46 protein-coding genes and 1 other annotated feature (2 of these 47 running past the window's edge) are annotated in these 57,671 nt (G+C 52.7%); of the genes, 29 read left to right on the top strand and 17 right to left on the bottom strand.

Going from position 1 to position 57,671, the window contains the following annotated elements; all coding sequences use genetic code 11:
* A protein-coding gene (locus FHS18_RS12315) for a DUF2515 family protein (RefSeq protein ID WP_246427623.1) crosses the window boundary here: on the top strand, nt 1–1,215 show its 3' portion. 99 nt of this gene lie to the left of the window's left edge; only the last 1,215 of its 1,314 coding nucleotides appear in the window; its start codon lies beyond the left edge, outside the window; its stop codon occupies nt 1,213–1,215.
* A 57-nt stretch (nt 1,216–1,272) separates the two neighbouring features.
* Here FHS18_RS12315 and mtnB read toward each other — a convergent pair whose 3' ends face one another.
* From mtnB to FHS18_RS12275, 8 genes are all read right to left on the bottom strand, one after another.
* A complete protein-coding gene (gene mtnB, locus FHS18_RS12310) occupies nt 1,273–1,920 on the bottom strand; it encodes a methylthioribulose 1-phosphate dehydratase (RefSeq protein WP_183600331.1) in 648 nt (215 codons plus the stop codon).
* Complete coding sequence (locus FHS18_RS12305) at nt 1,917–2,612, bottom strand: 2-hydroxy-3-keto-5-methylthiopentenyl-1-phosphate phosphatase (RefSeq protein WP_183600330.1); 696 nt, start codon at nt 2,610–2,612, stop codon at nt 1,917–1,919. Before FHS18_RS12305 ends, mtnB begins: the two co-directional genes overlap by 4 nt.
* Nucleotides 2,612–3,841 (bottom strand): 2,3-diketo-5-methylthiopentyl-1-phosphate enolase, encoded by a 1,230-nt coding sequence (locus FHS18_RS12300; RefSeq protein ID WP_183600406.1) that lies wholly within the window; start codon nt 3,839–3,841, stop codon nt 2,612–2,614. The genes FHS18_RS12305 and FHS18_RS12300 overlap by 1 nt, the downstream gene beginning before the upstream one ends.
* Before the next feature lie 5 nt (nt 3,842–3,846).
* On the bottom strand, nt 3,847–4,731 hold the full coding sequence (gene proC, locus FHS18_RS12295; RefSeq protein WP_246427600.1) for a pyrroline-5-carboxylate reductase: 885 nt from the start codon (nt 4,729–4,731) through the stop codon (nt 3,847–3,849).
* 21 nt (nt 4,732–4,752) lie between these two features.
* The gene (locus FHS18_RS12290) at nt 4,753–6,000 is read right to left on the bottom strand and encodes a glutamate-5-semialdehyde dehydrogenase (RefSeq protein WP_183600328.1); all 1,248 of its coding nucleotides are present in this window, start codon (nt 5,998–6,000) and stop codon (nt 4,753–4,755) included.
* A gap of 46 nt (nt 6,001–6,046) precedes the next feature.
* Entirely contained in the window at nt 6,047–7,153 is a 1,107-nt protein-coding gene (proB, locus tag FHS18_RS12285) for a glutamate 5-kinase (RefSeq protein ID WP_183600327.1), read from the bottom strand.
* A 90-nt stretch (nt 7,154–7,243) separates the two neighbouring features.
* Nucleotides 7,244–7,473, bottom strand: a binding site (T-box leader).
* A gap of 54 nt (nt 7,474–7,527) precedes the next feature.
* Nucleotides 7,528–8,733 (bottom strand): pyridoxal phosphate-dependent aminotransferase, encoded by a 1,206-nt coding sequence (locus FHS18_RS12280; RefSeq protein ID WP_281378722.1) that lies wholly within the window; start codon nt 8,731–8,733, stop codon nt 7,528–7,530.
* 121 nt (nt 8,734–8,854) lie between these two features.
* The gene (locus tag FHS18_RS12275) at nt 8,855–9,304 is read right to left on the bottom strand and encodes a hypothetical protein (protein WP_183600326.1); all 450 of its coding nucleotides are present in this window, start codon (nt 9,302–9,304) and stop codon (nt 8,855–8,857) included.
* 121 nt (nt 9,305–9,425) lie between these two features.
* Here FHS18_RS12275 and FHS18_RS12270 point away from each other — a divergent pair, with 121 nt between their 5' ends.
* Complete coding sequence (locus tag FHS18_RS12270; protein ID WP_183600325.1) at nt 9,426–10,223, top strand: carbon-nitrogen family hydrolase; 798 nt, start codon at nt 9,426–9,428, stop codon at nt 10,221–10,223.
* On the opposite strand, the gene FHS18_RS12265 is transcribed toward FHS18_RS12270, so the two are convergent.
* The gene (locus tag FHS18_RS12265) at nt 10,220–11,116 is read right to left on the bottom strand and encodes a LysR family transcriptional regulator (protein ID WP_183600324.1); all 897 of its coding nucleotides are present in this window, start codon (nt 11,114–11,116) and stop codon (nt 10,220–10,222) included. The genes FHS18_RS12270 and FHS18_RS12265 overlap by 4 nt on opposite strands.
* Nucleotides 11,117–11,279: 163 nt before the next feature.
* Here FHS18_RS12265 and leuC point away from each other — a divergent pair, with 163 nt between their 5' ends.
* The 16 genes from leuC (at nt 11,280) to gyrA (ending at nt 36,424) form a co-directional block, all read left to right on the top strand.
* Nucleotides 11,280–12,701: a 3-isopropylmalate dehydratase large subunit gene (gene leuC / locus FHS18_RS12260; protein ID WP_183600323.1), complete on the top strand. Its 1,422-nt coding sequence runs from the start codon at nt 11,280–11,282 to the stop codon at nt 12,699–12,701.
* A gap of 38 nt (nt 12,702–12,739) precedes the next feature.
* Nucleotides 12,740–13,333: a 3-isopropylmalate dehydratase small subunit gene (gene leuD, locus FHS18_RS12255; protein WP_183600322.1), complete on the top strand. Its 594-nt coding sequence runs from the start codon at nt 12,740–12,742 to the stop codon at nt 13,331–13,333.
* Nucleotides 13,334–13,652: 319 nt separating this feature from the next.
* On the top strand, nt 13,653–15,167 hold the full coding sequence (locus FHS18_RS12250; protein WP_183600321.1) for an N-acetylmuramoyl-L-alanine amidase: 1,515 nt from the start codon (nt 13,653–13,655) through the stop codon (nt 15,165–15,167).
* Nucleotides 15,168–15,177: 10 nt separating this feature from the next.
* Nucleotides 15,178–15,849, top strand: coding sequence for a GerMN domain-containing protein (locus FHS18_RS12245; RefSeq protein WP_183600320.1), 672 nt, complete (start codon nt 15,178–15,180; stop codon nt 15,847–15,849).
* Nucleotides 15,850–15,864: 15 nt separating this feature from the next.
* Nucleotides 15,865–18,582 (top strand): S-layer homology domain-containing protein, encoded by a 2,718-nt coding sequence (locus FHS18_RS12240; protein ID WP_183600319.1) that lies wholly within the window; start codon nt 15,865–15,867, stop codon nt 18,580–18,582.
* 165 nt (nt 18,583–18,747) lie between these two features.
* Nucleotides 18,748–19,425, top strand: coding sequence for an endonuclease III (nth, locus tag FHS18_RS12235; protein ID WP_183600404.1), 678 nt, complete (start codon nt 18,748–18,750; stop codon nt 19,423–19,425).
* A 6-nt stretch (nt 19,426–19,431) separates the two neighbouring features.
* Complete coding sequence (locus FHS18_RS12230) at nt 19,432–19,701, top strand: NAD/NADP transhydrogenase alpha subunit (RefSeq protein ID WP_183600318.1); 270 nt, start codon at nt 19,432–19,434, stop codon at nt 19,699–19,701.
* A 65-nt stretch (nt 19,702–19,766) separates the two neighbouring features.
* Complete coding sequence (locus FHS18_RS12225; RefSeq protein WP_183600317.1) at nt 19,767–23,423, top strand: dynamin family protein; 3,657 nt, start codon at nt 19,767–19,769, stop codon at nt 23,421–23,423.
* A gap of 362 nt (nt 23,424–23,785) precedes the next feature.
* The gene (locus tag FHS18_RS12220) at nt 23,786–25,567 is read left to right on the top strand and encodes an ABC transporter ATP-binding protein (RefSeq protein WP_183600316.1); all 1,782 of its coding nucleotides are present in this window, start codon (nt 23,786–23,788) and stop codon (nt 25,565–25,567) included.
* A complete protein-coding gene (locus FHS18_RS12215; RefSeq protein WP_343060510.1) occupies nt 25,564–27,396 on the top strand; it encodes an ABC transporter ATP-binding protein in 1,833 nt (610 codons plus the stop codon). The genes FHS18_RS12220 and FHS18_RS12215 overlap by 4 nt, the downstream gene beginning before the upstream one ends.
* 124 nt (nt 27,397–27,520) lie before the next feature.
* Complete coding sequence (purT, locus tag FHS18_RS12210) at nt 27,521–28,702, top strand: formate-dependent phosphoribosylglycinamide formyltransferase (RefSeq protein ID WP_183600315.1); 1,182 nt, start codon at nt 27,521–27,523, stop codon at nt 28,700–28,702.
* A 183-nt stretch (nt 28,703–28,885) separates the two neighbouring features.
* Nucleotides 28,886–29,731, top strand: a complete 846-nt coding sequence (locus FHS18_RS12205) for a GDSL-type esterase/lipase family protein (RefSeq protein WP_246427598.1) — start codon at nt 28,886–28,888, stop codon at nt 29,729–29,731.
* Nucleotides 29,732–29,780: 49 nt separating this feature from the next.
* Nucleotides 29,781–30,800 carry an ABC transporter ATP-binding protein gene (locus FHS18_RS12200; RefSeq protein WP_183600314.1) on the top strand — a complete coding sequence of 340 codons (1,020 nt, stop codon included), beginning with the start codon at nt 29,781–29,783 and terminating at the stop codon, nt 30,798–30,800.
* Nucleotides 30,793–31,779: an ABC transporter permease gene (locus FHS18_RS12195; protein WP_183600313.1), complete on the top strand. Its 987-nt coding sequence runs from the start codon at nt 30,793–30,795 to the stop codon at nt 31,777–31,779. The genes FHS18_RS12200 and FHS18_RS12195 overlap by 8 nt, the downstream gene beginning before the upstream one ends.
* A gap of 175 nt (nt 31,780–31,954) precedes the next feature.
* Nucleotides 31,955–33,931 carry a DNA topoisomerase IV subunit B gene (parE, locus tag FHS18_RS12190; protein ID WP_183600312.1) on the top strand — a complete coding sequence of 659 codons (1,977 nt, stop codon included), beginning with the start codon at nt 31,955–31,957 and terminating at the stop codon, nt 33,929–33,931.
* 45 nt (nt 33,932–33,976) lie between these two features.
* The gene (gene gyrA, locus FHS18_RS12185) at nt 33,977–36,424 is read left to right on the top strand and encodes a DNA gyrase subunit A (RefSeq protein WP_183600311.1); all 2,448 of its coding nucleotides are present in this window, start codon (nt 33,977–33,979) and stop codon (nt 36,422–36,424) included.
* A gap of 55 nt (nt 36,425–36,479) precedes the next feature.
* On the opposite strand, the gene FHS18_RS12180 is transcribed toward gyrA, so the two are convergent.
* Entirely contained in the window at nt 36,480–36,701 is a 222-nt protein-coding gene (locus FHS18_RS12180) for a hypothetical protein (RefSeq protein WP_183600410.1), read from the bottom strand.
* Nucleotides 36,702–36,861: 160 nt separating this feature from the next.
* Here FHS18_RS12180 and FHS18_RS12175 point away from each other — a divergent pair, with 160 nt between their 5' ends.
* Nucleotides 36,862–37,266: a MarR family transcriptional regulator gene (locus tag FHS18_RS12175; protein ID WP_183600401.1), complete on the top strand. Its 405-nt coding sequence runs from the start codon at nt 36,862–36,864 to the stop codon at nt 37,264–37,266.
* A 231-nt stretch (nt 37,267–37,497) separates the two neighbouring features.
* Here the strand turns inward: FHS18_RS12175 and FHS18_RS12170 are convergent, their stop codons facing one another.
* Genes FHS18_RS12170 through FHS18_RS12155 form a run of 4 tightly spaced genes read right to left on the bottom strand, consistent with a single transcriptional unit; the run spans nt 37,498 to nt 41,215 of the window.
* Entirely contained in the window at nt 37,498–38,874 is a 1,377-nt protein-coding gene (locus FHS18_RS12170) for a CapA family protein (RefSeq protein WP_246427597.1), read from the bottom strand.
* Complete coding sequence (locus tag FHS18_RS12165; RefSeq protein WP_183600310.1) at nt 38,874–39,635, bottom strand: RluA family pseudouridine synthase; 762 nt, start codon at nt 39,633–39,635, stop codon at nt 38,874–38,876. Before FHS18_RS12165 ends, FHS18_RS12170 begins: the two co-directional genes overlap by 1 nt.
* A 1-nt stretch (nt 39,636) precedes the next feature.
* Complete coding sequence (locus tag FHS18_RS12160) at nt 39,637–40,503, bottom strand: class I SAM-dependent methyltransferase (RefSeq protein WP_183600309.1); 867 nt, start codon at nt 40,501–40,503, stop codon at nt 39,637–39,639.
* Nucleotides 40,490–41,215, bottom strand: a complete 726-nt coding sequence (locus tag FHS18_RS12155) for a response regulator transcription factor (RefSeq protein WP_183600308.1) — start codon at nt 41,213–41,215, stop codon at nt 40,490–40,492. The genes FHS18_RS12160 and FHS18_RS12155 overlap by 14 nt, the downstream gene beginning before the upstream one ends.
* A 242-nt stretch (nt 41,216–41,457) precedes the next feature.
* Between FHS18_RS12155 and FHS18_RS12150 the strand changes: the two genes are divergently transcribed.
* Nucleotides 41,458–43,434: a sensor histidine kinase gene (locus FHS18_RS12150; protein WP_183600307.1), complete on the top strand. Its 1,977-nt coding sequence runs from the start codon at nt 41,458–41,460 to the stop codon at nt 43,432–43,434.
* A gap of 6 nt (nt 43,435–43,440) precedes the next feature.
* Here the strand turns inward: FHS18_RS12150 and FHS18_RS12145 are convergent, their stop codons facing one another.
* The gene (locus FHS18_RS12145) at nt 43,441–43,767 is read right to left on the bottom strand and encodes a helix-turn-helix domain-containing protein (RefSeq protein ID WP_183600306.1); all 327 of its coding nucleotides are present in this window, start codon (nt 43,765–43,767) and stop codon (nt 43,441–43,443) included.
* A 563-nt stretch (nt 43,768–44,330) separates the two neighbouring features.
* Here FHS18_RS12145 and araA point away from each other — a divergent pair.
* The 6 genes from araA to FHS18_RS12115 all read left to right on the top strand — a co-directional run bounded on the left by araA (nt 44,331) and on the right by FHS18_RS12115 (nt 52,872).
* On the top strand, nt 44,331–45,821 hold the full coding sequence (gene araA / locus FHS18_RS12140) for an L-arabinose isomerase (RefSeq protein ID WP_183600305.1): 1,491 nt from the start codon (nt 44,331–44,333) through the stop codon (nt 45,819–45,821).
* 381 nt (nt 45,822–46,202) lie between these two features.
* Nucleotides 46,203–47,954 carry a cache domain-containing sensor histidine kinase gene (locus FHS18_RS12135; protein WP_343060512.1) on the top strand — a complete coding sequence of 584 codons (1,752 nt, stop codon included), beginning with the start codon at nt 46,203–46,205 and terminating at the stop codon, nt 47,952–47,954.
* Nucleotides 47,947–49,509, top strand: coding sequence for a response regulator transcription factor (locus tag FHS18_RS12130; RefSeq protein ID WP_183600303.1), 1,563 nt, complete (start codon nt 47,947–47,949; stop codon nt 49,507–49,509). The genes FHS18_RS12135 and FHS18_RS12130 overlap by 8 nt, the downstream gene beginning before the upstream one ends.
* Nucleotides 49,510–49,631: 122 nt before the next feature.
* A complete protein-coding gene (locus FHS18_RS12125; RefSeq protein ID WP_183600302.1) occupies nt 49,632–50,975 on the top strand; it encodes an ABC transporter substrate-binding protein in 1,344 nt (447 codons plus the stop codon).
* Nucleotides 50,976–51,137: 162 nt separating this feature from the next.
* Nucleotides 51,138–52,031 carry a carbohydrate ABC transporter permease gene (locus FHS18_RS12120; protein ID WP_183600301.1) on the top strand — a complete coding sequence of 298 codons (894 nt, stop codon included), beginning with the start codon at nt 51,138–51,140 and terminating at the stop codon, nt 52,029–52,031.
* A 4-nt stretch (nt 52,032–52,035) separates the two neighbouring features.
* Nucleotides 52,036–52,872, top strand: coding sequence for a carbohydrate ABC transporter permease (locus tag FHS18_RS12115; RefSeq protein ID WP_183600300.1), 837 nt, complete (start codon nt 52,036–52,038; stop codon nt 52,870–52,872).
* A 180-nt stretch (nt 52,873–53,052) separates the two neighbouring features.
* Here FHS18_RS12115 and FHS18_RS12110 read toward each other — a convergent pair whose 3' ends face one another.
* Entirely contained in the window at nt 53,053–53,415 is a 363-nt protein-coding gene (locus FHS18_RS12110) for a hypothetical protein (RefSeq protein ID WP_183600299.1), read from the bottom strand.
* Nucleotides 53,416–53,484: 69 nt separating this feature from the next.
* The gene (locus tag FHS18_RS12105) at nt 53,485–55,419 is read right to left on the bottom strand and encodes a terpene cyclase/mutase family protein (RefSeq protein ID WP_183600298.1); all 1,935 of its coding nucleotides are present in this window, start codon (nt 55,417–55,419) and stop codon (nt 53,485–53,487) included.
* A 261-nt stretch (nt 55,420–55,680) separates the two neighbouring features.
* On the opposite strand from FHS18_RS12105, the gene FHS18_RS12100 reads away from it, so the two are divergent.
* The 3 genes from FHS18_RS12100 to FHS18_RS12090 form a co-directional block, all read left to right on the top strand.
* On the top strand, nt 55,681–55,944 hold the full coding sequence (locus FHS18_RS12100; protein WP_183600297.1) for a hypothetical protein: 264 nt from the start codon (nt 55,681–55,683) through the stop codon (nt 55,942–55,944).
* Nucleotides 55,945–56,184: 240 nt separating this feature from the next.
* Complete coding sequence (cyoA, locus tag FHS18_RS12095; RefSeq protein WP_183600296.1) at nt 56,185–57,189, top strand: ubiquinol oxidase subunit II; 1,005 nt, start codon at nt 56,185–56,187, stop codon at nt 57,187–57,189.
* 21 nt (nt 57,190–57,210) lie between these two features.
* Nucleotides 57,211–57,671 carry the 5' portion of a cbb3-type cytochrome c oxidase subunit I gene (locus tag FHS18_RS12090; RefSeq protein ID WP_183600295.1) on the top strand. The gene runs 1,513 nt beyond the window's last position, so 461 of the gene's 1,974 nt are visible here — the first part of the coding sequence; its start codon is at nt 57,211–57,213; its stop codon lies off the right edge, out of view.

Genomic DNA, 57,671 nt, shown 5'->3' with positions numbered 1-57,671 from the left:
TGGCATGCCAAACAGGCCTCGACCGATATGGCAGCGCATGCGAGGCCGCCACGCTTGCGTGAAGGCTCTCTGAAGCCGTTGAAGGCTGCTTGGCAGTCGATCGCGGAGCGAAGAGAGAATCAAGGATCAGAAACCGAACCCGCTCGCGAGGCAGCGCAGTTCAGCGCCTGGGAGCTTGCTTTAATAGAGCGGATCAAACAAGAGACACGCGTGGCGAATCGCAATAATGTGACCCGCACGGAAGCGTACCGTACCCTATATTTGCGCCGGCCGGAGCTGCATTGGGCACTGCTAGCGCATATGGTATCGCGCAACGGCGGTTATAACATGACTGACTTGAAAGGCGAACTGCTCCCACGGCTGCTCGGGGAGCCGGAACGGGAGAAGATCTTCCAACTACTGGAGCATGCCAATTCGTTTATATTCGGCGATGCTTACCCGCAGCTGCTCTTATTTGATATCGCTTGCAAGGAAGGACGAGAGTTAACCCATCTGCTGCCTGCATTTGGCGTAAGTCGATTTATGGGGCCAGCGTGGGCGCATTACTGGCAGCGGCGGGATCAGGTGGCCTTGACCGTCGCCTTAATCGTCAATGAGCAGCATTATATCGAGCAGCGGATCGTGCAGCATCCTTACTATCGAAGTCAGGTGCTCGACACGCCTGCGTTCCTGATGCAAGCCCCGCTGCAGTTGAATGCGGTTGTCATGCCCTATGGACCACTGACGGACGGGAAGATGCAATTGGCGGGTCTGATTCTGGAGAATTTCAGCAGCATCCATGAGCGCATTGAATTCGGCAAGCGGTTATATGCTTTGATTTTCGGCATTCCAACGCTCCATAAAGGCGTCCATCAGTTTATGAAGGCCGTCCGGCATACCGGCTCTCGAACGGATTTTGCCCCGCATCTATTCACGATGCGTAAGCCGGAAGCTTCTCCTCGTAGATATAAGCAGAAGTTGGAAGGATGCAGAATTATACGGGGGCGTACGCCATTCTATAGCCCTGAACTTGGCGCTGCATGGGCTGATCGGAAGCTAGAGGCGCCTGAGCTTGGGGAGTGGTATGAGGGTTTTCATCAAGTGGAGGTTTACTTCAAGGAATTACCGCTGCCCGACGTGTTCGAGATGACGGAGGCGTATTGTCTCGAGCTTAATAAAATCGAAGCAGCGGTCCAAGCGGCCGAGCGGCTCGATCTTATTTTGCAAAAAGGATAAAGCAACGCAATAAAACCCAAGGCCAGCCGGCCTTGGGTTTTATCCATTATGCTCCGCTTATTTGCGCTTAAGCAGCTCCCAGCGGTACACGTATTCGAACAGAAACTCGAAAGCTTCGAGATGACGCTTCGCTTCGAAGGCATTCGCGCCCCACGCGTAGATACCGTGTTTACGCAGCATAATGCCTGGAATCCGCGGATCCAGACGCTCGGTAACCTCCGGTACGATCGACGGGACATGGGCAAAGTTCGAGACGATCGGAATCTCGATCTGCGCTTCCTCATCCCAGATGTTGAACGCCTTGATCAATTCCACGCCATCCACCGGAATCGATTTGCGTTCCCAGAACAGCTCCGATACGAGGCTATTGAATACGCTGTGGATATGAAAAATCGCGCCGCAGCCGGTCATTCGATAAATCTCGCAATGAATGGAAGTTTCTGCGGAAGGCTTCAGGCGCGTCGTCTCGCAGGGTTTACCGCTCTGATCCACGAATAGGAAGTCTTCCGGCGTCGAGAGCGATTTGTCCTTGCCGCTCGCCGTAATGGCGAAGTGGAACTCATCCGGAGCATAATCGCCTACACGGATCGAGAGATTCCCGCTTGTGCCAGGGAACCAGCCTTTGCTCGCGAACAGGCTTTTGACTTCGCTTAATTCGGACAATGCGCGCTGCTTGTCCTCTGTTGAAATTGCTGCAAAGCTCATTGCTGCTTAGCCTCCTTATTTTGCATCGTCGCCACGATATCGTGGAAATTCTCAAACTCGTGGTGGGCGAGGCCCAGCTCTTCGCATTTGGTCGTCAGATGCGAACGGGAGAACACCACATCGGCAATCTTGGCGCCTTCGAAATCCGTTACGCTGTCTCCAATAAGTATGCGGTGATGGCGGTCGGTCGGGAAACGGTGCATAATCGTCGGCTTGCACATTCCGCAGTTGTTGGAGCACTTGTCGCCACATGGATGCGGCCACGTAATCTCGATTCGGTCGCCGGTGAAGTCACTGCCGTTGCAGTAGATATGATCTTCCGGAATGCCGAAACGGGCTAAGACCGGATAGACGAAGAAGTCGATTCCGCCGCTCGTGACGTAGAACTCGATGTCATGCTGGCGGGTGAACTCGAGCATCTGCTCGAATCCTTCCCGGATCCGCACGTTGCTGATCGCGTAATCGATCACTTCGTCCTTCATGGAAGTCGGAAGCAGCCGGAACAGCTCGCCTACGCCTTCCTGGATCGATTTGCGCTGCTGAATGATGTCATCGACGATCGTTTCCCAGCCTGGCGGGTTAAAATGTTTAATAATCGCGACGATATTGTCATTGACCGTAATCGTCCCGTCAAAATCGCAGAAAATGACATTCTGTTTGGTCGTGGAAAGAATCTCTTGCTGCTGTGTCATTACTCCTTAAACCCCCACAATTGTATCGCGGCTTGTAACGCTTCATTGCCTGGTCTGCTCGCATATTCCGGTAGCGAAGTTCCTTCCAGAGCCGCGAGAATCGCTTGACGGAAGGCTTGTCCGCCCGCTGCCGTTCCTTGCGGATGGCCATGAATGCCGCCGCCGGCATTAACAACCACTTGCTGTCCGAAATCACGCAGAATGAGCGGCACTAACCCCGGGTGTATCCCGGCTGACGGAACCGGCATGCTCGCCTTAACAGGGAGTGCAGGATCGATCAGCGCTGCTTGGACGGCCAAATTCTCTTCCTTCGGCATCACAACAGAACCGTAAGGGGAAGGGAAGAGCACGAGGTCGGCACCGGCAAGACGCATCAGCTTGCCGAGCAGGAGCGGTGCGGCAATGCCGTAATGCGGGGACGGGTAGAAGGCGCCCGCAAGCGCCGGATGCGCCGCGATCGGCACGTTGATCTCCGGATCGCTGCTCAACATATGTAGTGCGTCATAACCGTAAGCAAGGACGTTGAAGAGCAGGGCGTTAGCGCCGGCTGCAATCGCCCGCTTGGCGTTCGCCGCCAGGTTGGCCGTAGGACCGGTAAGATTCACGGCATAGAGCAGCTTTTGACCGGTTTCGCGCTCCGCAAGCCGCGCTGCCTCCATGCAAGTCTCCACTCGTTTCTCCAGCGGAGTGAGCGGGTTCTCGAACAGAATCTCATCGTCCTTGATCAAGTCTACGCCGCCGAGCGCCTGGCGGTAGAACTGCTCGCGAAGACCTTCCAGGTCATGGCCGATAACGGACTTGAAGATGCTCATGAGCAGCGGGCGGTCTTGAACGCCGAGCAGTTCACGGACACCTTCGATTCCGAATTTCGGGCCAGGGAAGGCCGAAACAAAGTTCGGCGAGAAATCAAGATCAAGCAGCTTGATCTTGCCGTCCATCGAGAGTTTGCCGAACACGGTGACTAGAAGGGCAGGAATATCGCGGCTGAAATTAATCTCCGGATATGCGATACGAATATCGGCATAGCGCTCGCCTGCTGCGCCTGTCTTGGATTCGTGCACCGTTACGGAGACGACCTTGCCGAGGTGCTTCTCCATTTCGGCTTTACGCGCTTCGGGCAGTTCGGTCCAGCTGCCGACCGTAAGGCCGACAGCGATTCCGAGCGCTTTTTTGTCAAAATCGGCTTTGTCATCATAGCAACGGTATGTTGCAACACACATTTGATCCATGCTCATTATTTCATAGCGCTCCTTTCGATTTCTTCGCCCATCTCAGCTGCTCGTTCGGAAGCGCGCTTAATGGCTTGTATTACGCCTTCGCTAAATCGGTAGCTCTCCATAACTTCGAGCGCAGCTTGGGTCGTGCCGTTCGGAGAAGTAACTTTGCGGCGGAGATCAGCCGGCGTCTCCCCAGTGGCCTTAACCATATGCGCGGCGCCGAGCACGGTCTGAATCGTCATCTCTCGCGCAGCTTCAGGCGTCAGTCCGAGCTGCTTGCCGGCTTCGACCATCGCTTCCATCATATAATAGATATAAGCAGGACCGCTTCCGGATACGCCTGTAACGACATCAAGCAGCGATTCCTCTACAATTGTAGCCATGCCGATGGCCTCGAACATGGCAAGGGCGATTTGGCGCTGATCATCGTTGACGGATTGGGAGAAGCTAATGCCAGTGGCACCAAGGCCTATTGTACTCGATGTATTGGGCATCGTGCGAACAATCGGCTGAGGCTGTTCGAGCAGTTGTTCGATCGTCCGGATCGAAAGCCCCGCGATGACGGAGACGACAAGCTGGTTCGGCTTAATGAATGCACTTAGCTTGCGCAGGGCTTCGGCGGCGTCCTTCGGCTTCATTACCAGGAAGATGACATCGGCATCCTGGAGCATATCGAGTTGTTCTTCCTCAACATTGGAGACGCTGACGTTATACCTGGATTCGAGTTCCTCTAAACGTTGGGCATTGCTGCGATTGAACATTCCAATCAGCGACGAATCTGCTAGACCGCGGGCGAGCAGCCCGCGTACGATCGCTTCGGCCATGGACCCTGCGCCATAGAAGCAGAGCCGTAAGGAACGAATCGACGATTGGATATCGGTAGAAGAGATCAATGAAGACATGTTTTGCACCTCCATGGGATATTATCCGCGGATTTGTCCGCTGCCAACAATACGGTATTTCGTTGAAGTCAAGGCAGGTAGACCCATCGGGCCTCTGGCATGGAGCTTCTGGGTGCTGATCCCGATCTCAGCGCCGAAACCGAACTCAAAGCCGTCCGTGAATCGGGTAGAGGCATTATGATACACGGCCGCAGCATCGACTTCTTGCAGGAATTGCGAGGCGTGCTCCGCGTTCTCGGTCACGATGCACTCGGAATGTTTCGTGCCATAGGTATGAATATGCTGCAAGGCTTCTTCAATATTGCGTACGATTCTGACGTTCAAAATATAATCGTTATATTCGGTTGCATAATCTTCATTGGTTGCCGCGGTGGCAGTCGGGATAAGTTCAAGCGTCCGCTCGCAGCCGCGCAGCTCGACATTCGCTTCTTGGAACTTGGCGGCCAAGTCTGCCAAATGCGATGCTGCGAACCGCTCATGAACGAGCAGCGTCTCCATGGAATTGCAGACGGAAGGGCGCTGTACCTTCGCATTGAAGGCGATCGCCGCAGCCATCGTTTCTTGGGCGCTCTCATCAATGAAGGTATGACAGATGCCGGCGCCGGTCTCGATGACTGGCACGGTGGCATTCTCTACGACATTGCGGATTAAAGAGGCGCCGCCCCGCGGAATGACGACATCGAGCAGCCCGTTCAGCTTGAGCATTTCGTCTACCGATGCGCGGCTAGGATCTTCGACCAGCTGAAGCGCCTCCACAGGCAGCGCGGAGCGGGAGAGCGCCTCGCGGAGCACTTCGACGATCTTGCTATTGGAGGCCAGAGCAGCGGAGCCGCCGCGCAGCACAACGGCATTGCCGGTCTTGAGGCACAAGCCTGCGGCGTCAACGGTAACGTTAGGGCGAGCTTCATAGATAATGCCGATAACGCCAAGCGGTACCGATATTTTCTCAATGTGCAGCCCGTTCGGCCGATCGATCGATTCCAACACATGACCTACAGGGTCTGGCAGTTCGACAATTTGGCGGAGACCTTCGGCAATACCAGCAATCCGGTCAGGGTTAAGCGCAATCCGGTCTAACAAGGATTCGCTTGTACCGTTGTCGCGGCCCCGCGCCAAATCTTCTGCATTAGCCGCTATAATGGCTTCCGACTCTTTCACCAGCGCGTCGGCCATCAGCAGCAAAGCCTCATTCTTCTGGGCGGTGCGCAGCTTGCCCAACTGTGTCGTTGCTTGCCCTGCAAGCGTTGCTTTCTCACGTACTTCGCTCATCTATTCTCGTCCTCCTCGAATTATAGTCGTAGTTTGTCACAGTCGCTTACGCTAAAGTGACCCACTCGTCGCGATGAATAACTTCGATGCGGCCGACGTCCACGCGACGGCGAACCTCATCCGTACCAAGCCCCATAGCCGCCTGCACTTGCCATGCGGCATAATTGACGACGCCGCGGCCGATCGTATGTTGCTCTTGATTCACGACCTCGACCACATCGCCAGGGTGGAAATCGCCATTCGTGGATAAGATCCCCGCGGGCAGCAGACTTTTGCCGCCTGTCGTTACTGCGAGCTCGGCGCCGCGATCTACGGTGATGCGGCCTTTGACTTGCGAGTGGTAGCCGAGCCATTGCTTCTTCATGGGCAGATTATGTCCTTGCGCGGTAAAATAAGTCCCGCGTCCGGTTCCTTCCACGGCGAGCAGCAGATCCCCATTCTCGACGACACGGCCGATAAAAGCAGGGACGCCGCCCCGCATCGCGATGCGGGCCGCTTCGATCTTTGAACGCATGCCTCCCGTTCCTACGGAGGAGCCTGAGCCGCCGGCAATTCGCATAATATCCTCGGAAATTTGCTCCACGCGATCGATTCGAGGCGCGGCAGGATTCTTGCGAGGGTCTTCCATATAGAGGCCGTCCGTATCGGTCAAAATCACGAGATGGCTCGCTTTCAACAAATTACCGACGAGGGCGGACAGCATGTCGTTATCGCCGAATTTGAGGTCCAACTCATCCGTGGAGACGGTATCGTTCTCGTTGATGATCGGAAGAATGCCTTGACGGAGCAGCTCTTCGATGGTCATCTGCGCATTCTGGATCCGCCGGCGGTTCGAGAAGTCTGCCCGAGTCAGCAAGATCTGGGCGACACCGATCCCATAAGCGGCGAAAGCCTCTTGATAGGCTTGCATAAGGAGCGCCTGACCTACCGCGGCGGCCGCCTGTTTCTCATGAACGAGCTTCGGTCTTGTTTGATAGCCGATGCGACGGAAGCCTGCAGCGACCGCGCCAGAGGTAACGAGCAGCACCTGCTTGCCGGTCTTGCGAATGGAGGCAAGCTCGCTTGCGAAAAATGAAATTTTGTTCCGGTTCAGTCCGCCTTCGTCCGAAGTTAGCGAACTGCTGCCGATTTTGACGACGACACATTCCGACATGAGCCTAATTCCTTCCCCCATGAAATGATGATGACCTTACATCTAACTGACATGTACGGTAAAATAAAAACACTTTCATCCTTTACTCTCATAAAGGACGAAAGTGCAACTTCCGCGGTACCACCTTTGTTGACCGCATAATCCACGTATTAATGGCAGGCGATCCAGCTTTAACCTGATAACAGCAGGCGCTGTCCGATTCATCATCGGCAGTTCAGGGGTAGGGTTCTACGTATACGGCGATAAATTCTCCCAGCAACGAATTTACTCTCTGTGCACCGTATGCAAGTACGTATACTTGGCCCCATCATCACGTTACATGTTCAGTTTCAATTAGCATATCATGCATGCGCGGCGCCTGTAAACAGCGAGGATTAACCTTTCTGTCCGAACAGATTAAGCTTGCCGATCCGATAGACAGCTTCTTTCAGCCGCTCTTCGGGAGCGAGTAGACCAAGGCGTACATAGCCTTCTCCATGCTCGCCGAAACCGATCCCCGGCGCTACGACGACGTCTGCCTGCTCGAGGACAATATCCGCGAATTGCGCCGAAGTATACCCTTGCGGAACAGGCAGCCAGCAGAAGAAGGAACCGCCTGGCTTCTCCGCTTTCCAACCGATCTCGTCGAGCGCTTGGAATAACGCATTACGGCGCGATTCATAGGTTTGCCGCAAGTCGGCTACACAATCTTGCGGCCCGGTCAGGGCTTCGGCAGCAGCGGCTTGAATGCCCCCGAACAGACTGCAATAGTAATGGTCTTGAATCAAATTGATTAAGCCGACTACTTCGGCGTTGCCAAGCGCGAAGCCGACACGCCAACCTGCCATATTATAGGTTTTGGAGAGGGTGTAGAACTCAACGCCTACTTCTTTGGCTCCCGGCAGCTGCAAGAAGCTGACCGGCTGATTGCCGTCAAACCCAAGCGCTCCGTATGCAAAATCGCTCGCTACGACGATATTATGCTTGGAGGCGAACTCGATTGTTTTCTTATAGAATGCCTCGTCGGCTACGGCTCCAGTCGGATTGTTCGGGTAGTTAATGAACATGAGTTTGGCTTGATCCGCAATGTCGCTCGGCACCGCGCTGTAATCCGGCAGGAAGCTGTTAGCGGAAGTAAGAGGCATATGGAACATGCTGCCGCCGGCCAGGGCAACGCCAGACCAATAATCCGGATAACCCGGATCCGGAACAAGCGCGATATCGCCTGGATTGAGCAAGCACTGACTGATCTCGATCAAGCCTGTTTTGCCGCCGAACAAGATGGCTACTTCTTTCTCCGGGTCAAGTTCTACGCCGTAGTCTTCCTTATAACGCTTTGCCACAGCTTCCTTAAGAAAGGCAAAACCGCTAAAAGGCGGGTAGCGGTGATAAAGCGGATTGGGCGCAGATTCTTGCAGTTTCGATACGATATGTGCAGGCGTCGGCTGATCCGGATTGCCCTGGCCCAAATTAATAACGTCTTTGCCTTTGGCCGCTTGTGCGTTGGCCTTGCGGACCAGACCCGCGAAAAACTGCGTCGGCAGTCCTGTCATTCGATCCGCGGGTTCAACTTTCATATGTAAATGATTCGCCTGGTTCATTTCTCTTCACTCCATTCACGTGCATACATTGCTTTACTGTACCATGTTTATAAATCCGTGTCGATAGATCGGATTAATGGCGGAGTGAAGAGAAATGACAGGCTGAACGACTGAATCGGTTTTAGACGCCGACGAGCTTCAGGAACGGTTTAATGTCGCCCTTGAACTCGAGCAGGAACGGTTTGCGGTTCTCATCGAACACCAGCAATAACGTTGGTTTATCAGGGCAATAGAATAAGAACACATCGCTCGTCGTAATATTCTCCGCGCCTGCCTTCACAGGAGTTGGCGCTGCCAGAGGGATTCGGAACACGTAGCCGCACTTGTCAGCAGGCTGAAGCTGCGGGGCGAGCTTTGATACGGATCCGAGCCAAGTCTTTGCGTATTGCTGGTACTCATTGCTGTTGGGAATCGTCTTGATTACCTTGCCTGCGGTTACGTCGAATACCTGCACCGGACGAAGCGGAGCCGGCGTTTCGCTTGCAGCAGCAGCCTGGGCTGCGTAAGGAAGCAACAACAATAAAGCGAGCATAATGACAGCCTTTGACCATTGCAACTTCGCACGCAGCATGAATGATGTCTCCTTTGGGCTTAAGTAATGGCCTGACGCTTATTAAACTGCCCAGCTTGACACGGAAGCATGAGAAGGTATCATAAGGGAAAATGGTTGATGGGACAGGAGACGAATGATCATGACGACGAACAATCTAAGCTTGGCGCTCATTCAGATGCATGTGGAAGCGGGCAATCCGGAAGCGAATTTCATTAAATTGGAACAAATGCTCGAACAGGCGGTGCAAGGGGAGCAGAAGCCCGACGTTATCGTGTTTCCAGAGATGTGGAATACTGGTTACGCGCTTGAACAGATTGAGGAAATCGCCGATCCGGCAGGGGAGCGGACGAAAGCGCTGCTTTCATCCTTCAGCAAAAAACACGGCGTCCAGCTCGTTGGTGGCTCCGTGGCGGAGAAGCGCGATGGCGGCGTGTTCAATACGATCTACGTCTACGATGAGTATGGCGAACTGCAATCCGATTACTCCAAAATTCACCTGTTCCGCCTGATGGACGAAGAAAAATATTTGGCCGCGGGTGATCGCCTGGGCAAGCTTACGGCAGGCGGCGCGGACGCCGGCATGATGATCTGTTACGACATCCGTTTCCCTGAACTGGCGAGGGCTCTTGCGCTGTCTGGCGCCAAGCTGTTGTTCGTTCCCGCCCAATGGCCGAATCCGCGTCTGCACCATTGGCGTACGCTTTTGCTCGCGCGCGCCATCGAGAACCAGATGTTCGTTATCGCCTGCAACCGTTGCGGTACGAGCGGTACGACTTCGTTCTTCGGACATTCCATGATTATCGATCCATGGGGCGAAATTATCGCGGAAGCAGGCGATGAGGAGACGATCGTGCGAGCTTCGATCGATCTTAATCTGGTCGATCAAGTACGTTCCAAAATCCCCGTCTTCGAGGATCGTCGCCCGAACCTGTATTAATCTTCATAATTCTCTTCGAGCGTCAGCTTCATGGTGTCAATGAACGCTTCGGAGGCTTTGGATAGATACCGGCCTTTGCGGCTTGCGATAACGAGCGTCCGGGATGGGGCAGGCTCGAGCGGAAGGTAGACGGGCGTATGGGTGCTCCACTTGGCCCGCGTCATCATTTTCGGCACGAAGGCAATGCCCATCCCGGCAGCGACGAGCGATTGTACGGTCTCGATATTGCTGCTCTCGAAGACAATGTTCGGCTCGAAGCCGCCTTGTTCGCACAGCTCTAGCGTAATTTGCCGGAACCCTTGTCCCTTTTTCAGGACGATGAATGGTTCTTTAGCCAAACGAGGTAACGGAATAGGCGTACTATTGTTAGCTAGCGGGTGAGCCGGAGGGACGGCAAGGCAAATTTCTTCCTCAATAATTGGTTCCCATGATAAAGCGGGATCTATCGGAAGCGACAGCAAGCACAGATCCGTTTGGCCGCTTGCAGTGAGCTGTTCCAGTCGTGAAGAGGTATCTTCAACTAACGCAACTTCGATATTCGGATATTTCTTGGCGAATACAGGCAACACAAGGGGAAGAACGTGTGATCCGGTCATTGGCAAACTGCCCACGACAAGCTTGCCTTTGCGCATATGGGCGTGGTCGTCTAGCTCTTGTTTAAGCTGCTCGATACTGTCGAGAATGTTCTGGGCTTTATCGACGAATACGGAACCGGCATGTGTCAGCTCGACGGAGTTGGTCGTCCTTCTGAATAGCAAGACGCCCAATTCCTTCTCCAGCTTGGATAGCTGCTGGCTTAATGAAGGTTGTGCGATATGGAGCTTCTCGGCTGCGCGCGAGAAGTTCTTTTCTTTGGCAATTTGAATGACATACTGGAGCTGACGGAATTCCATAACTTACGTCCCCTTAATAGTACAATTTTTATGTATAATTACATCATAGGCCATTCCTATTACTGTTATAGATATTATATCTTAGATCAATTAAGAAAGAAATGCTATTATGACGTTATTAGAAGAAAGCGACGAGATAATCGAACTTATGAGGTGATTATACATGACGACAAGAACATTGTTTGAGAAGATCTGGGACAACCACGTCATTTATTCCGAGGCTGGCAAGCCTAGTATTTTGTACATTGATTTGCACCTGGTGCACGAGGTTACTTCTCCTCAAGCCTTCGAAGGACTGCGGATGTCAGGCCGTAAGGTTCGTCGCCCGGAACTTACATTCGCTACAATGGACCACAACGTGCCGACGAAAGACCGCTTCAACATCACGGATCCAATCTCCAAGCAACAGATCGACACGCTGACTCAGAACTGTAAGGACTTCGGCGTTACGCTGTATGACCTGGACAGCATCGACCAAGGCGTCGTACACGTTATGGGTCCAGAACTTGGTCTCACGCACCCAGGCAAAACGATCGTTTGCGGCGACAGCCATACTTCGACTCACGGCGCATTCGGTGCACTTGCATTCGGTATCGGCACGAGCGAAGTTGAACACGTTATGGCTACGCAATGTTTGCAACAGGCAAAACCGAAAACAATGGAAGTTCGTTTCAACGGCAGCCGCAAGCCGGGCGTAACGGCAAAGGACTTGATCCTCGGCGTTATCGCTCAATACGGCACGGACTTCGCAACTGGCTACGTTATCGAATACACAGGCGAAGCGATCCGCTCGCTCTCCATGGAAGAGCGCATGACCGTTTGTAACATGTCCATCGAAGGTGGCGCGCGCGCTGGCCTGATCGCTCCGGACGAGACGACATACGAATATCTGCGCGGCCGCGAATTCGCTCCGCAGGGCGAGTCGTACGACCAAGCTGTAGCGGTATGGAGTCAGCTTGTTACCGATGAAGGAGCAACGTACGACACGGTCGTTGAATTCGACGTCGATTCGTTGATCCCGCAAGTCACTTGGGGCACTTCGCCAGGTATGGGCACGGACATCACGTCCAACGTTCCGGTACCAGCTGAACTGCCGACTGAGAATGAGCGTAAAGCGGCTGAAGCAGCGCTTGAATATATGGGTCTGACACCTGGCACGCCTATGAGCGAAATCGATATCGACTATGTATTTATCGGTTCCTGCACGAACGGCCGTATCGAAGATCTTCGTGCTGCCGCTGAGATCGCAAAAGGTTATAAAGTCAGCGAGAAAGTAACGGCGATCGTCGTTCCTGGCTCGGGCCGCGTTAAGATTCAAGCGGAAAAAGAAGGTTTGGATAAAATTTTCACTGAAGCTGGTTTCGAATGGCGCGATGCAGGCTGCTCGATGTGCCTTGCGATGAACCCTGACGTATTGAAGCCAGGACAACGCTGCGCTTCGACTTCCAACCGTAACTTCGAAGGCCGTCAAGGCCGCGGCGGACGTACGCATCTGGTATCGCCGGCCATGGCAGCAGCAGCTGCGATCATGGGCAAATTCACAGACGTACGCGACTGGAAAATCAAGTCTGAAGTGAGTGCTTAACTAACAACGGAGTTTTATAACGAGAGGAGTTACCTACTATGCAAGCTTTTACAAAATTAACGGGGCTCGTTGCTCCGGTTGACCGGGTTAACGTCGATACAGACGCCATCATTCCTAAGCAATTCTTGAAGCGCATCGAGCGCAGCGGCTTCGGCCAGTTCTTGTTCTACGAATGGCGCTGGGATGAACAAGGCGAAGTCATTCCTGAGTTCAGTCTGAACCAACCGCGTTACCAAGGCTCCTCGGTCTTGATTTCGCGCGCGAACTTCGGCTGCGGATCTTCCCGCGAGCATGCTCCGTGGGCGATTCTTGACTACGGCTTCCAGGTTGTTATTGCACCTTCGTTCGCGGATATCTTCTATAACAACTGCTTCAAGAACGGCATTCTGCCGATTCGCCTAAGCGAAGAGCAGGTTGAAGATTTGTTCCAACGTACGCAAGGCACTGAAGGCTACAAGCTGAATGTCGATCTAGAGAACAAGAAAATTACGGATGACCAAGGGCTCGAAATCAATTTCGATCTCGATGAGCACCGTCGTCAATTCTTGTTACAAGGTCTGGATGATATTGGTCTTACGCTTCAGCACGAGGACAAAATCTCTGCTTACGAAGCAACTCGCGTAGCGTTCTAGTTTTACCTGAAGAGGAAGTGCAACCCTCGACTATTTTGGCTCCCGGCTTTGTCCGGGGGCTTTTTTGTTGTTCGGCTGCTGGCTTATCTTACGAGCGTGCAAGGTGAGACACGATAGGACAAAATTTCCTGCGTGTCCGCAACTTTTTATGACAAATTGCGTCTATGTATTCGTCTGTAAGTGTCGGCTTTTATAAGGTAGTAACTGCTTTAATCAGCCGTTAAGTACTGCTTATCGGACGGACAAGCCTTTAAGAGGTTGGAAGATGTCTGATAAGCGAGGCTTAAGACAGGCGAAAAATCAGTCATCGAGGTGAAAGATGAAGAAGCTTGTATCCGCTGTAATGCTGTTGTCGTTGGTTTTTTCACTATTGTACGGCGTAAACGGTGCGCAAGCCGCAGCGGCAGTAACACCCAAGTTATACTTGAACGGCAAACTGCTTCAGTCGTCAGCTGAGCCGAAAGTTGTCAGTCAGACGACGCTTGTCCCGATCCGGACGGTTTCAGAAGGAATCGGATTCCAAGTGTCCTGGACAGGCAAGAACGTTCAGGTGAGTGATGGGAACAGCAGGAACATCGTACTTACGTTCGACAGCAAGACAGCGCTCGTGAACGATCAGACCATCACATTGGATGTTGCTGCAACCGTCGACAAAGGAACGACTTATGTTCCGCTACGCTTTGTAAGCGAGCAGCTGGGACTCAGCGTGTATTGGGACCAGCCGACCAAATCGGTTCATCTGTATCAGGTTGACACGCCGACAGAGCCTAATATCGAACCTGGCGAACCAGGTGCGGGGAACGGTACCGATACGGGTACATCCGATGGTTCTTCGGGAACGGGCGGAGACACAAACGAGGATGGCAGCAGTGACGATGGTGTACCAGGTTCAGAAGCGAGCGCCACGTTGAACGCCATTGATTATGACGGATTAAGCTCCATTTTCCTTTCCTATGACGGAACAATCGGCGACATTAAGACGCAGCTGCTTCACAGTCCCGAGCGGATTGTGATCGACCTCCCTAATGTATCGTTCAGCTCGTCATTCTCACCAGGTTTCACATCAGCATCCAAGCTTGGCGAAATTCTTGTTGACTCACATGTCTCGATGCAGAAGATCAGATATTCGCTGTTCTCGGACAAGCCCGAAACGGTCCGCATTGTGCTGGATGTCACGACTGCGACGAATTACGAGATCGCCCGCGAGGATGGTGCCATCCGAATTAATGTATTGGATCCGGTAAGCACAGGAACACCTACAGTACCGACCACACCGACAACGCCGGATACGACCGACGACGGTATTTATACGGTTGTCATTGATGCAGGGCATGGTAATCATGATCCTGGCGCCGTGGCGAATAACCGCAAAGAGAAGGACTTTAATCTAGCGCTGTCGCTTAAGGTCAAAGCACTTCTTGACAAAGAAACGAAAGTTAAAGGGATTCTGACACGTTCCACCGATATATTCCTGGAGTTGGATGAGCGGGCTCAGTTCGCGAACAAAGCTAAAGCGGATTTATTTATCTCTATTCATGCGAACAAAGCAACGGCGAGCGCCAGCGGGACAGAAACGTACTATTATCATTCCTATAGCAAATCATTCGCTGACATCGTTCACAAGCATTTGCTCAAAGCGACTGGATTGAAGGACCGCAAGGTCAAGCAGAGCGGTTTCGCCGTCATTAAGAAGACGACGATGCCAGCAATTCTGCTCGAAAGCGGATTTATCTCGAACACGACGGACGTTTCCGTATTGTTCAGCGAAGCGAAGCAAAACCAAATGGCGCAAGCAATCGTCACAGGTATAAAGGAATATCTGAAATTAAACTAGGAGGGCTCGGATGAAACAAACAGTCACCACTCGCATGCTATTCATCTCCATCCTGCTCCTGCTTTCATTGACTGCGGCTGCCTGCGGAACGAAAGAGAACGTTAATAATTCGACCGCATCGGCCGGCGGGGAACAGCAAAACCAGTCTGATTCGGCAACAAATACGAACACGGGCGAGACGGTTGGAACGGAAGGCAGCACCAATGCCGATTCGAATGGTGCCAACCAACCTTCGAATACGGACGGTGGGCAGTCCAATTCTGACGGAGAAGAGGCCGCAGCAGAGAAGCAAATCACGATAAAAGCTTACTTTACCGATGCTGAATTACTCGAGCTGCAGGAGCAAGAACGTCAGATCGCTTATCCTTCCGGAGATGCAGTGGCTATGCTCAAAGCGGCGTATGCGTCTCTCCAGCTAGACGGCACGAATCAGGAAGTGTCGCTGTGGAAAACGATTGAGCTGCTCGATCTGAAGATAAGCGAAGGAACGGTTACGCTTGATGTCCATATTCCGGATGAAGCGCGATTGGGCGCACCGGGAGAAATGATGGCAATTGAAGCATTGACGAAGACGATGTTTCAATTCGACGCAGTTAGCAACATCGAGCTGCTCGTAGACGGTAAGCAAGTGGAGAGTCTCATGGGACATGAAACGTTGGAGCATCCCATAGTAAAACCATAAGGAGGAAGACACACGATGAAGTTTCGCAGCAAGTGGACTAGAATGGTCTCATTATTAACTGTATGTGCATTAATAGTCTCCGTATTCACCGTGTCAGGGCAAAAGGCGGAAGCAGCTGTTTCCGCTTCCTCCGCATCTTTCACCGACGTTGCCAAGACGCATTGGGCGGCGAAGCATATTTCTAAGCTTGCGCTGCAAGGCATCGTTAAGGGCGCGGCGACGGGCAAGTTTATGCCAAGCGATAATGTGTCGCAGCAAGACGCGGTCATTATGGCCATCCGATTCTTAGGCAAAGAAAGTGAAGTCGAAGCAAACGAAGCCGTAGTATTCGCTTCCGGATTCGAAGTATCGGAATATGCCAAAGGATACATAAACCTGGCCTTTAAGCTAGGACTACTCATTCCGGACGAGGAATATAACCGATTGCCGGTCGATCCGAAGAAAACATGGGGGACCACTTCGGCATCCCGTGAATGGATCACGAAGCTGATCGTGAAGTCGATTGACAAGAAGAGCCTAGCTGAAGAGCTTGATGCAACGGCGTCCACGTTCGCGGATGCTTCGAGCATCGGCAACGATTATCTTGGGTATGTGAATGCAGGCGTATCGCTCGGATTGATCAAAGGGGTGAGCGATAACAAGTTCGACCCTAGCGGTCTCATTACGCGCGCTTCGATCGCAACGATTTTCAGCCGCGCGGAAAGCCAGTTCCCAGTGGATTACGCAGGCCAAGACAGCGGTATTGCAACGAAGCTTACGAGCGACGGAATCACGTTGTTCCAAGAAAACAGCGACAAATCTTACACGATTACATCGGACACGCTCATCTACCGTTATGATTCGGAGCAGCTGTCTTCGCTCGACAAGTTGTCCTTGTATACGGATTTCTTGCTCGTTGCCGACAGCAGTGGCAATGTGCTCTACCTGGAACAACTTAAGGATGAGAAGCATGTAGAGACGGTTAGCGGTACGGTCGATCGCGTCATTCCTGGATCATCCATTATATGGATTTGGGTGAATGACGAGCCGATTAAAGTTTCTTATGACAGCAATCTGATCGTCAAAGATACTAGCGGTAACGAATTGAAAATCTCGGATCTAGTCCAAGACAGCGAAGTCACGATTACACGGGATACGTACCGCACGAATCCGTTGGCTGTCGAGATCGCAGTGAAGTCTGCACCAGTTAACAAAACCGTCGAAGGCGTCGTTTCGGAAGTGAAAGTAGCCTCGAACTCCTTGAAGTTGCTATACACGGCTAACGATGCAAGTGAGTCGTTCATCGTGTCGCCAACGGTCGACGTGATCTATCAGGGCACGATCTCGGAAGCAGGTCTGTCGAGCGTGAAGGTTGGCGATAACGTCAAGGTTGAGGTAAAGGACAGCATCGTGACGAAGATTACTGTGCAGTCGACCACTTCTGCCGCTACAATAACGGGTACATTCCAGAATGCCAGCATGACGAATCTAACGATCAACTATATGCTGAACGGCAAACTAGAAGCTAAATTTATGACCGATGACGTAACTGTCGTCATAGATGGCCTGACCGGCGCGACAGTAAGCGATCTGCAGCAAGGCGACGAGATTGAAATCTCGGTGAACAGCGTGCAGAAGGTTACTTCGATCAAAGCGTTGAACCGGACGATCAAAGTGCTGAACGGTGCAACCGTGCTGAATTATGATGCGGATTATAATGCACTCCAAGTACGTGACGCGCTGACGAACACAACCGTATCGGTCGATCTGACCGAAGCAACCCGGATTACGTATAATGGAACATCTATGACGCTTACAAGTGCGGAAGCGATGCTGGTTAAGAACCGCAAAGTATCGGTCGGTTATACGAATGGCCGAGCTGTTTTCATAGAATTCGTTTATCAATACTCGGGCACAGTGCTGTCGGTCAACGCGACGACGAAGCAGTTGAAGTTGGACTTGACGAACGGCTCCACGGTAACTATGCCGCTTCAGTATGACTCTGTCGAGCTTCAAGGCAAATCTACGGCAACGATTGCGGACGTGAAGGTCGGCGATACGGTTACCGGAATCCTGAATACCGAACAGGACAAATTCATTACGATTAAGATTCACAAAGGCCTGCAGTATGAAGTGACTTCCGTGAACACATCCGGCAAGAAGGTTACACTTAAGGCAATAGACGGCACGACAACTACGTTTGATGTGTCTAACTGGAAACTGTATAACGATGGCGGCGAGTCCATTGCGATTGGCGCACTGGCAGCTGGTAATGTGGTCAACGTAAACTATACGGGGAATACAGCAGACTCTTTATCAGTAGTATCCGTCAGAATCGGCAAAGTTACAGCGGTCGCAACCAACAAAGTTACCGTGACGGATTATGCAGGGGCAACGTTTACTGTTGAACTTGGTGATAGTTATACCGTGATCAAGGATGGCGTAAAACTGACGACAGCAGCCGTATTAGCTGCCGGAGATCGCGTAGAAGTTCGCAAGGATGCAACAGGACAAGCGCAAATTACGATCCTTACCGGTGTATCCAAGCTCTTCTGGAAATACGATTCCGCCACGAACTCACTTTACGTGAAGCGCGAGTCTTTGACAGATGCTAGCTATATCTATTCCGTCACTAGCGCAACGAAAATCACGCAAGGCACTTCGAGCATCGTCCTTACCTCGCTAGTTGAGGATAACAGCGTGCTGCTCTATTTTTATCAAGGGCAACTGATTGAGATTGTTAAGGTTTCATAGGATGATGGACAAAGCTGTTTCGTCTTTATGACGGAACAGCTTTTTTTTATGAAATGTGCCGATGAAAGCGCTCTTTTGAGTTGCGTATTGTGACATTATTCGCTACACTTTGAAACGATAGCCCATTTGTGGGGGAGAGAGAGTTCTTTGAATGCAAAAGAAAAAATGCATCACATCTTGCGCGTCATGGGCGAGATGTTCCCCGATGCACATTGCGAGCTGAATCACAGCAATCCGTTCGAGCTGACGATCGCCGTATTGCTCTCAGCCCAATGTACGGACGAAACCGTCAATAAAGTTACGGCAACGCTGTTCCAAAAGTATCGCAAGCCAGAAGACTATTTGGCCGTGCCTTTGGAAGAATTGGAAGGCGATATTCGCCGAATCGGTCTGTTTCGCAATAAAGCCGCGAATATACAGAAGCTGTGCCGGTTGGTCCTTGACGAGTACGAAGGCGAAATTCCTCAGCAGCATGAGGAACTGACGAAACTTCCGGGTGTCGGTCGCAAGACGGCCAATGTCGTGGTCTCCAACGCATTCGGCGTCCCGGCGATTGCCGTGGATACGCACGTAGAGCGGGTATCCAAGCGGCTTGGCATCGCCAAACCGGATGACAGCGTACTGGAAGTCGAGAAGAAGCTGATGAAGCTAGTCCCTAAAGATGAGTGGACTGTGACCCATCATCGCCTCATATTCTTCGGAAGGTACCATTGCAAGGCGCAGAACCCGAATTGCCCGGTTTGCCCGCTCCTTGAACTGTGTAAGGAGGGCAAGGCAAGAATGAAGCCGGCAGCCCGTTCCAAGGCAGCCCCTAAGAAAACGAAAACAATGAGCAAAGGATGAGAAACTATGAAATGCATTTCCGTTTACACAAAGGATTTTGGTCTGTTCTCTGATATCTACGAGCAGGTAATGGAGTCTCCTCCGGCAGAGAACGAAGAAAAAGTCATCGAAGGCGTAACGGTATCTGGCGCAGGTGAAGTGCCGGATCAATATATTGAACGTATGCGCGTGAAACCGGAGGTTGTCGTTATGCGCGAGAAAGGCCGCAACGTTACGATTCTGCAACATGGTGAAGTATTCGAAATCTGCCTTCCGACAGCTGAAGAAACGGCTTAGTCCAGCGTAACGATTCCGGTTCGGAATGTTCGCTCATGAAGGCATGGATAGGGAGAGAGAGAGAAATGAGCAATCGTGTTGCTCAGTCGGATGCAAGTCCGATGCTCGCTGCGCTTGAGCAAATGGCACAGACTATGGCCGATGCAGGGGATCAGCAGCATGCCCAGCGTCTTCAGGAGCTGGAAGCCAAGCTTGCGGACCGCAAGCTGGCTATCGCATTCTGCGGACACTTCTCGGCTGGCAAATCAACGCTCGTCAATCGGATATGCGGCACCAACTTGCTGCCTTCCAGTCCGATTCCGACGAGTGCGAACGTCGTTACGATCCGCGGCGGCGATGCGAAGGCAATGGTCACTCGTCTGCACAATGGGACGAAGGAAAAGGCAACAGTTCCGCTTGATCAATTAGATGACTACTGCAAGGATGGCGAAGCCATCTTGTCGGTTGAGCTGTCTTATCCGATTCCGACCTTAGGCGACCACACCATCCTGCTCGATACGCCGGGTATTGATTCCACCGACGATGCGCACCGCATGTCAACGGAGTCGGCTTTGCATCTGGCTGACGTGGTGTTCTATGTCATGGACTATAACCATGTCATGTCGGAGATCAATTTCACGTTCGCCAAGCAGTTGAAGGAGTGGGGGAAACCGCTCTATTTGATCGTGAACCAAATCGATAAGCATCGGGAGCGGGAACTGTCATTCGAGGAGTACCGCCGAAGTGTGGAAGAGGGCTTCGCCAACTGGCATCTGGAGCCTAGCGGCATCATATATCTGTCTTTGCGCCAGCCGGACCACCATTACTCAGAGTGGGAGAAGCTGCTGCAGTTGTTCGCAGACTTAAGACCGCTGCGCGAACCATTGGCCGGTGGCAGCGTGTTCGATTCTGCCCGACATCTCGTTCGTGAGCATATGAAGCTGCTGGATGAACAGTCTGCTTCGAAGCGGGAAGCGCTACTCGAGGCTGCTGGCGGTGAAGAGGCAGCGGACGCTCTGCAAGCCGAGATCGCACAGCTTCAGCTTCAGCTGCAAGAAGGTATGGCACAGAAGGAACAATATCGGACCAAGCTGCTGAGCGATATCACGTCTTTGCTCGATAGCGCCATTGTGACGCCAGCCGCTACCCGCGACCTCGCTCACTCGTTCCTGGAGAGCCGTAAGCCTGGTTTCAAGATGGGGCTGCTGTTCGCCGGTGCGAAGACGACTGCCGAACAGGAGCGCCGATTGACGCTGTTCCGAGAGGATTTGTCCGCCAGAATAGAGGCTAGTATCGTCTGGCACTTGAAGGACCTTCTTCGTAAAGCGGCTGACGCCAATGGTTACCGCGGCGAGGAGTTGGAACAAGAGCTTGACCATATGTTCCAATGGCAAGTCGATCATTCATGGATTATCGACCATGTGAATACGGGAGCCGTGTTCGGTAACGAATACACCATGACGTACTGTCATGGTGTTGCAGCGGATTTGAAGAGCCATTACAAGAAGCAAGTCCTTCCTTGGGTGGATGAACAAGCAGCACGAGCAACCGTGCGACTGGATGAGAAGCTGGAACCGATCCGCCAACGTCTGAATGAGCTGGCGGGGCAAACAGGTGCCTTGCAAGAGTTGAATCGGATGAACGATTCAGCCAAGGCGCATGAAGCCCAGTTGATCCAACAGCTGCCTGCCCGTCCTCCAGCTGTCATACTTCCTCGGCCTGAGCCTTCCGCTTCCCGAGAGCCGCTGAAAGAGACGGCTCCAGAAGCGGCGATTCAGTCTGTGGATGAAGCGCTTGTAGCGCAGGCAACAGAGTCCGTGTTCACGAATGAGGATGCTGAGCACGCACTAGACGATGGAGCGCTCGCGCCTCAGCGTAAGGCCGCGCAGCGTTTGCTCCAGGCGGCAGACCTGCTCGCTCCTCACGATATGCTCGCAGCCGCGGTTGCGGGAATGAGAGAGAAAGCAGAGCGCCTGAGCAATAGCCAATTCACGATTGCGCTGTTCGGTGCGTTTAGCGCGGGCAAGTCCTCGCTTGCCAATGCGTTACTCGGAGCTTCCGTCCTGCCTGTGTCGCCGAATCCGACGACGGCAGCCGTGAACCGGATTGTTCCGCCGACGCCTGAACGTCCGAGCGGTACGGCATCTGTCGTGATGAAGAGCCGGGCTGCCATGCTGGAAGATCTGAAGTATTCCTTGCAGTTGCTCGGCGAGTCGGTCGATGGCCTGCAAGATAAAGACGTGCTGGCACGCATTGGGCGACTTACTCCTGACGGCGTTCATGCCGGAGGCCGGCCGCACTACAGCTTCTTGAAGGCGGCAGCTAAAGGCTGGGCTGAACATGAGGCGCTGTTAGGCCAGCATCTAGCGGTTGATAACAGCATGTACAGGCGATACGTCGCGGAAGAATCCCGATCTTGTTTCGTCAGTGAAATCGTGCTGCATCATGCCAACCCGCTTACAGCACAGGGGATCGTACTGGTCGATACACCGGGAGCGGATTCGGTCAATGCCCGCCATACTGGCGTCGCGTTCAATTATATTAAGAATGCGGATGCGATTCTGTTCGTTACGTATTACAACCATGCGTTCTCGCAGGCCGATCGCCAATTCCTTGAGCAGCTTGGCCGCGTGAAGGACCAGTTCGAGCTCGATAAAATGTTCTTCATCGTCAATGCAGCCGACCTTGCCGCAAGTGAGGAAGAACTGCAAGGCGTTATGGCGCATGTTGAACGCAATCTACAGCAGCACAGCATCCGGTTCCCGCGCATGTTCCCTGTCTCGAGTTTGCTGGCGCTTGAAGGCAAACAATCCGGAAGTGAACGGCTCATTGCGCAATCGGGTATTCAGGCATTCGAGTCCTCATTCTTTGCTTTTACCCGTTATGATCTTGGCAAGCTGGCGGTTGAATCCGCCGAAGAGGAGCTGAAACGCTCCCGCCGCACCATTGGGCAATGGGTGCGCGCGGCGCAAGGGGATGCTGCCGCCAGAGAAGCGGAACAGCAGCGACTTGCGCAATCGGCAGAGGCTGCACGGCAGCTTGCGGCTTCGCCGTCAATTAGCAGCAGCGGCAATCCGCAGTTAGAGCAGGAGCTCAAGGAGCTGTTGTTCTACGTGCTGCAGCGCGTGCAATTCCGTTTCGGCGATCATTACAACTACGCGTTTAACCCATCCTCCTTGCAGGATGACGGCCGCGACATGAAAAAAGCGTTATGGACCTCCTGGTTGGAGCTTCAGCGCTTGTTGCAAATTGAACTGTCTCAGGAGCTGCAAGCCACATCGCTCCGATTGGATAATGCGCTCAACAAACTGGCTGCCAAACGTTATGCGGATACGGCGGCGGAAATCGCAAAGCTGCTGGAAGGCTTTGAGGCTTCCAGCTTTAAGCCGATCGTCATTCCGACGCCGGAAGAGCAGCCGGAATGGCGCGCGGAGCGGATCGATGCCAAGTGGCTATGGAGCCGCTTCAAGACGCCAAGACATTTCTTCGAAGGGGAAGGAAAGCAGCAGCTCCGCAAGGCGTTCGATGATGAACTCGCCAAGCCGCTCCAGGATTGGATCGACAGGGCCGGCGAAGCTTGGAGCACGCGTTATGCGCTTCTATGGCAGGAGGCGGTGTCGCACGGCATGTCCGCGCTTGCCAAGGATGCCGATGTATTCGTACAAGGCAAGCTGCGCTCGCTCAGCGGGCACGCCGATCTGCAAGCTCTGCAGCAGCTTGAAGCTGAACTGGCTGCCATTTAATCCAGACTTCATAAGGAAAGCTCCAGACATCGATAAGACAGCTTATCGGTGACTGGAGCTTTTTGGCGTACCGGCTTCCCAATGCTGAACTTTAAGCGCTTAAAAGCCGCAAAACCTATGCTTTTTTGCTATCAATGAGATCCTGCAAAAACCACAAGCGAATGTGCAAAAACGGAGCAAGAGCCACATGTTGGTCACAATTTATGACAATATGAAAGAATACCCCCTCTCCACGTCACAGGATGGGGAAGTAAGCGCATTTTGCCATATATACGCGTTCGTTCGTTGTTTGCTGATCCTTGCCTTAAGCTGTTAATATTCACTCATGTTTATAAATATGGCAATGGGGAGTGGGAGAGAAGTTGGACGTTTTTAGGCGACTGAAACCGTATTATTGGGTGGAGCGCAAAAGTTTGGTGGCTTCAATCGTATGTTTGATGATCGCAACGGCACTAGGGCTGGTCTACCCGAACATGCTCCGCATTCTGATCGACGATGTCATTAAGCCAGGCGAGTATGACGCAGTTCCGGCGCTATCCCTAACGGTGGTCGGCGTCGTCGTGCTGAAAGGAACACTGCAATTCCTGCACGGATTCTTCGGAGGAAGGCTTGGCAACCGGGTAGCCTTCCGGCTCCGCAATGCTTGTTATGAGAAACTGCAAACGCTGTCGTTCCAGTATTATGATACCGCCCGTACAGGGGATCTCATGTCGCGGCTGACGGCTGATTTGGAAGCGCTCCGCAACTTTATCGGATTCGGCTTCGCGCAGATTTTGAATATGTTCTTGATGGTCGGCTTCGGCGCGGCGATGATGATGTCGATGAGCTGGCAGCTGACGCTTCTCACGATGGTCACCATACCGGTGCTCGCACTCACGGCCGTACGGTTCGAGAAGCTCATCCATCCAGCCTTCCGCGAGATGCGCCAAGCGATGAGCGACTTGACGACAGCCGTACAAGAAAACATTACGGGCGTTCGGACGGTCAAATCGTTCGCTCGCGAGTCGCATGAGATGGATAAGTTCTCCATCCGCAGCGAGGCCTACAAGACGAATCAGATCGGGGCTTCGAATCTATGGGGACGTTACTTCCCGATCATGGAGATTCTGGCTAGCCTATGTGTCGTCATCCTGCTGGTCGTCGGCGGAAGAATGGTTATCCAAGGCTCGTTGTCTTTAGGCGAGCTGGTCGCATTCTTCAGTATGATCTGGTACATTATCGGTCCAATGTGGGGGCTTGGCTTCCATATCAACAACTACACGCAATCGAAGGCTTCCGGCGAGCGGCTGATTGAACTGCTCAACCACTACGTCCATGTCAAAGACGTCGAGGCACCGGTGGTGTTGGAGCCCGAACATGTGAAGGGTCATGTCCGTTTCGAACATGTAACGTTCCATTACGCGGACAAAACGCCTGCACTCACGAATATCAACCTGAATGCGCCTGCAGGATCGGTCATCGGCTTGTTGGGAGGGACGGGATCGGGCAAATCGACGATAATCCAGCTGTTGATGAGAGCTTATCACGCCCAGTCGGGGACGATCTCGATCGATGGCATCGATATCAAGAATATGTCGCTCGAAAGCTTGCGTCGTCATATCGCGACGGTATTCCAGGAAACTTTCCTCTTCTCCTGCTCGATCCGCGATAATATCGCTTACGGCGTCAAAGACGTGACGATGGATGACATTATCCATGCGGCCAAATTAGCCAAGGCGCACGACTTTATCATGGAGATGCCAGAAGGCTATGAAACGGTCGTAGGGGAGCGGGGAATGGGGTTATCGGGCGGACAGAAGCAGCGGATTGCAATCGCTCGCGCCCTGCTCAAGAATCCGAAAATCCTCATTCTCGATGACGCGACAAGCGCCGTCGATATGGAGACCGAACATGAAATCCAGGCAGGCTTCAAGGAAGTTATGGCGGGACGGACGACGTTCATCATCGCGCACCGCATCTCCTCCCTGCGTCATGCGGACGAAATTCTGGTGCTCGACAAAGGCTTGGTCGTGCAGCGCGGCAGACATGACGATCTGATCCGGCAGCCCGGGCCTTATCAAGATACGTACAATATTCAATATGCCGATAGGCCGAATACGGGCGAGACGAAGTCGGTGCAAGTGGAAAGAGGGGTTGCCCAGTGAAAAGCCACGAGAAGTCCGCTCGTACGGACAACCGCGAACGATTTATTTATAAGGACGATGACGCGATCGAAAAACCGTTTAATTGGTCGCAATTAGCGCGTCTGTTCCGCTACATGCGTCCATATGCCAAACAGATGCTGCCGCTCGTGCTCGTCATGATGGTACTCGGGACCGCGACGCGATTGGCGATCCCGGCCTTGATCATCAAAGCGATCGACGAAGCGATCGCGCCGGCAACAGGCGAACCAAGCCTATCGAAGCTGTACACGTATGCGGCCATTATGTTAGCCCTTTATATTATCCAATGGGGAGCCAACACGTTACGGATTAAGTACACGAATATTATCGGCCAGCGCGTCATTTACGATTTGCGCAAAGACTTGTTCCACCATATCCAGAAACTCTCGTTCCGCTTCTTCGATAAACGTCCGGCAGGTTCGGTCCTCGTCCGCGTCACGAACGACGTCAACTCGCTGCAGGATCTGTTCACCAACGGCGTGGTTAACTTGCTGATGGACTGCGTGCAGCTGGTCGGTATCGTGATCATTCTGCTCGCTTGGAACTTCAAGCTGGGGCTTGCGATCATGATTACGGTGCCGCTCATGTTCTTCGTGTCAACGGCGCTGCGCAAGCGGATCCGGTTTGCCTGGCAGGACGTAAGGATGAAGCAGTCCCGGATCAATTCGCACTTGAACGAATCGATTCAAGGGATGCGGGTCACCCAGGCATACACGCAGGAGAAGGAGAACTTCGCTTTCTTCAACCATATTAACAGCATCAACATCAAGGCATGGAACAAAGCGTCCGCGCTGAACCAGGCGTTCGGTCCCGTAATCGAGATCACTTCGGCCGTGGGGACGCTCATCCTCTTCTGGTACGGATCGCATCTGATTCAGACCGGCGCGATTACCGTCGGCTTGCTCGTCGGTTTCGCCAACTATATCGGCAACTTCTGGGATCCGATCAACCGGTTGGGCCAAATGTACGCGCAACTGCTGATCGCCATGGCTTCATCGGAGCGGATTTTCGAGTATATCGACGAGAAGCCGACCGTTGCCGAATTGCCGGATGCCCGGGATCTGCCGGCGATTCGCGGCGATGTCCATTTCGACAATCTCGTGTTCGAATACGAAAAGGGCCGGCCTGCGCTTAAAGGGATCTCTCTCGAGGTGAAAGCCGGGCAGACGATCGCGCTAGTCGGGCATACCGGCTCAGGCAAAAGCACGATCATGAACTTGCTCTCGCGGTTCTACGATCCGGTTCAAGGCGCGGTGAAAGTGGATGGCATCGATATCCGCGGTGTGACGATCGAGAGCCTGCGTTCCCAGGTCGGGGTCGTGCTGCAGGATACGTTTATTTTCTCGGGCACGATTCGGGATAACATTCGTTTCGGCCGTCTGAACGCTACCGATGCGGAGATTGTGGAAGCGGCCAAAGCGGTCGATGCGCACGAATTCATCATGAGCTTGCCCGGCGGCTACGATACGGAAGTTCAAGAGCGGGGGAATGTGCTGTCGATGGGACAGCGGCAGCTGTTATCCTTCGCCCGCGCGTTGTTGGCAGACCCGCGTATTCTCATCCTGGATGAAGCCACCGCAAGCATCGATACGGAGACGGAGCTGAAGATTCAGGAAGCGCTCAAAAAGCTGCTGGCCGGACGCACTTCGTTCATCGTCGCGCATCGGCTGTCGACGATCCGCAATGCGGACCGCATCGTTGTGCTGGATCACGGTCGGATTGTCGAACAAGGTACGCACGAGGAGCTAATACGGCATGGCGGCGTATATAACGGCCTGATCGAGGCACAATACCGATTTTTATCGGCCTAATTCTTGATTTTTATGACAAGAACCTCCACAATGGAAGAAAAAACGAGCGGGACTTGCCAGCATTGCACTCCGGATGCGCGCACATTCGTCCACCGTATTCGTTCCAGGAGGTTCTTGTTTTCTTATGTACGGATCACCGCATTCCTCTCACGCACGTAAAATCATGCTCCTTGGCTCTGGCGAACTTGGCAAGGAGGTTCTCTTGGAAGCGCAGCGCCTGGGCGTTGAGACCATTGCCGTCGACCGCTATGAGCATGCGCCGGCCATGCAAGTCGCCCACCGCGCATATGTCATTGACATGCTGGACGCTTCTGCGCTCCGCGACCTGATCCTTAGCGAGAAGCCTGACCTGATCGTACCGGAAATCGAAGCGATTGCGACTTCGGCGCTGGTCGAGTTGGAGCAAGAGGGCTTCCACGTCATTCCGACCGCTCGCGCCGCTCAGCTGACCATGGATCGCGAAGGCATTCGCAGGCTTGCAGCCGAGACGCTGTCCTTGCCGACCGCGCCATATCGGTTCGCGGATTCGCTCGAGGAGCTGCGAGAAGCCGTTCAAGCGCTCGGTACGCCATGCGTCATTAAGCCGATCATGAGCTCTTCCGGCAAAGGGCAGAGCGTATGCCGTTCGGAAGCGGAGATCGAGGCATGCTGGCAATATGCGATGGATGGCGGCCGCGCCAAGAACCAGCGCGTGATCGTGGAAGGATTCATTCACTTCGAATCGGAGATTACGCTGCTTACCGTTCGTTCCGTCTCCGGCACGACATTCTGTGCGCCGATCGGACATGTGCAGAAGGATGGCGATTACATCGAATCGTGGCAGCCGCATGCGATGTCGCAAGCGCAGATCGAGCAGGCGGAAGCGATCGCCAAAGCGGTTACGGACGAGCTTGGCGGATATGGGATCTATGGCGTAGAGCTGTTCTTGACGTCCGACGGCGTCTTGTTCAGCGAAGTTTCGCCGCGTCCGCACGACACGGGCATGGTGACGATGGTGACGCAGGATCTGTCGGAGTTCGCCCTGCACGTCAGAGCGATTCTGGGCTTCCCGATTCCGACCGTCCGGTTGCTGACGCCTGGCGCTTCCCATACGCTGAAGGCTGACCGCGATTCCGACAGCTTCAGAATAGGCGGCGTTGAAGAAGCATTGTCCGTTCCGAACACGCAAGTGCGCTTGTTCGGCAAGCCGGTAACGAAGCCAGGCCGTCGTATGGCCGTGGCGCTAAGCAGCGCGGAGAACACCGAGCATGCGCGCGAGCTTGCGATGCGTGCTGCGCAATCGCTGCACATCGTATACGAGCAATAATAACTTTAAGACCCGACCGGGCCGTGATGGCTTGGTCGGGTCTTCGTCTATGATTGCCGCCGCGCTGTTCATTTTTGCTCAGATGCGGATGATTTGCAAATGGTTTGGGAAAGGATTATTTTAGAAGACATAACAGGTTCGACTCCATTTGCCATCTTTCGCGAAGCTTGGCAAGGAATCACATTGGGACAGGAGGTGGGAGCGCTGAAGCAAACTTCGACGAGGCGGTTATGGAGATGGATCAGCATCATCTCGCTAGCGTCTACATTATTGCTCGTATTCGGTTTCGGTTATGCCGCGAAAGACTTGATCTGGCCGCAAGCCGAGCCCTACACGGCCAAGGCGCCCGAGGCCGAGCTGCCGGAGGCAGGATTGCTATCCGAGAGCAGCGAGATTCGAATTACCGCGTTGGGCGACTCGTTAACGAAAGGATTCGGCGATGATACGGGACAAGGCTATGTGAAGCATGTCGCGGCCTTCTTGAAGGAGAAGTGGAATAAGCCGGTCAGCGTGGTCAACAATCTCGCCATCAATGGGCTGAGGGCGGATGGTCTTGCGAAGTTAATCGCGGGCAATAAGGGGTATCAATATCCGATTCAACAGGCGAATCTGATCGTGCTTACGATCGGCGGGAATGATCTATTCCAGTCCGTGACCGGGGAGAAGGCCAGCGAAGCAACCGGCGAGTTCGACTTGAAGCAGCTGGAACAAGGGATACCGAGCGGGCTTGAGCGGCTGAAATCGGTGCTGGATCAGATTCACAAGCTGAATCCAAATGCGCATGTGGTATATGTCGGGTTGTACAACCCTTTTTACGATATGGATGAATTAAAGGACGCCAGCTTGTATATCGCTAAGTGGAATCAGGAGGCCTATTCCATTGTCCATCAGTACCCGAACATGACGCTCGTGCCGACGTATGATCTCTTCGAATCCGCCTTATCGGATTATTTGTCCACCGATCACTTCCACCCGAATCATGCGGGCTATGAGCAGATCGCCGTCCGGATCGTGCAAGCATTGAAGTAGGCTTTGCGGCATACTGCCCCTAATACTCTGAAATGACAGGAGGATGGCCATGAATATAGCATCGGAGCCGGCTTTGCTCGACAGTCTTGCTAGTACGGGTCATAACCGGAACACCCCGTCCGAAATCGTCCTCGACGTGAAAGGGATTCAGAAAAAAATCCGCGGGAAGACGATCATCCATGACGTATCCTTCCATGTGCGCGCCGGCGAAATTTTCGGGTTCCTCGGTCCGAACGGGTCGGGCAAAACGACGACGATCCGGATGCTGGTCAATCTCATCAAGCCGTCGGCCGGCGAAATCCGAATCTGCGGCTACAACGTCGAGCGACAGCAAGAAGAGGCATTGCGCTTCGTAGGCTGCATTGTCGAGAATCCGGAAGTGTACAGCTATATGACCGGTTGGGAGAACCTCGAACATTTTGCCCGCATGCAGGAGGGGATCGATGAGGCGCGAATACATGAGGTTGTCGATATCGTCTCGCTTGGCGAGCGGATCCACGATAAAGTGAAGACCTACTCGCTGGGAATGCGCCAGCGGCTCGGAATTGCCCAGGCGCTGCTCGGCAGACCCAAGTTGCTCATTCTGGACGAACCGACGAACGGGCTTGACCCGAAGGGGATCAAGGAGCTTAGGGCCTTTATCCGCATGCTGGCCGGGCAAGGAATGAGCCTGTTCATCTCCAGCCACCTGCTCAGCGAAATTCAGCTCATGTGCGATCGTGTCGCGATCATAAGCCATGGGCGGGTGCTTGCGGTAGGACCTGTGGACGAGCTCGTCAATCAAGCCGGCAGCTACGTGGTCTGGCAGTTCGATGAACCGGATGCCGGGCGCGCGCTGTTGGCCGATGAGCGCGAGGTGCAGTTTGTCGCAGAAAGCGAGCATCGGATCGAAGAAAGCATCCTTGCCAATATGGACCGTCCGGTGATCACCTCCATGGCGGCGGAACGAATACCTGAATTCGTGGAGAAAGCCGTTCGCAGCGGCATTGGCATCAGATCCGTGCAGCAGATCGCGCCGACGCTCGAAGAGCTGTTCCTGTCGATGACGGAGGGCGAAGCGATTGGATAGATTATTGCCGCTTGTTCAGAACGAAACGATCAAGATTTGGAAGAAAAAACGGTTCTATGTCGTGATTGCCGTTCTCGTTATCCTCATCCCGGTCTTTACCTACGCACAGATGAAAATATCGCAGAACAATGCGAAGAACTTCAAGGACTGGCGCAACCAGGTCATGAATCAGATCAATGATTATCAAAGCATGTTGGCCAGCGACCGCATACCGGAAGAGTGGAAGCGGCAGCGGCGGATAGCCGTGCAGCAGCTCCAATATTATATCGATCATGATGTGAATCCGAACACGCCGAATGCGGTGACCTTCACGCGGGGCTTCATGTCCGGTGCCGTAACGCTGTTTTACCCATTGTTGGTACTCGCTATTGCGTCGGATCTTGTTTCCGGCGAGCGGTCAACGGGTACGATTAAGATGCTGCTTACAAGGCCGGTCAAACGATGGAAGATTTTACTGAGCAAAATGATCGCGCTCACGATGTATGTATCCTTGATCGTGGTGGCAAGCGCGGTGCTGACGTATTTGATCTCGGGCGCCTTTTTCGGTTATGGTGGATGGACGATGCCGACCTTTGTTGGCTTTACGACAAGCGGCTCGGAGATGGACACCACGATGGTGCATGCGATACCGCAATGGCAGAACATGCTGATGCAGTCCGGCCTCATCTGGTTCTCCTCGATGGTGGTGGCGCTATTGGCGCTAATGGTTTCCGTGTTGGTACGCGGTACTGCGGCAAGCATCGTGACGATGATGGCCGCGATTATCGCCGGGACGATTCTAGCCAACATGTCTTCCGCTTGGGAGAGCGCCAAATACGTGTTTGCGGTTAATCTGGATTTAACCGTGTATTTGAACGGCACGCCGCCTCCGATCGAAGGCATGACGCTTCCTTTTTCCTTAGCTGTACTGGCGATTTGGGCGCTTGTTGGCGTGATCGTTTCGTTCAGTGTCTTTACGAAACAGGATATATTGAATTAAAATAGCTTGAAGTGACGGTTTGAAGGGCTCCCATGGAAATCCATGACATGAAACGGGGGCTTACGTCATTGAAGCAAGGCGGGCGGCAAGCTGGATTGTGAGTAATCCATGCATATCATTGCAAGAATCGTTGAATGATAAGCGCTTCGCTCTTGAATAGAATAGGGGGACGTGTATGACAGAGCAGTTGAATACGTTTGCGGGGGAGGCGACTTCGGCAGCCAATCGCAACTACGACGAGGGCGACATCCAGGTGCTGGAGGGCTTAACCGCAGTCCGTAAACGGCCCGGGATGTATATTGGCAGTACAACGACCTCGGGGCTGCATCATCTCGTCTGGGAAATCGTCGATAATGCAGTGGATGAGCATCTTGCGAAATTCTGCTCAGCCATTGATGTCATCATTCATAAGGACAACTCGGTTACGGTTCGCGACAACGGTCGCGGCATTCCAACCGGCATGCACAAGACCGGCATACCTACACCGCAGGTTGTATTCACCATGCTGCATGCAGGCGGCAAATTCGGCGGCGGAGGATATAAGAAGTCGGGCGGCCTTCACGGCGTTGGCGCTTCCGTCACGAATGCGCTCTCAGAATGGCTGGAAGTCGAAATTTATCGCGACGGCAAGGTACATAAGCAGCGCTTCGAGTATTGGGTGGATAAAGACGGCAAGGAGCATGTTGGCGAGCCGACGACAGGCCTGATCGTAACGGGGAATACGAACCGTACAGGCACGAAAGTCACGTTCAAGCCGGATGGCCGCGTGTTCCATGGCAACACGACGATTAACTACGAGACATTATCCGAGCGTCTGCAAGAAATTGCGTTCCTGAACTCCGGACTTAAGGTGGCCGTGAAGGATGAGCGCGCAGGCAAAGAGGATATTTATCATTATGAAGGCGGCGCGCGCCAGTTCGTTCAATTTCTGAACGAGGAGAAGACGGTGCTTCATGAGGTCGTTCACTTTGCAGCTGAACGGGATGAGATCGAAGTCGAGATTGCGCTTCAGTACAATGACGGCTATACGGAGACGATCGCTTCGTTCGTTAACTCCATCCCGACCCGCGGCGGCGGTACGCATGAGACGGGCTTTAAGACTGCGTATACCCGTGTCATGAACGATTACGCGCGTAAGAGCGGACTGCTGAAGGAAAAGGATAAGAATCTGGAAGGCAATGATCTGCGCGAAGGCATGATGACGGTCATTAACATTAAGATGTCCGAGGTGGAATTCGTCGGCCAGACGAAGGACCAGCTAGGCAGCGCTATCGCCAGAAGCGCCGTTGATGCGGTCGTCACGGACAAGATGCAGGTCTTCCTCGAGGAGAATCCGCAGATTGCGCAGCAGCTGCTGAAGAAGGCGATTCAAGCGTCCAGAGCGCGCGAAGCGGCACGCAAGGCCAGAGACGAGATTCGCTCCGGCAAGAAGAAGAGCGAGAGCTCGAATCTGGGCGGCAAGCTGACGCCGGCGCAGTCCAAGGACTATACCCGCAACGAATTATTCATCGTCGAAGGCGATTCCGCGGGCGGTTCCGCCAAGCAAGGACGGGACTCGAAGCATCAGGCAATCCTGCCGCTTAAGGGCAAGCCGATGAATCCCGAGAAAGCGAAACTGCTGGATATTCTGAAGAATGATGAATATAAGGCGATCATCGCGACGATCGGTTCCGGGATCGGCCCGGAGTTTGATTCCGAATCGTGCAACTATAACAAAATTATTATTATGACCGACGCCGACACGGACGGCGCGCATATTCAAGTCCTGCTGTTAACCTTCTTCTACCGTTATATGAAGCCGCTCATCGATATGGGTCGTGTCTACATTGCACAGCCGCCGCTATACAAGATTACGCGCAAATCAGGCAAGCTGGAAACGGTTCGATACGCTTGGACGGACGAACAGCTGCAGAACTACTTAAAGGAATTCGGCAAGCAGTTCGAGCTGCAGCGCTATAAGGGATTAGGCGAGATGAACCCTGATCAGCTGTGGGAGACAACGATGAATCCGGAGACGCGCACACTGCTGCAGGTCCAGATTGAGGATGCTGCCAAAGCGGAACGCCGCGTATCGACGCTGATGGGCGATAAAGTGGATCCGCGCAAGCGCTGGATCGTCGAGAACGTCGATTTTACCGAATATGAAGAGTAGATATCCATTCGACAGCGCAAATAATAGGTAGGAGTTTGAGTCGGCATGAGTAACCTGGAACAGTTTCTGCCCGCGTTCTTGGAAGAGGTCGTCGGAGACCGCTTCGGACGCTATTCAAAATACATCATTCAGGACCGCGCGATTCCGGACGTGCGCGATGGTCTAAAACCGGTTCAGCGCCGGATTCTGTACGCCATGTACGATTCCGGCAATACGCCGGATAAGCCGTACCGCAAATCGGCAAAAACGGTCGGCGACGTCATGGGTAACTACCATCCGCACGGCGACTCCTCAATCTACGAAGGCATGGTCCGGATGGCGCAGCCTTGGAAGATGGGGCATGTGCTTATCGACGGCCATGGCAACTGGGGCTCTCAGGATGACGATCCAGCGGCGGCGATGCGTTATACGGAGGCCCGATTGTCTCCGATCGCCATGGAGCTGCTGCGCGATATTGAGAAGCGTACGGTGCTGTTCAAAGATAACTTCGATAACACGACCAAAGAACCGGTGGTGTTGCCGTCTCGTTATCCGAACTTGCTTGTCAACGGCGTAAGCGGGATATCTTCCGGCTTTGCCACCGAGATTCCGCCTCATAATTTGCGGGAGGTCATTCAAGCTTGTATTCTGCTTATGGAGCAGCCGGACACGACGCTCGAACAGTTAATGACGATCGTTCGCGGTCCTGACTTCCCGACCGGCGGCCTGATCATGGGCGAAGAAGGCATTCGTGAGGCTTATAATTCGGGCAAAGGCCGGATTTATCTGCGATCGAAGACCGCGATCGAAGACATGAAGGGCGGCCGTCAGCAGATCGTCGTTACGGAGATCCCTTATCAAGTGGTCAAGTCCAGATTGGTTACGGCGATGGAGAATATCCGTCTGGAGAAGAAAGTCGACGGAATTGCAGAAGTGCGCGACGAGAGCGGACGCAACGGTCTGCGCATCGTCGTGGAGCTGAAGAAGGAAGCTGACGCCCAAGGCATTCTGGCGTACTTGTTGAAGAAGACGGATCTGCAAGTCACGTACAACTTCAATATGGTCGCGATCGTGAACAAGGCGCCGCGCCAATTGGGGCTGCGCGAGATCCTGTCGGCGTACATCGGTCACCAAAAGGAAGTCGTCACGCACCGTACCCGCTACGAACTGGAGAAAGCGGAGGATCGCGCTCATGTACTCGAAGGTCTTGTAAAGGCGTTAAACATCCTCGATGAGGTTATCGCGGCGATCAAAGCGTCGAAGAACCGTCAAGATGCCCAGAATAACTTGGTCGCGAAGTTCGGATTCACCGAGCGTCAGGCCGATGCCATTCTAACTCTTCAATTGTATCGTCTGACCAATCTCGAGATTACGACACTCGAGAAAGAACATAAGGATATTATGAAGCGGATCGCTTACTTGCGCGGTATCTTGAATAGCGAGAAGAAGCTGATCGGCGTCATTAAAGACGAATTAAGCGAAATTCGGGACAAGTACGGGATCGATCGCCGATCGGATATTCAAGGCGAGGTCGAAGAGCTGAAGGTTAATCTCGAGGTTATCGTGCCGTCTGAAGATGTATTCGTCACGCTTAGCCATGAAGGTTACATTAAGCGGACTTCCAAACTTTCGTTCACCCGTTCCGGCGGCGAACTTAGCAACGCTGGCGTGAAGGAAGGCGACGTAGTGCGCGAGCTGCTGGATGTGAACACGATCGATCAGCTGCTCCTCTTCACGCGCAAAGGCCAGTATTATCAGCTGCCGGTTCACCAGATTCCGGAGTTCAAATGGAAGGATAACGGTACTGCTGTCGTTAACGTCGTGCCGATGCCGAAGGATGATGCCATAGTCAGCGTAATTCCGGTAAAGGATTTCGAAGAAGCCGGAAGATCGCTTGTCTTCGTATCGCGCAAAGGTCAGGTCAAGCGCACGGATCTCAAGGAATATCGTTCGACGCGTTCAACGGCCATTGCGGCTGTGAAGGTAGCGGAGGGCGATGAGATCATCCGCGTTCTGCCAAGCGACGGTACGAAGGAGATTCTGCTCGTGAGCAAGTTCGGCATGAGCATCCGGTTCCCTGAGAGCGAAGTCAATGCGATGGGGCGCGTGGCCGCCGGCGTACGCGGTATACAGTTGAAAGAGGAAGATGAAGTCGTCGGCGCCGAGTGGGTTAGCGGCGATGAGGGTGAAGTGCTCGTCCTGACGGAGATTGGTTATGCCAAACGTACGCTTCTGATGGATTATCCGGTCCAAGGACGCGGCGGCAAAGGCGTGACGACCTTCGAGTTCAAGGAAGGCAAACGCGTGCGTCCGAATGGCGAACGGCTTGTCGGCGCGTTCCATTGCAAGGAAGAGCGCGAGCTCATCATCTTGACGTCTACGGGTGCCCAGTTGTCGGCTTCGACCGAGAAAGCGCCGATCGAGGATCGCCGAGGAACAGGTAAGGCGGTAGTCGCGATCGACAAAAAAGACGCCATCACAGCCGTGTTCCCGCGGAGTGGCGCCTCGATCTAATTGTAGTCGGTAACACGTCCGAAACGACATTGCGATGTCACCTTAAACGTTTACATTAGTCGAACGGCAGATGCGATTCATCTTGACGTTCCATAAGCTGCAGCAAAAGGTCCAACACGACCCACAATGGCGCCGGTTCATCTAGCCGGTCAAGCCATTGTGGGTCATTTGCTATTCCGGTGTCCTTCAGCTTACGCACCAGTTCGATTTTACGGTCGTCCATTGTCGTCACGCTCCCTTTCCAGTCGTTCAATTGTCTAAAGATTCGAGCACGCACATATAGCTTCCCTCCTTAATCTATGTCTAAAGATGTCAAATGGTTCTCTATTATCGCGATGAATAGGACAAAATATTAACCTCGTTAATCTTACATTCGACATGGAAGATACGTATAATAGGGTTATAGACGTTAAAGGGACAGAAAGCGGGTGGATAATATCGTTTCTTCAGAATTCGCAAGATTATGGATGAAGATTACGAAAGAATGGAAGATGCACCTGGAGGATGGACTTTCTCCGACGCTTACGGAAGGCCAATTGAACGTATTGGAGCTGTTGTTGCAGCATCAGCCGATGAAACCATCGGATCTGCTTGCCTACCTGACGACGACGCCTGCGGCGATCACGACGCTACTCGATCGGATGGAGCGGGGCGGCCTCGTTATTCGCAGCCGGGATGCCAACGATCGCCGAATCGTATGGGTGAATGTAACGGAACGGGGCGATACAGAGGCTAGACGCGGTATCGAACTTCGGGACAAGTACATTAGCGAGGCACTGGACCGAATCTCGTCGCACAATCAACAGCTTCTCGTCTATCTGCTCGGCAAAGTAGCGAACTAATTAGTCGTCCCTGATTGGAATTCATATATGGAATGGTTGCTCAAGCATATCGGGCAAGCTGTCATCAACATAGAGAAAAGCCGTCTTCGTTGGAAGACGGCTTTTTAAACGTTGTGGAAAGTATAAGTTTCACGCGATACTTCGGCCGTTATGTCTCCGGTGTGAAGCGCGCTGCGCCGTCAGAGGACGGCGACAACCGCTTCGCCTTGAGATAAACCGAAACGAAGCGGATCAAGGCGTAGCGGTCTCTACGGATACCGGTTGGGCGGACATGGAGGATAGCCGGTCTGTAAGCAGATCAAGATTTTTCTTCAGCACCGCGTAATCGGAGCTGGAGAGACGCTCGTTCGTTTTGCTTTGAATCGTCGAGGCTACCGGCAGAATCTCATACCGATTCGTGCCATTTTGCTTATAGCGATGAACCCATGTCGGGATCGGTTCGACCGATTGAATAACCGTCTTGCCGGTACCGCTGTTCTTCTGCAGCGCAACCTTCATGATTACGCCGTAGTCCTTGGTTTCTCCGCGTTGATTAGAGATAAAGTTGCCCATGGAGTAAATGATTAATCCGCGTCTTGTCGCGCCGTCCTGCTCTTGAACGTCGACTAGCTCATACGGCTGCACAACGTGAGGATGGGAGCCGGCAATGATATCCGCGCCTGCGGCGATCAGTTTACGGGCTAGCGTCTTCTGGGCTTCCGAAGGCGCTGTCTGATATTCGGTGCCGAAGTGCAGCACGACCGTAACGAAATCCGCGCCAGCGCTCTTCAGCTGCTTGATCGACTGAATCATTGCTTGTTCATCGATCAGCGATACCGCATAAGGCATTTTATCCGGCAATGGTATACCGTTGGTGCCGTATGTGTAGGCTAGCAGCCCCATGCGAATGCCTTTCTGCTCTACCATCGTTATTCGCTGGGATTCAGTCAGAGAGCGCGCGGTTCCTTTCATTACGAATTGCTGCTGTTCCAACGCCTTCATCGTGCGGCTGATGCCTTCAGCGCCGCGGTCAAGGGAATGGTTATTGGCCGTGGTGACGATATTGAAGCCCGCATAAGCGAGGGCCTCCGCAAGCTCGGTCGGCGCATTGAAACGCGGGAATCCGGAGTATCCCATGCTGGCGCCTGCGATCGGCGTCTCCAGATTAGCAAGCTTCCAGTCGCCCTGCCCGATAATATCTTTTACTCGTTCAAAATAGGGATTAAAGAAATACCGCTTCTGCTGCTTATCATAATAACCGGGAAGCTGCGGCATGTGCATCATAATATCGCCGACTGCGATCCAGGTCGCATCCGTTATCGTGACGGGCTGCGGCTCTTCCGGCGTGACGATCGGATCTTCTTCAGGTTCCATTGGTGGTTCGGCATCGGGCTCTTCGTGCGCGTCCGTGTTATCGGGATGTTCCGCAAGCGGGTTGTCCGTCTCGGCCTCATTCATGCTAGTCGAGTTATCCAGGTTGTCCGTACCATTGGATGCGTTATCGCCGTTCACATTCTGCCCCTGTTGTTCTTCCTTAACCGGATCCAGCGGTGCGGCGTTCGAGCAACCGCTCAGGGCGAGAAGGACAAGGAGCAGAAGGCAGGGGACAATAAGCCGTAAATCACGCATTAGGAGCGTCCTTCCCAATCCGGAAGATGATGGAATACCGAATCCCATTGCTCCTTGTCGAATCGGTTCCAAGGTTCCTTCATAGGGGGGAGTTCACGGAATGTCAGCCATTCCTTGGTTACCGGGTGATTGACCGCGTATTGAGCCGACCACAGCGCAATATCGCGCTCTTCGTGCAAGGCCGGCGCTCCATACTTACGATCATGCACAAGCGGACAGCCAATCGCCGACATCTGCGCGCGAATCTGGTGAGGACGCCCGGTTTGCAGTCGCACGACGATGAGCGACAGGTCGCCAGACCGTGCTGCGACCGCATAATCCAGAATCGCTTCCTTCGCTTCCGGCACTTGCTTATCATGGACCGTCACGACATTGCGCGATGCATCCTTACGCAGGAAGTGGCGAAGCCGGCCGCTGCGCTTAGGCGGGGCGCCGTGGACAACGCCGACGTAGATTTTGTCAAAGGAGTGGGTGCGTACGGCATCAGACAGCCGCGAAGCGGCTTTGGACGTCTTGGCGAACAGCATGACGCCGCCGACCGGACGGTCCAGACGGTGGACAAGCCCGACAAATACATTGCCGGGCTTTGCGTAGCGAATCTTCAAGTCCTCCTTCAAGAGCGTCACCATATCGGGCTCGCCGGTGTCATCCGCCTGGGACAGAACGCCAGGAGGCTTGATCACCGCGAGCAGATGGTTGTCCTCATAGAGGACGGGCAGCAGCGGCGCGATCGACGGCGTTGGCTCGCGATCGGTCGACATGCTACTTCGCCTCCCAACGGCCCAGAATGCCGCATGGCAGTTTCAGGCCGGAGTTGGTAATCGGCAGGCCGATCTCACCACAGTTAATCTGGCCGTCGAACTTGCGGCCGATCGTCATATGGAGCAGATTGTGCAGCACGGTATGCGACAGTCCGGTCGTGTACGAGTTCACGAGAACAAACAGCGGGTTCGGCGACAGGATTGTCGTGCAGGACTCGAGGAACGGATACAGATTTTCTTCCAGCTTCCACATCTCGCCATTCGGTCCGCGCCCGTAAGAAGGCGGATCCATGATGATTGCATCGTATTGGCGGCCTCTACGCTGCTCGCGCTGCACGAATTTGAACACGTCATCGGTGATATAGCGAATCGGCGCGTTCTCAAGGCCGGACAGCTGCGCGTTTTCCTTTGCCCACTGTACCATGCCTTTGGCGGCGTCGACGTGGCATACTTCCGCGCCTGCAGCCGCAGCAGCCAACGTTGCTCCGCCGGTGTAAGCGAACAAATTCAGTACGCGGATCGGACGGCCTGCGCTGCGAATCTTATCCATCATCCAACTCCAGTTAACGGCCTGCTCCGGGAATAGCCCCGTATGCTTGAAGTTCGTCGGACGTATATGGAATTTGAGCTCCTTGTAGCTGATCGTCCAACGCTCCGGCATCTTGGTGCGGAAGTCCCACTGACCGCCTCCGGAAGAGCTGCGGTGGTAGTGGCCGTCCGTATTGCGCCAGCCCCCGTCTTGATTCACTATCGGCCAGATGACTTGCGGATCCGGCCGGCGAAGCACGTAATTGCCCCAACGCTCCAGCTTATCTCCTTCCCCCGTATCTATTAATTCATAATCGACCCATTGATCAGCGATATACATGAGATGTTCCTTCCTTGTAATGAAATTTGTAGCCGACGCCTCGTACCGTCACGATAAATTGCGGGTTGGCAGGGTCCGGCTCGACTTTTTTGCGCAGGTTGCTGATATGCACCATCAGCGTCCTGGTATCGCCCATACTGTCTGCTCCCCAGACGAGGGCATACAGCTCATCGAGCGGAAAGGTGCGATTGGGCGCTTGCGCAAGGCAGAGCAGCAGATCAAACTCTTTCACGGAGAGCGAAATTTCAGCCTCCTGAATATGTACCGTACGTGCCGGGATATCGATCGTAAGCCCGCCTAACGACAACACTTCATCCTGCTGGACCTGTCGGTTCCACCCATTGCCTTGATGGCGGCGCAGATGGGCTTTGACACGTGCAACCAACTGGCTTGGGCTGAAGGGCTTGGTGATATAATCGTCGCCACCAACTTCCAGACCGTGTATAATGTCGGTATCGTCGCTCATAGCGCTTACGAACAAGATCGGGACACCGGATTCGATGCGAATTCGCTTGCATACTTCAATGCCGTCCAGCCGCTTCATTTGAATGTCCAATATGATCAAGTCCGGTTTGACCGACTGGGCCAAACGGAGTGCATCCTCGCCATTATCCGCTTGATAGACGTCAAAGCCATCCCGTTCCAGGTATAGCGTGATTAACTCGGTAATATCCGGTTCATCGTCGACAACCATGATTTTGTTTCCGCTCATCCTACTAATCCTCCCCAAGCGTCAAGGCAGGCGTGCCCATGTAACGCCTAACGCTTTGCTACCTCGCTTATTATAGCGAAATTCGGCAGGACCTAGCAATCAACGATTTTATTATGGAGGGAAGACCTATTCGCCGCTTTATTCTTATTTTGTTCATGCTAGCTATGCTCCAAACGTTAATAACAGGTTGTGCCGTTCAAAAAGGCCGCGAGCAGCCCCTTGCAAGAGAGGGAATCATCGACTTGAGAGACTGGTCGTTCCAGGATGATGGGCCGTTATCCTTATCGGGTCAATGGCAGTTGTACAGCAGCATACTGCTAGCTCCTGGAGAATCGTCGCCGCAAGATGCGGGGAAGCCTCTCTATATGCAAGTGCCGGATTCATGGAACAATTATCCGGCCAGAACTGGGCTGCGAAGCGGACAAGGGTATGCGACATATAAGCTGAAGCTGCTGCTTGATCCGCAGGATAAGCTATTGGAGATTCGCGTCCCGAATATTTTTACAAGCTACAAGTTGTGGGTGGATGATAAACTGCTGGCGGAAGCGGGGAAGGTAGGGACGAGCAAGTCCGATTCGGTTGCAGAGCAAGTTCCGAAGATCGTGACCTTCGATGGCAATCAACGTGAGATCAACTTGACCATACAAGTGTCGAACTTCCATTTCCGTAAAGGCGGGATTTGGGTGGATCTGCGGATGGGCACCCATGAACAGATTACGACCAGCCAGATGCGCACGACGATTCAAGAGGTTACCATACTTGGAAGCCTCCTCATCATCGGGCTATTCCACATCGGCCTGTATGCGTTTCGGAGGCAGGAGCGCTTTACGCTTAATTTTGGTTTGCTCTGCTTATCTGTCGCTGTACGTACGAGTGTGACCGGCAATATCTATTTGCTGCAGCTGTTCCCGTCTATTTCTTGGGAGACCGCCATGAAGATGGAATATATCGCGTTCGCCTTGAGCGCCGTTTCGGGAAGTATGTACATAAGCGAACTGTTCCCTAGGGATTACTCACGCCGCGTTACCAAGGTCATTAAGTGGTTCGGCTACGTGATTTGTTTGTTCGTCCTGGCCACGCCGCCGATCATATTCTCCAGAACGGTTATGGTCATCCAGTTCTTGGTGTTGGCAGCAAGTATCTTCATCTTATTCGTCATGGCTAAGGCGCTTAAGCACCGCAGGGACGGTGCCGGCTTCATTCTTGCTGGCGTGTCGGTATTCATCATTACGATCGTGAACGACATTCTCTTCTATAATGAACTGCTTGCAGGAGCGCAGCTTGTACCATTCGGGCTTTTCTTCTTCATGTTAATGCAGTCCTTCATTATCTCGAATCGATTCTCGAAGGCACTGCATCGGGTTGAGCACGTATCGAAGGAGTTAAGGGAGTTGAATACGCATCTGGAGGAGCGGATCGCGGATCGGACGGAGGAACTGCGCAGCGCCAATAACACATTGGCGCTTACGAACAAGGAGCTTGCCAAAGTAGAGGCTTCCAGAAGCCAGCTGATGACGAATATATCGCATGACCTGCGGACCCCGATGACCTTGATACAGGGCTATCTGGAAGCGATGCAAGACGGCGTAATCAAGTCTGAGGAACAGCGGCAGCGATATATCCGCATGATGCTGGGCAAAGTGAACGGCTTAAACCGGCTCATTCAGGATCTATTCGAGCTGACCAAGTTGGAATCCGGACAACTGAAGTTCCATTATACCGAAGTTCCGTTGGAGCATTGGATCGCTTCCCTGAACGAACTGTATGAGCTGGATGTGAGCACCAAAGGCATACGATTTACTTGTAAGTTTCATCATGAAGAGGGAGAGGAGAAGCGCTCGCTTGCGCCGATGGCAATCATTACACTTCAGATGGATCAGCAGCGCATGGAGCGTGTCATATCGAATCTGATCTATAATGCCGTCAAATATACGGCCCCCGGCGGTAAGATAGCGCTTTCGTTTTCCTATAGAGTGGCTGACAATGAAGTACTCGTTCAGGTGCAAGATACTGGCCAAGGCATCGAAGCCGACCATCTTCCCTACATCTTCGACCGGTTTTATAAGAAGGATGCGGCTCGCAATTCCGCAGAGGGAGGAAGTGGTCTCGGGCTTGCAATTGCCAAAGAAATTGTTGAAGCACACGGTGGTCAAATCGGTGCGGTCAGCGAGCCGGGTGAGGGTACGACCATCTGGCTTACGCTTCCGGTCATGGTGTGATAGCGATTACTCAGCAGAACGGATGACAGCCATCATGCGGTCAATGGACTGCTTGCGTTTGTCCTGGTCCATGCTGCCTAGTATGCGGATGATCTCGATAGCTTCAGGCATCATCTGAGTGTCGGGTTTGGATTGCTGTTCGCCGCCGATGATATAATCGAGGGATACATTAAACAGCACGGCCAGTTTCTTTAACGTTTCGTAAACAGGTTGCCGGTTATTAATCTCATAGTGGCTGTAGGCGGACCGGGTGATACCGATCTGCCTTGCAACTTCTTCTTGCGAAATGTTCTTCCGCAGCCGAAGCTCTCTCAAGCGATCTCCCATCGTCATGTTTGTTTAACTCCTTACAATTTATACTGACGTCTAGACCTAGTGCATTAGGAAGAGTTGATACTCTACTACTAGTAATTTATGATACAAAGTGTATCAATGTCAAGTCCAGAACGCGAAATAATACACCAAAAAGGGGATTTACAAAATGATATTGGCCTTTAAATGTGAATGCGGAAACCACGTTGATTTCCATGCCTTTGGCGATCGTGACGAGCACGGACGGCAGTGGCTGGAGCTGGAGGATGACGAGCGGATTGCGATTATTCCCGGAAAGGATGGCTTTGTACTCAAATGCAACTTTTGTAAAGAAACTTACCGAATTAGCGTAAGTACGGTGTAGGACTAAAGTAGCGAATGATTGCCATGTACAACTTGGAATATTTCTCTTGAAAATGGTCAGTCGAAGTCGTACAATAAGCACATGAAGTTGTACGTACAAGTTAAGGCTGGTTGAATGAATGCGAAGTTTGATACGGCTTTGTAAATGTTTGATCGCCTCATGTACAGCTTGGAATCGTATAATTGTTCGTACAAGTTGACCTTTTGGGAGGAGATTTATCGTGTTAACCGTTAAACCTTATCAATTCTGGTTCGTTACCGGCAGCCAGCATTTGTATGGACCTGAGACGCTGCTTGAAGTAGCGGAGAATTCCCGTGTAATTGCATCCGGCATTGACCGTGACGAATCCATTCCATATGAAGTAACATTCAAGCAAGTCGTAACTACGCCAGACGAGATCACGGCTGTTCTGGCTGCAGCGAACGCTGACGAGAACTGTGCGGGCGTAATCACTTGGATGCACACGTTCTCCCCTGCCAAAATGTGGATCTCGGGCCTGTCCCAGCTTCGCAAGCCGCTGCTCCACCTGCACACGCAATTCAACCGCGATATTCCGTGGGACAGCATCGACATGGACTTCATGAACACGAACCAAGCGGCTCACGGCGACCGCGAATACGGATTCATCGGCGCTCGTATGGGCGTAGCGCGCAAAGTGGTCGTAGGCTACTGGGAAGATGCTGAAGTTCGCAGCCGCATTGCCGGATGGCAGCGTACATCGGTGGCATTCACAGAGAGCAAGTCGCTTAAGATCGCACGCTTCGGCGACAACATGCGTCAAGTTGCCGTAACCGAAGGCGACAAGGTAGAAGCGCAAATCAAATTCGGCTGGTCGATTAACGGCTTCGGCATCGGTGATCTGGTTGCCCGCATCGCAACGTTCTCCGAAGAAGAAGTTGACGCGTTGGCAGCGGAATACGAAGCAACGTATCAGATCGCTCCAGAAGTACGCAACAACGCTGAGCAATGGGAGAGCATTCGTGAACAAGCCCGTATCGAGCTTGGCATGAAATCCTTCCTCGAAGAAGGCGGCTTCACGGCATTCACGACGACGTTCGAAGACCTTCATGGCATGAAGCAATTGCCTGGTCTTGCGGTACAACGTCTGATGGAGCAAGGCTATGGCTTCGGCGGCGAAGGCGACTGGAAGACATCTGCTCTTACGCGCCTCATGAAGATTATCGCAGGCAACAAAGAAACTTCCTTCATGGAAGACTACACGTACCACTTCGAGCCAGGCAACGAAATGATTCTTGGCGCGCACATGCTGGAAGTTTGTCCGACGATCGCAGTCGACAAGCCTCGTCTGGAAGTTCATCCGCTCGGTATCGGCGGCAAAGCCGATCCTGCCCGCATGATTTTCAATGGCCGCAGCGGCCAAGCCGTGAACGCTTCGCTCGTTGATCTTGGCGGACGTATGCGTCTGATCGTTAATGTCGTTGACGCAGTCGAGCCAGACCGCGATATGCCGAAGCTTCCAGTCGCTCGCGTACTGTGGAAGCCGCAGCCATCGCTGAAGGAATCCGCTGAAGCTTGGATCTATGCAGGCGGCGCGCACCACACGGTGTTGTCGTATGCGATTACCACAGAGCAGCTGGTCGATTGGGCTGAGATGACTGGCGTTGAGATCGTCATCATCGACAATGCAACCAACCCGATTCAATTCCGCAACGAGCTTCGTCTGAACGATCTGGTTTGGCGTCTGCGCTAATTCGGAATGAAACGTGAAGCGCCTCATCTGCTGAGGGATTCACTCTTCATCTGACATAGCATAAGCGGGCGTCAGCAATTCCGCACTGGCTATCACATACGTCCCGGTCTACAGCCGGGACGTTTTTTTTATTCTACATACTTATTCGTTAACGCTGCCATTGAAGAGCGCGTCGTCCGTTTCACCTCGAAATACAAGCATTTATAAGTTTCGCGCTTATAAATCATCTTGCATTTCTCCGGAATGAAACTAACGCCGCAATTGAAGAGCGCGTCGTCCGTTTCACCTCGCTTTACCAGATCCCTATTTCTTGTATAATAGACCTAATTGTATATGCGCTAGTGCGGGATTGGAGCTTGAGGAGGGACGCGGTTGTTTAATGTGAAAGCGCTTTATAGGAATCTACGGATCAAAAATAAGCTTGTGGTGCTTATCGCTGCGATTATGTTGCTGGTGTGCGTGCTGATGTTCGTCGGGCAGCAGTATGCCTTTGACGTCTACGACAAGGAGATATACCGTCAATCCGCCAAATCGCTCAGTTTGGCATCGGTAGGCATCGAGAGCGAGCTCGAGAAGATGGAGCGGCTTACGTTCCGTCTGGCCACCGATCCGACTCTGCAGTCGTACTTGAGCAAAATCAAGCAAGCAGGCACGGATTATGACCGATTCGTCGTAGCCGGTTATATTCGTTCGCGGCTTGTCGAGCTCGGCGGCATGGAGAAATATGTCCTCTCCATCCAGATGATTGATTATTACGGGAATGAGTACGCCGCCGGCGTAAAACGGATCACCAACTCGGAACGGCGTATTCAACAGATCAAAGAAGAGACCGGACCGCACAAAGGCGGCAATACTTGGATTATGCCAAGCAGCGACGACGGGACGCTCAGTTCGGCCCGAATGATCCGATCGTTCCAGGAACTCGAGTTGGAGCCGCTGGGGACGGTTGCCGTTCGCATCGATATGGACAGCCTATTCAATGACTACTTGAACAAGGCCGGCGAGCAGTCGTCAATGCAGCTCTATATTCTGAAGGATAGCAAATCCATCTATCCGGTTAGCGAGACGAAGGAAGAAGAGCGCCTCAGCGGTTATATGGAAGGCAGGCAGGGCTACACGACCATTAACCATGAAGGCAAACGCTATTTTGTCGCCTATGTGCCCAGCAGTTATACGAATTGGACGTATATGACGCTGATTCCGTACGACAATATTTTCGAGCGGATCAACGAAGTGAAACGGGCCGCGCTGCTTGTTCTCGGTTTCCTCTTCCTGTTGGCGCTTGTCTTGTCGTTCCGCTTCTCCAAAGGAATTACAGGCCCGATCGAGAAGTTGAACGTGAAGATGAAGCGGGTGCAGCTCGGTCATTTCGACACGTTCGACGGAGACATAGACCGCGACATTCCGATGGATGAGGCCGGTCAGCTGCACCGTAATTTTCGCATGATGGTCCAGCGGATCGACGATCTCATCAAGGAGAATTACGTCAAACAGCTTGCGATCCGCGAAAGCGAATTCAAGGCGCTGCAGGCGCAGATCAACCCGCATTTTCTGTACAACACGCTCGAGACGATCAACTGGTCGGCCAAGATGAGCGGCCAGCGCCAAATTTCGCAAATGGTGGAATCGCTCGGCTTCCTGCTGCGAAGTTCAATCAGCATTAAAGAACCGATCATCCTGCTGCAAGATGAGCTGGAGATCGTCAAACATTACGTAACCATTCAGCGGATCCGATTCGAGGAGCGGCTGGATTTCCAGCTGGACGTGCCGGAGATGTTCATGCAGACAAGCATTCCGAAGCTGTCGCTGCAGCCGATTGTCGAGAATGCCGTCAATTACGGCGTCGAGCAGATGATTGAACCATGTACGATTCATATAAGAGCGGAACTTGTCGATGGACAGCTTGTCATTACAATCGAAGATACCGGTCCCGGCATGGATGCGAAGTTTCTTGCCGAGTTGGCGGAAGGCGTAGTAAAGCCGAGAGGTTCCGGACTTGGACTTCGCAATATTGAAGACCGGATCAAGCTATGCTTTGGCGAGGCATATGGAGTCAAAGTGGTGAGCGAGCGGTACAAAGGCACGAAGGTCTCGCTGAATTTGCCATTCGAACGGAGGGAAGACGATGTATAAAGTAGTGTTGGTCGATGATGAGCGTCTCATACTTGAAGGGATTTCGGCAATTGTCAATTGGGAATCGGCACGAACGGTGCTCGTTGGAACGGCACGCAATGGGATTGAAGCGATGGAAGTAATCGAGCGGGAAAAGCCCGATATCGTCATCACGGACATTCGGATGCCGGGTATGGACGGCTTGCAGCTGGTGGAGCGAATTCGCGAGTCTGAGGAGGAAGCGCCGGAATTCATCGTGCTGTCCGGATTCAATGATTTTAATTATGCGCGTACCGCGATGCGCCATGGCGTTAAGCATTACTTGCTTAAGCCATGCAACGAGGGCGTCATCGAACAGTCCTTGCAGGAGGTCGTCGGCGAACTGGAGAAAAGGCGAGGCCGCGAGCATTTTTTGACCAACATGGAAAAAGAGCTCAGCAAAGTCATTCCGCATGCCAAGTCGCAGTTCCTCAAGGAGCTCGTAACGAACAAAACGTACGGTAAGCGGGATTGGGACGACTACGCGAGGCTGTTCCATCTGACCCTCGAGCATCAGCAGGTTCGCTTGCTGCTATTCCAGGTCGAAGGCCACTACGAGTATGAGCATCTGTTCGCGCTGCTCAATATCGCTGAGGACGTGCTCGGGCCGGAGCGGACGCTGCTGGGGACGACGATGGGCAAGCATGTCTTGCTCTTACTTCCGGATTGCGAAGAGATTGACCGGCTCTATTTGTCGATTGAGGAGATCAAGAAGATCTTCACGGGCTTCTATAAATTAGATGCGACCGCGGCGCTTAGCGATCCGGACGAGATAACGGGCGCAAGGCGTATGTACAGGGATACGCTGGCTTGTCTGGAGTACCGCTTCTATCTTGGGGAAGGCAGTCTCATCACGAAGAAGGATATCGTCCTGGCGGGCAGCGACCCGACGGATAGCTTCGATTACGATGAGGATCGGCTCTGCCTGTTCGTGAAGTCAGGCCGATGGAACGACGCGGAGCAAGAGCTTAACCAGCTGTTCGACAGCCTGGCCGGGCAGCGGCTCGACACGGTCGTGACGAAGTCCTATTTGATTCCGGTCTACGTGGCGGTAATCCGTCAAGGAGACAGCGGCCGAATGAACAGTTACTTGCAGTCCCTCAGCAAGATGGACAGCATGGAAACGCTCGCCGCTGTGCGCGAGTTTATTTTTGCGACGGCCCAAGAGATCTGTCTCTACAATTATGAGCATTATAGAAGCAAACATTCCGATATGATCGAACGCATGCTGGAAGTGATCGAGACGAATTTGTCGAATCCGCAGCTATCCTTGCACTGGGTGGCCAGCGAGATTCTCTATATGAACGCGGATTATCTCGGGAAGCTGTTCAAGAAGGAGGTTGGCGACAAATTCTCTTCCTACGTGATGAAGCAGCGGATGGAAAAGGCGATCGCGCTGATCGGCCAGATGGAGGATGTCCGCGTCTTCGAACTGGCGGAACGGCTCGGTTTTGGCGACAATCCGCAGTATTTCTCGCAAGTCTTCAAGAAATATACCGGGTGCTCACCATCCGAATTCAAGCGTCCGACAGCCTAAAGTCGAATCTCTGTTTTTTGAACATTAGGAACGGTTTTTTACATTCCGCAACAACGTGCGACCAAGTAATATTGTAAATGTAAGGGCTATCATAAACAGGTCGCAAGGAAGGGGATCGTAAAATGAAGAAAATGGCGAGCCTACTGCTAGCAATGTCGCTGACATTTTCATTAGCGGCATGCGGAGGCAACAACAACAGCTCAGAATCTTCTAACAGCGGAGAAGGCAGTACGAACACCCAAACAAATGCAGGCACGAATGTAAAAGAAGAAGATGCCAAACCGGTTACACTGCGGATGGCATGGTGGGGCTCGCAGCCGCGTCATGATTATACGCTGAAAGTTATCGAGATGTATGAGAAGGAGCATCCGAACGTTAAGATCGAATCGGAATATGCGAACTTCGACGATTACTGGAAGAAGCTTGCACCGCAAGCGGCTGCCAACGAGCTTCCTGACATCGTGCAAATGGACATCTCGTACCTTGCGCAATACGGTCAGAAAGGCCAACTTGAAGATTTGACGCCATACTTGAATAATGGCATTGATACGTCGAATATCTCGGAAAACTCCATTTCCGGCGGTAAACTCGGCGACAAGATCTACGGCTTCAACATCGGCGTTAACACGATGAACTTCCAATATGACCCTGAGCTGCTCAAGAAGCTCGGCGTCGATAAGCCAAGCGATGACTGGACGTGGGAAGATTACTTCGCGCTGGCGAGCAAAGCGAAGGAAGCAGGCCTATACTTTGACGGCGGTATGCGCCCGGAAGTATTCTTCGGCTACTACCTGCGCTCGAAAGGCGCACATCTGTATAACGCTGATGGTACCGCGCTCGGCTATGAAGACGATCAAATGTTCGTCGACTTCTTCAAGCCGCTGGCCAATCTCGTCAAGGAAGGCGATACACCGCCGCCAGACGTGAAGGCGCAAATTAAAGGTCTCGAAGATGACATGCTCGTGAAGAACAAGCAAGTCGGTATCTGGCAGTGGACGAACCAATTCGTTGCCATTCAACAAGTTGCGAACCGTTCGCTTGAGATGGCGCATATGCCTGGACCGGGACGTAACGAGGGTCTCTACCTGAAGCCTTCGATGTACTTCTCAATCTCGAAGAACTCCGAGAACAAAGAAGAAGCTGCTAAGTTCATCGACTTCTGGGTGAACAACGTAGAAGCGAACAAGCTGATCAAAGGCGACCGCGGCGTACCGGTCAACACGCAAGTTGCGGAAGGTATCAAATCGACGCTCGACCCGGCTCAAGTACAAGTCTTCGATTACGTAACATGGGCGCAAGAGAACAGCAGCCCGATGGATCCGCCAGACCCAGTAGGTACTGCGGAGATCATCAAGCTGTTCGCAGGCTTAGCTGAACAAATGGACTTCCAGAAGCTGTCGGCTGAAGATGCAGCGAAGCAGTTCCGCAAGGAAGCGAACGCAATTCTCGCCAAGAACAAACAATAACAAAACGTCATCACAAACGCTAAACCCGGTGGCCGGTCGCACACGGCCGGTCACCGACTCTATCCATGGCATCTCGCTTGATTATGATGTATGCAAGTATACAACTTAAAGATCAAAGATGACTAGATAAGGTCAGAATCTGGATTGTAGGAGTGGAAGGGTATGAGAGCGGCTTGGAAAAACCATCTGACCGGCTACGCATTCATTAGTCCGTTTGTAATTGGATTTCTGGCGTTTATATTGATCCCGGCAGGCGCTTCGTTATATTTATCGTTTACGAGCTATGATTTGTTCACGACTCCTAGATGGATCGGACTTGACAACTATAAAGAGATGTTCTTCCAAGATAGCAAATACTGGCAATCGCTGAAGGTTACGCTGATCTATGTATTCCTGGGCGTTCCTCTCCGATTGGCATTCGCACTCCTAATCGCCATGCTGCTCAATACAGCATCCAAGGCGGTTGGTATATATCGCACGGTTTACTACCTGCCTTCCATTATCGGCGGCAGTGTCGCGGTCTCCATCATGTGGCGTAATATTTATGGCGATGAAGGTATCATCAACTTGCTGTTGAATACCTTGGGTCTCGACAGCATTCGCTGGTTCGCCGAGCCGTTCGCGGCACTCTGGATGCTCATATCGCTGTCGGTCTGGCAGTTCGGTTCTTCCATGCTGATCTTCCTGGCCGGTCTTAAAAATATCCCGAACGAACTGTACGAGGCTGCTAACGTTGATGGCGCAGGACCCGTACGCCGATTCTTCGGCATCACGCTGCCAATGCTGACACCGATCATCCTGTTCAACACGATTCTTCAGACGATCGGCGCATTCATGACGTTTACGCCAGCCTACATCATTTCTAAAGGCGAAGGCGGACCGCTCGACGGCACGCTGTTATACTCCCTCTATCTGTTCCGTCAAGGTTTCGTTTACTTTGATATGGGATATGCCTCCGCGATGGCTTGGATGATGCTCATTATCGTATCAATCTTCACCGCAATCTTGTTCGCAACTTCGAAATTCTGGGTTCATTACGAGTCGAAAGGGGACTAAGACGATGCGAAGCAAACCAATTAAATGGTCCCTGTATCATATCATCGCCGCCGGAGGAGCGCTTCTGATGATCTATCCGGTCATCTGGCTGCTGATGAGTTCGTTCAAGCCGAGTGAGCAGATTTTCCAGACGGCGGGCTCGCTTATTCCAACAGATTGGATCTGGACGAACTATTCGCAAGGGTGGGAAGGCATTGGCGGCCATAGCTTCGGCGTCTTCATTAAGAACTCGCTTGTGCTCGTGGTGCTCGCTACAATCGGTGCCGTCGCTTCATCTGCTCTGATTGCGTTCGGATTTGCCCGCCTGAAGTTTTTCGGAAGCACCTTCTGGTTCGGCGTCATGATGGTCACCCTCATGCTGCCTCATGACGTTACGCTCGTACCGCAGTACATCATGTTCTCGAAGATTGGGTGGCTAAACTCGATTAAACCGATCGTTATTCCGGCATATTTCGGCGCTCCGTTCTTTATCTTCCTGATGATTCAGTTCATCCGAACCATCCCGCAGGAGCTCGACGAAGCGGCCACGATTGACGGCTGCGGCAAGTTCAGGTTGTTCTACCGCATTATTCTGCCGCTGATCGCTCCTGCACTCGCGACTGCCGCGATCTTCTCGTTCTACTGGCGTTGGGAGGATCTGATCAATCCGGTTCTGTACTTGAACAAGCCGAGCATGTATCCGGTCTCCATGGCGCTGAAGATGTATCTCGATGCGGATACACTGTCCAATTGGGGCGCGATGTTCGCGATGTCGATCGTTAGTTTGGTACCGGTCGTGGCCGTATTCTTCGCCTTCCAGAAGCATATCGTTGAAGGGATCAGTACAAGCGGTCTGAAATAAGTGGCGATTGCCGACTCGTACAAGTGGAAACTTGCGGGTCGGTTTTTTTATGTGTACAAGTAAAAAACCAACGTCCATGCCGGTTAGGCAACGTGACGTTGGTTCTTCGTGGAATACAAGCGTAATGAAACTAGCGCCGCCATTAAAGACGGCGTCAGCCGTTTCACCTTAGATCTTGCTTTATTGGTAAGCATGCTGTTGCTGTTGTTGGAAGGCAGCTTGTGGAGCGAAGGCTGCTGCATTTTGTTGAGCCAGCAAGTAAGGGGTTTGCTCGATTTGTACGCGTTGCTCGAGTTGTTTGCACAGCAGCGTAACTTGTTGCATTTGTTGGATAGCTACTTCATGGCCATGCAGCGCATTTTGAATGATTTGTGCAGCTTGTTGCTCGCGGCGAGCCATTTGCTCCAGTTGTTGTGCGTTTTGCAGCTCTTGTTGCAGTAGTTGTTGGTAGACAGCAGATGCTTGCTGAGTTTGATTGATGAGCTGATGAACGACTTGCTCGACGTGCTGGATTTGTTGCGACAGGTTTGTTTGGCTATACATGGTTTTATTTCCTCCTAGATGGAATTGTTTTCTACCTGGATTAATTTGTCGCGACTGGAAATCAATTATTCATGATTTCTCGAAAAAAGTGGAAAAAATTTCTGTGAATTTGTTTCGGCAGCGGGAGAGAGCGAGTAACGGCCATATTTTCGGGTAACTTTCATAGCAGGAATAAACATGGCCGGGCAGGGCTGCTCCTGTCGGATAACGAGGCTGTCCCGAACCGGTTGCGAGATGCTGGAGCAAATAGCGCGTCGCATGTTGGATCGGCTCCGTTGGCTTCTGGTGAACGGAAACGAGGGCATCGAGCGCCCAAGCGGTCTGTACGAGCGTGGAGGTGCCTAGCGGGACATAACGCCTGACAACATCGCTTTCACACGACTCGCCAAAGCCGCCATCGGCATTCTGAATGGAGAGCAGCCAATCGCAAGCTTTGCGCAAGCGAGGATCGCGGAGCGTCTCGCCAACCGCTGCCAGTCCCGTAATGGCGCCCCATGTTCCGTAGATATAACAAACGCCCCAGCGGCCGTACCAAGATCCATCAGCGGTCTGATCCTCGTACAGCCAACGCACGGCTTTTCTGACGAAAGGGTGACGGTTCGATAATCCGATCGTCTGTCCCAAATATTCGAGGGCACGCCCGGTCAAATCGGCTGAGGAAGGATCGGTGGCGGCCGCTTCTACGCCTTGCAACGGAATCCATTTGATCAGCGGGTGATTGTTATTGCGCTCAAACGCTCCCCAGCCGCCGTCCTCATTCTGCATCGATAATAACCAGTTGAGACCGCGATCGACCGCTTCACCGGCATCCGGCATCTTATGAAGAAGAGGTGCAAGCGCACGCAGTGCTGCGGTCGTATCATCTACGTCTGGATTGATCGTGTTGATATCGGAAAAGCCCCATCCGCCAGGAGCGGGATTCTCCACCTCTAGCTTCCAGTCCCCCAGCCTGTCGTGCTGCCTCGATAACAGATAACGCCCCGCCTTCGTAATCGCGTCATGTGTACCAGGTAGGCCAGCCTGCGTAAGGGCGTGACTGATCAGCGCAGTATCCCATACTGTCGAGGTTGTCGTCTGCAAGTGCATCCCGTCGCCGTCAGGAAAGAGAAAGCCCGCAAGTCCTTCAATCCCTTTTTGAATAATCGGTTCGTCCCTTTCGTAGCCGAGTGCGCTGAAAGCCGCCAACATGAGAATCGTCGAGCTCGCATAGCTGTATAAAGTACCGTCGGCTTCGATCCGGTCGCGCATGTACGCCTCGGCTTTCTGGAGCGCTAATTTTTTTAACTGCCCAGGGGCATTCATTAACGATTGCGCCCACTTATGCAGTTGACTGCCTGCTCCGCGTTGAAGGTGGGAGGACCAGTCTTCGTTCTCATAAGATTCTCCCGTTAGCGAGAAGGCAGGAACCGCGAGTTCTTTCAAGAAGGGGATATCTGGCGTTTGAAAATGCGGTTTGCGCTCACCAAGGACAAGCATGGGGGCCATATGAACGCGGGCGTATCCGGAGAAATGGAAGAAATGGAGCGGTGAAGAGGCGGGCAATAACAGCAAGGCTAACGGAACCGGGAAAAAAGACGGCCATGGGCGATAACCGGTCATGGCCAATAAGAATTTAGTCATCACATTCGTTACCCGCTTCAACCCGCCTAACTGGAGAATCAGCTGTTTGGCTTTATTCATCTGCGACGAGTCCGTTTGCTCGCCGCGGTTGGCATATTGCAAGGCCAAGAAGCATTCAACCGTCGCGGACAGATTGGGCTCTTGCTCGTCCGGATATACCCGCCAGCTGCCGTCTTCGAGCTGCCTGCCTGCGATCCGAGCGGCGAGCTGCCTGATTTCATCCTCGCGATTCTCGATCCGCAGCAGTCGAAGCACGATTATGAAATGGCAATCGGTCATCATGCCGCTCTCAACGAATCGGTATTGCCATGTGCCATCCGAATGCTGGGCACGAACCAACTGATCGATCAGTTGGGTTATACCTTGATTTAACTGCTCTAGCATGGCGTGCCTCCTTATAGCCGAACGTCATAGGCAAGAAACCGTCAACTCCAATGTATGAGCGCTTCATGCGGCGAATTCGCGAAATACCTTTTATACTTGCAAGGAAGTGGGTAATAAGGAACTAATCAGGCGGTCAAGACGCGTCTACACGAAAATTTGTCTGAATTTCGATCAAAATGTGAAAAATATTTGAACACAAATCGAAAAAATGAGGTATAATACGAGTAAGAGAGCGGTTACTTTTAAGACGGGGTGATAAGTATGGCAGCTAAGACAACAGTAGGAATGAATAACGAACAAGGTCGTGAAGTGAAGCGTTTGTTCTCGGCAATGAATATAATGGCATGGTTCTGCTTGGCCGTCGGCGTAATCATGTGTCTTATCAATATTGGTCACTTTAGCGATAAGAACCTGACACTTATGGTCGGCATCGGCTTCCTGGTGGGCAGCGTCTTTATCTACACGATCGGTACGGCGATCAATATGGTCGAGAATCGTAAAATGGAGCATGAAAAACGTCAATAATTGAAGATTCCAGTCAAAATCCATATATGGTTGAACCCTCCTGTTCACACAGGAGGGTTTTTTGCATTTTTTCGGGAAGTTTTTGAATTTGCGTCGAAATGGTGAAAGAAATATTACAGAAATTCTAATTTTCGTTGACGCATTTGTTAACGATAAGGAAAAGTGCTCGCGCATCTGTTATGGTATTGCCATGAGACAAATTTCACAAAGTTCGTCCCAACATTGAAAGGCCGTAAGGAGATGAGAAAGTTGAAGAAGCCAAGCACATTGAAGCGCATCACGGCAGCTCTCATGCTGGTGTTGACGATGGTTCTGCTGTCGGGCTGTAACCCAATGGTGCTCGACCCGAAGGGACCGATCGGCGAATCGCAGAAAGATTTGATTTACATTTCGACTCTGCTTTGTGCGATTATCATCGTACCGGTGTTGATCCTGACGGTTATCATCGTGTGGCGCTATCGGGACAAACCGGATAATAAAGCCGGCTATGCTCCGAAATGGGAACACAGTACTAAGCTTGAGGTAATCTGGTGGGGGATTCCGATCATAATCATTGCTGTATTGGCAGTGGTCACGGTCAAGTACACGTATGATCTTGAGCCGTCCAAAGCAATCGAGTCCGAGAAAGAACCGCTCACGATCGAGGTTACTTCATTGGACTGGAAGTGGCTGTTTACGTATCCGGAACAGGGCATTGCAACGGTGAACTACTTGAAATTCCCTGAAGACCGTCCGATTAAGTTCAAACTGACTTCGGATGCTCCGATGAACTCCTTCTGGATTCCGGAACTCGGCGGGCAGATCTATACGATGTCCGGCATGGCGATGACATTGTATCTGCAAGCGGACGAACCAGGCGTTTATTATGGCGCTGGCGCGAACTTCTCGGGTGAACATTTCGGCAAAATGCGTTTCGACGCTACGGCTATATCCGACGAGGAATTCGAAAGCTGGGTACAAGAAGTGAAAGGAACTTCCGAAATCCTTACGCAAGACGGCTATAACAAGCTTTCTGAGCAAAGCACGGTTGGCGAGGTTTCCTACTCAGCCTTCCCTGAAGGTCTATTCGACAGCATCGTTATGAAATACGTAACACCGGGTTCTTCAGGCCACCATCATGGTGGAGAGGAAGAAGAAAAAGAAGGAGAATCCGCAGAAGCACAGCAACAGGTTGATCAAAACAAGATGAGCATGGACATGGAAACGAACGAGACGAACCATGAGAATCATGCGGATCACCAATAATTCGAAGAGAGGAGAGACCGCATGCTAGACAATATAAAGGAATTTGCTTCCGAGTTCTTTGTTACCGGCGACCCGCTCATCTATGGCGCTGATGTGAGTATCGGACTTGCGATGATCGCGATCATCACGGTGTTGACTTACTTCAAGAAGTGGGGTTGGCTATGGCGTGAATGGCTCACGACTGTTGACCACAAACGCGTCGGCATTATGTACATCATCGCTTCGATCCTGATGCTATTCCGTGGCGGCGTCGATGCGCTACTGATGCGGACCCAAATCGCATTACCGGATATTCAATTCCTTGAGGCGGAGCACTATAATCAGATCTTTACGACGCATGGCGTAATCATGATCTTGTTCATGGCGATGCCGCTCATGTTCGGTTTATTCAATATCGTCGTGCCGCTGCAGATTGGCGCGCGTGACGTCGCGTATCCGTTCCTGAACTCCTTAAGTTTCTGGATGTTCTTCTTCGGTGCAAT

It is taken from the genome of Paenibacillus phyllosphaerae (assembly GCF_014192105.1).
GTDB lineage: Bacteria > Bacillota > Bacilli > Paenibacillales > Paenibacillaceae > Paenibacillus_Z > Paenibacillus_Z phyllosphaerae.
This window is presented reverse-complemented; position numbering and strand designations above follow the sequence as displayed.

Excerpts from the sequence above, each read along its gene's own strand:
- mtnB (WP_183600331.1), bottom strand. The coding sequence starts at position 1,920 with ATGAGCTTTGCAGCAATTTCAACAGAGGACAAGCAGCGCGCATTGTCC.
- FHS18_RS12305 (WP_183600330.1), bottom strand. The coding sequence starts at position 2,612 with ATGACACAGCAGCAAGAGATTCTTTCCACGACCAAACAGAATGTCATT.
- FHS18_RS12300 (WP_183600406.1), bottom strand. The coding sequence starts at position 3,841 with ATGGATCAAATGTGTGTTGCAACATACCGTTGCTATGATGACAAAGCC.
- proC (WP_246427600.1), bottom strand. The coding sequence starts at position 4,731 with ATGTCTTCATTGATCTCTTCTACCGATATCCAATCGTCGATTCGTTCC.
- FHS18_RS12290 (WP_183600328.1), bottom strand. The coding sequence starts at position 6,000 with ATGAGCGAAGTACGTGAGAAAGCAACGCTTGCAGGGCAAGCAACGACA.
- proB (WP_183600327.1), bottom strand. The coding sequence starts at position 7,153 with ATGTCGGAATGTGTCGTCGTCAAAATCGGCAGCAGTTCGCTAACTTCG.
- FHS18_RS12280 (WP_281378722.1), bottom strand. The coding sequence starts at position 8,733 with ATGAACCAGGCGAATCATTTACATATGAAAGTTGAACCCGCGGATCGA.
- FHS18_RS12275 (WP_183600326.1), bottom strand. The coding sequence starts at position 9,304 with ATGCTGCGTGCGAAGTTGCAATGGTCAAAGGCTGTCATTATGCTCGCT.
- FHS18_RS12270 (WP_183600325.1), top strand. The coding sequence starts at position 9,426 with ATGACGACGAACAATCTAAGCTTGGCGCTCATTCAGATGCATGTGGAA.
- FHS18_RS12265 (WP_183600324.1), bottom strand. The coding sequence starts at position 11,116 with ATGGAATTCCGTCAGCTCCAGTATGTCATTCAAATTGCCAAAGAAAAG.
- leuC (WP_183600323.1), top strand. The coding sequence starts at position 11,280 with ATGACGACAAGAACATTGTTTGAGAAGATCTGGGACAACCACGTCATT.
- leuD (WP_183600322.1), top strand. The coding sequence starts at position 12,740 with ATGCAAGCTTTTACAAAATTAACGGGGCTCGTTGCTCCGGTTGACCGG.
- FHS18_RS12250 (WP_183600321.1), top strand. The coding sequence starts at position 13,653 with ATGAAGAAGCTTGTATCCGCTGTAATGCTGTTGTCGTTGGTTTTTTCA.
- FHS18_RS12245 (WP_183600320.1), top strand. The coding sequence starts at position 15,178 with ATGAAACAAACAGTCACCACTCGCATGCTATTCATCTCCATCCTGCTC.
- FHS18_RS12240 (WP_183600319.1), top strand. The coding sequence starts at position 15,865 with ATGAAGTTTCGCAGCAAGTGGACTAGAATGGTCTCATTATTAACTGTA.
- nth (WP_183600404.1), top strand. The coding sequence starts at position 18,748 with ATGCATCACATCTTGCGCGTCATGGGCGAGATGTTCCCCGATGCACAT.
- FHS18_RS12230 (WP_183600318.1), top strand. The coding sequence starts at position 19,432 with ATGAAATGCATTTCCGTTTACACAAAGGATTTTGGTCTGTTCTCTGAT.
- FHS18_RS12225 (WP_183600317.1), top strand. The coding sequence starts at position 19,767 with ATGAGCAATCGTGTTGCTCAGTCGGATGCAAGTCCGATGCTCGCTGCG.
- purT (WP_183600315.1), top strand. The coding sequence starts at position 27,521 with ATGTACGGATCACCGCATTCCTCTCACGCACGTAAAATCATGCTCCTT.
- FHS18_RS12200 (WP_183600314.1), top strand. The coding sequence starts at position 29,781 with ATGAATATAGCATCGGAGCCGGCTTTGCTCGACAGTCTTGCTAGTACG.
- parE (WP_183600312.1), top strand. The coding sequence starts at position 31,955 with ATGACAGAGCAGTTGAATACGTTTGCGGGGGAGGCGACTTCGGCAGCC.
- gyrA (WP_183600311.1), top strand. The coding sequence starts at position 33,977 with ATGAGTAACCTGGAACAGTTTCTGCCCGCGTTCTTGGAAGAGGTCGTC.
- FHS18_RS12170 (WP_246427597.1), bottom strand. The coding sequence starts at position 38,874 with ATGCGTGATTTACGGCTTATTGTCCCCTGCCTTCTGCTCCTTGTCCTT.
- FHS18_RS12165 (WP_183600310.1), bottom strand. The coding sequence starts at position 39,635 with ATGTCGACCGATCGCGAGCCAACGCCGTCGATCGCGCCGCTGCTGCCC.
- FHS18_RS12160 (WP_183600309.1), bottom strand. The coding sequence starts at position 40,503 with ATGTATATCGCTGATCAATGGGTCGATTATGAATTAATAGATACGGGG.
- FHS18_RS12155 (WP_183600308.1), bottom strand. The coding sequence starts at position 41,215 with ATGAGCGGAAACAAAATCATGGTTGTCGACGATGAACCGGATATTACC.
- FHS18_RS12145 (WP_183600306.1), bottom strand. The coding sequence starts at position 43,767 with ATGACGATGGGAGATCGCTTGAGAGAGCTTCGGCTGCGGAAGAACATT.
- FHS18_RS12130 (WP_183600303.1), top strand. The coding sequence starts at position 47,947 with ATGTATAAAGTAGTGTTGGTCGATGATGAGCGTCTCATACTTGAAGGG.
- FHS18_RS12125 (WP_183600302.1), top strand. The coding sequence starts at position 49,632 with ATGAAGAAAATGGCGAGCCTACTGCTAGCAATGTCGCTGACATTTTCA.
- FHS18_RS12120 (WP_183600301.1), top strand. The coding sequence starts at position 51,138 with ATGAGAGCGGCTTGGAAAAACCATCTGACCGGCTACGCATTCATTAGT.
- FHS18_RS12115 (WP_183600300.1), top strand. The coding sequence starts at position 52,036 with ATGCGAAGCAAACCAATTAAATGGTCCCTGTATCATATCATCGCCGCC.
- FHS18_RS12110 (WP_183600299.1), bottom strand. The coding sequence starts at position 53,415 with ATGTATAGCCAAACAAACCTGTCGCAACAAATCCAGCACGTCGAGCAA.
- FHS18_RS12105 (WP_183600298.1), bottom strand. The coding sequence starts at position 55,419 with ATGCTAGAGCAGTTAAATCAAGGTATAACCCAACTGATCGATCAGTTG.
- FHS18_RS12100 (WP_183600297.1), top strand. The coding sequence starts at position 55,681 with ATGGCAGCTAAGACAACAGTAGGAATGAATAACGAACAAGGTCGTGAA.
- cyoA (WP_183600296.1), top strand. The coding sequence starts at position 56,185 with ATGAGAAAGTTGAAGAAGCCAAGCACATTGAAGCGCATCACGGCAGCT.